Source organism: Mesorhizobium sp. M0478, from assembly GCF_040321305.1.
Classification (GTDB): Bacteria; Pseudomonadota; Alphaproteobacteria; order Rhizobiales; family Rhizobiaceae; genus Mesorhizobium.
In genome coordinates this window covers 1-57,671 of the sequence record NZ_JAMYRH010000007.1, presented here as the reverse complement: position 1 = coordinate 57,671, position 57,671 = coordinate 1, and the positions used below count along the sequence as shown (strand labels likewise).

Annotated in this window: 41 protein-coding genes and 5 pseudogenes (1 of these 46 running past the window's edge); 24 read left to right on the top strand and 22 right to left on the bottom strand. The window is 58.6% G+C overall.

The features are described 5' to 3' along the window. Positions 1-365, bottom strand: partial view of an SDR family NAD(P)-dependent oxidoreductase gene (locus NKI64_RS17775; RefSeq protein ID WP_352669063.1) — the 5' portion only. The gene continues 346 nt to the left of window position 1, outside the view; 365 of the gene's 711 nt are visible here — the first part of the coding sequence; it begins with the start codon at positions 363-365; its stop codon lies beyond the left edge, outside the window. A gap of 392 nt (positions 366-757) precedes the next feature. Here NKI64_RS17775 and NKI64_RS17770 point away from each other — a divergent pair, with 392 nt between their 5' ends. Continuing rightward, positions 758-1,390 carry a sensor histidine kinase gene (locus tag NKI64_RS17770; RefSeq protein WP_352669061.1) on the top strand — a complete coding sequence of 211 codons (633 nt, stop codon included), beginning with the start codon at positions 758-760 and terminating at the stop codon, positions 1,388-1,390. Between the two features lie 254 nt (positions 1,391-1,644). Here NKI64_RS17770 and NKI64_RS17765 read toward each other — a convergent pair whose 3' ends face one another. Continuing rightward, the gene (locus NKI64_RS17765; RefSeq protein ID WP_352669059.1) at positions 1,645-2,160 is read right to left on the bottom strand and encodes a Dps family protein; all 516 of its coding nucleotides are present in this window, start codon (positions 2,158-2,160) and stop codon (positions 1,645-1,647) included. 515 nt (positions 2,161-2,675) lie between these two features. On the opposite strand from NKI64_RS17765, the pseudogene NKI64_RS17760 reads away from it, so the two are divergent. From NKI64_RS17760 to NKI64_RS17720, 9 genes and pseudogenes are all read left to right on the top strand, one after another. Beyond that, a pseudogene (locus NKI64_RS17760) lies at positions 2,676-4,492 on the top strand (ABC transporter ATP-binding protein/permease). A 323-nt stretch (positions 4,493-4,815) separates the two neighbouring features. Further along, positions 4,816-5,655 carry an enoyl-CoA hydratase/isomerase family protein gene (locus NKI64_RS17755; protein ID WP_352669056.1) on the top strand — a complete coding sequence of 280 codons (840 nt, stop codon included), beginning with the start codon at positions 4,816-4,818 and terminating at the stop codon, positions 5,653-5,655. A 47-nt stretch (positions 5,656-5,702) separates the two neighbouring features. Next, a complete protein-coding gene (locus tag NKI64_RS17750; protein ID WP_352669054.1) occupies positions 5,703-6,095 on the top strand; it encodes a GlcG/HbpS family heme-binding protein in 393 nt (130 codons plus the stop codon). A 160-nt stretch (positions 6,096-6,255) separates the two neighbouring features. After that, a complete protein-coding gene (locus NKI64_RS17745) occupies positions 6,256-7,272 on the top strand; it encodes a LacI family DNA-binding transcriptional regulator (RefSeq protein WP_352669052.1) in 1,017 nt (338 codons plus the stop codon). 36 nt (positions 7,273-7,308) lie between these two features. Next, a complete protein-coding gene (locus NKI64_RS17740; protein ID WP_352669049.1) occupies positions 7,309-8,628 on the top strand; it encodes an ABC transporter substrate-binding protein in 1,320 nt (439 codons plus the stop codon). Positions 8,629-8,675: 47 nt separating this feature from the next. Further along, positions 8,676-9,521, top strand: coding sequence for a carbohydrate ABC transporter permease (locus NKI64_RS17735; protein WP_023669191.1), 846 nt, complete (start codon positions 8,676-8,678; stop codon positions 9,519-9,521). After that, a complete protein-coding gene (locus tag NKI64_RS17730; RefSeq protein ID WP_352669046.1) occupies positions 9,518-10,351 on the top strand; it encodes a carbohydrate ABC transporter permease in 834 nt (277 codons plus the stop codon). Before NKI64_RS17735 ends, NKI64_RS17730 begins: the two co-directional genes overlap by 4 nt. Before the next feature lie 26 nt (positions 10,352-10,377). Further along, positions 10,378-12,486 carry an ADP-ribosylglycohydrolase family protein gene (locus tag NKI64_RS17725; RefSeq protein ID WP_352669044.1) on the top strand — a complete coding sequence of 703 codons (2,109 nt, stop codon included), beginning with the start codon at positions 10,378-10,380 and terminating at the stop codon, positions 12,484-12,486. Beyond that, positions 12,486-13,583, top strand: a complete 1,098-nt coding sequence (locus NKI64_RS17720; protein WP_352669041.1) for an ABC transporter ATP-binding protein — start codon at positions 12,486-12,488, stop codon at positions 13,581-13,583. The genes NKI64_RS17725 and NKI64_RS17720 overlap by 1 nt, the downstream gene beginning before the upstream one ends. On the opposite strand, the gene NKI64_RS17715 is transcribed toward NKI64_RS17720, so the two are convergent. Together NKI64_RS17715 and NKI64_RS17710 are read right to left on the bottom strand one after the other, a co-directional pair. Then, positions 13,558-14,634 (bottom strand): SLAC1 family transporter, encoded by a 1,077-nt coding sequence (locus NKI64_RS17715; RefSeq protein ID WP_352669039.1) that lies wholly within the window; start codon positions 14,632-14,634, stop codon positions 13,558-13,560. The two genes, NKI64_RS17720 and NKI64_RS17715, sit on opposite strands and share 26 nt — an antisense overlap. A 77-nt stretch (positions 14,635-14,711) precedes the next feature. Then, positions 14,712-15,437 carry a sensor histidine kinase gene (locus NKI64_RS17710; protein ID WP_352669037.1) on the bottom strand — a complete coding sequence of 242 codons (726 nt, stop codon included), beginning with the start codon at positions 15,435-15,437 and terminating at the stop codon, positions 14,712-14,714. A gap of 572 nt (positions 15,438-16,009) precedes the next feature. Between NKI64_RS17710 and NKI64_RS17705 the strand changes: the two genes are divergently transcribed. Next, positions 16,010-17,773: an MOSC domain-containing protein gene (locus NKI64_RS17705; protein WP_352669035.1), complete on the top strand. Its 1,764-nt coding sequence runs from the start codon at positions 16,010-16,012 to the stop codon at positions 17,771-17,773. Positions 17,774-17,829: 56 nt separating this feature from the next. On the opposite strand, the gene NKI64_RS17700 is transcribed toward NKI64_RS17705, so the two are convergent. The 3 genes from NKI64_RS17700 to NKI64_RS17690 all read right to left on the bottom strand — a co-directional run bounded on the left by NKI64_RS17700 (position 17,830) and on the right by NKI64_RS17690 (position 21,179). Beyond that, positions 17,830-18,891, bottom strand: coding sequence for an alpha/beta fold hydrolase (locus tag NKI64_RS17700; protein ID WP_352669032.1), 1,062 nt, complete (start codon positions 18,889-18,891; stop codon positions 17,830-17,832). A 128-nt stretch (positions 18,892-19,019) separates the two neighbouring features. Next, positions 19,020-20,312: an epoxide hydrolase family protein gene (locus tag NKI64_RS17695; protein ID WP_352669030.1), complete on the bottom strand. Its 1,293-nt coding sequence runs from the start codon at positions 20,310-20,312 to the stop codon at positions 19,020-19,022. Positions 20,313-20,531: 219 nt separating this feature from the next. Next, positions 20,532-21,179 carry a VOC family protein gene (locus NKI64_RS17690; protein WP_352669028.1) on the bottom strand — a complete coding sequence of 216 codons (648 nt, stop codon included), beginning with the start codon at positions 21,177-21,179 and terminating at the stop codon, positions 20,532-20,534. A 635-nt stretch (positions 21,180-21,814) separates the two neighbouring features. Here NKI64_RS17690 and NKI64_RS17685 point away from each other — a divergent pair. The 4 genes from NKI64_RS17685 to NKI64_RS17670 all read left to right on the top strand — a co-directional run bounded on the left by NKI64_RS17685 (position 21,815) and on the right by NKI64_RS17670 (position 27,502). Then, positions 21,815-22,108, top strand: a complete 294-nt coding sequence (locus tag NKI64_RS17685; RefSeq protein ID WP_352669026.1) for a hypothetical protein — start codon at positions 21,815-21,817, stop codon at positions 22,106-22,108. A 1,309-nt stretch (positions 22,109-23,417) separates the two neighbouring features. After that, positions 23,418-24,491, top strand: coding sequence for an MBL fold metallo-hydrolase (locus NKI64_RS17680; protein ID WP_352669023.1), 1,074 nt, complete (start codon positions 23,418-23,420; stop codon positions 24,489-24,491). 357 nt (positions 24,492-24,848) lie between these two features. Further along, a complete protein-coding gene (locus tag NKI64_RS17675) occupies positions 24,849-25,907 on the top strand; it encodes an HlyD family secretion protein (protein ID WP_352669021.1) in 1,059 nt (352 codons plus the stop codon). Continuing rightward, positions 25,904-27,502 carry an MFS transporter gene (locus NKI64_RS17670; RefSeq protein ID WP_352669019.1) on the top strand — a complete coding sequence of 533 codons (1,599 nt, stop codon included), beginning with the start codon at positions 25,904-25,906 and terminating at the stop codon, positions 27,500-27,502. Before NKI64_RS17675 ends, NKI64_RS17670 begins: the two co-directional genes overlap by 4 nt. 515 nt (positions 27,503-28,017) lie before the next feature. Here NKI64_RS17670 and NKI64_RS17665 read toward each other — a convergent pair. The 7 genes from NKI64_RS17665 to NKI64_RS17635 form a co-directional block, all read right to left on the bottom strand. Next, positions 28,018-28,824, bottom strand: a complete 807-nt coding sequence (locus tag NKI64_RS17665) for an MIP/aquaporin family protein (RefSeq protein WP_352669017.1) — start codon at positions 28,822-28,824, stop codon at positions 28,018-28,020. Positions 28,825-28,917: 93 nt separating this feature from the next. Further along, positions 28,918-30,324, bottom strand: a complete 1,407-nt coding sequence (fumC, locus tag NKI64_RS17660) for a class II fumarate hydratase (RefSeq protein WP_352669014.1) — start codon at positions 30,322-30,324, stop codon at positions 28,918-28,920. 54 nt (positions 30,325-30,378) lie between these two features. Then, a complete protein-coding gene (locus NKI64_RS17655; protein WP_352669012.1) occupies positions 30,379-31,341 on the bottom strand; it encodes an enoyl-CoA hydratase/isomerase family protein in 963 nt (320 codons plus the stop codon). 292 nt (positions 31,342-31,633) lie between these two features. Next, the gene (locus tag NKI64_RS17650; protein ID WP_352669010.1) at positions 31,634-32,302 is read right to left on the bottom strand and encodes a response regulator transcription factor; all 669 of its coding nucleotides are present in this window, start codon (positions 32,300-32,302) and stop codon (positions 31,634-31,636) included. Between the two features lie 42 nt (positions 32,303-32,344). Further along, on the bottom strand, positions 32,345-32,719 hold the full coding sequence (locus tag NKI64_RS17645) for a response regulator (protein WP_352669008.1): 375 nt from the start codon (positions 32,717-32,719) through the stop codon (positions 32,345-32,347). Beyond that, on the bottom strand, positions 32,720-35,152 hold the full coding sequence (locus NKI64_RS17640) for a PAS domain-containing protein (protein WP_352669006.1): 2,433 nt from the start codon (positions 35,150-35,152) through the stop codon (positions 32,720-32,722). Further along, positions 35,149-35,301: a hypothetical protein gene (locus NKI64_RS17635; protein WP_023669213.1), complete on the bottom strand. Its 153-nt coding sequence runs from the start codon at positions 35,299-35,301 to the stop codon at positions 35,149-35,151. Before NKI64_RS17635 ends, NKI64_RS17640 begins: the two co-directional genes overlap by 4 nt. A 433-nt stretch (positions 35,302-35,734) precedes the next feature. Here NKI64_RS17635 and NKI64_RS17630 point away from each other — a divergent pair, with 433 nt between their 5' ends. The 3 genes and pseudogenes from NKI64_RS17630 to NKI64_RS17620 all read left to right on the top strand — a co-directional run bounded on the left by NKI64_RS17630 (position 35,735) and on the right by NKI64_RS17620 (position 37,318). Continuing rightward, entirely contained in the window at positions 35,735-36,331 is a 597-nt protein-coding gene (locus tag NKI64_RS17630) for a redoxin domain-containing protein (RefSeq protein ID WP_352669004.1), read from the top strand. A gap of 94 nt (positions 36,332-36,425) precedes the next feature. Then, positions 36,426-36,756 (top strand): annotated as a pseudogene (locus NKI64_RS17625) (nuclear transport factor 2 family protein). Between the two features lie 114 nt (positions 36,757-36,870). Further along, positions 36,871-37,318, top strand: a pseudogene (locus NKI64_RS17620) (DNA-3-methyladenine glycosylase). 346 nt (positions 37,319-37,664) lie between these two features. Here the strand turns inward: NKI64_RS17620 and NKI64_RS17615 are convergent. The 7 genes and pseudogenes from NKI64_RS17615 to NKI64_RS17585 all read right to left on the bottom strand — a co-directional run. After that, positions 37,665-38,030: a response regulator transcription factor gene (locus tag NKI64_RS17615; RefSeq protein ID WP_023669218.1), complete on the bottom strand. Its 366-nt coding sequence runs from the start codon at positions 38,028-38,030 to the stop codon at positions 37,665-37,667. A 42-nt stretch (positions 38,031-38,072) separates the two neighbouring features. Next, complete coding sequence (locus NKI64_RS17610) at positions 38,073-40,844, bottom strand: PAS domain-containing protein (protein ID WP_352669001.1); 2,772 nt, start codon at positions 40,842-40,844, stop codon at positions 38,073-38,075. 1,091 nt (positions 40,845-41,935) lie between these two features. Then, a complete protein-coding gene (locus NKI64_RS17605) occupies positions 41,936-43,234 on the bottom strand; it encodes an epoxide hydrolase family protein (RefSeq protein ID WP_352668999.1) in 1,299 nt (432 codons plus the stop codon). 691 nt (positions 43,235-43,925) lie between these two features. Beyond that, on the bottom strand, positions 43,926-49,394 hold the full coding sequence (locus NKI64_RS17600) for an AAA family ATPase (RefSeq protein ID WP_352668997.1): 5,469 nt from the start codon (positions 49,392-49,394) through the stop codon (positions 43,926-43,928). A gap of 424 nt (positions 49,395-49,818) precedes the next feature. Further along, positions 49,819-51,006, bottom strand: a complete 1,188-nt coding sequence (locus NKI64_RS17595) for a site-specific integrase (RefSeq protein ID WP_352668995.1) — start codon at positions 51,004-51,006, stop codon at positions 49,819-49,821. Continuing rightward, complete coding sequence (locus NKI64_RS17590) at positions 50,999-51,289, bottom strand: hypothetical protein (RefSeq protein ID WP_352668993.1); 291 nt, start codon at positions 51,287-51,289, stop codon at positions 50,999-51,001. The genes NKI64_RS17595 and NKI64_RS17590 overlap by 8 nt, the downstream gene beginning before the upstream one ends. A 260-nt stretch (positions 51,290-51,549) precedes the next feature. Then, positions 51,550-51,762 (bottom strand): annotated as a pseudogene (locus NKI64_RS17585) (nucleotidyl cyclase domain-containing protein); the annotation flags it as partial. A 611-nt stretch (positions 51,763-52,373) separates the two neighbouring features. Here NKI64_RS17585 and NKI64_RS17580 point away from each other — a divergent pair. From NKI64_RS17580 to NKI64_RS17560, 5 genes and pseudogenes are all read left to right on the top strand, one after another. Beyond that, positions 52,374-52,571: pseudogene (locus tag NKI64_RS17580) on the top strand (DoxX family protein); the annotation flags it as partial. 341 nt (positions 52,572-52,912) lie between these two features. Next, positions 52,913-53,038, top strand: coding sequence for a hypothetical protein (locus tag NKI64_RS17575; protein WP_023690236.1), 126 nt, complete (start codon positions 52,913-52,915; stop codon positions 53,036-53,038). Positions 53,039-53,494: 456 nt separating this feature from the next. Continuing rightward, positions 53,495-53,779 (top strand): hypothetical protein, encoded by a 285-nt coding sequence (locus NKI64_RS17570; RefSeq protein WP_352668987.1) that lies wholly within the window; start codon positions 53,495-53,497, stop codon positions 53,777-53,779. Positions 53,780-55,018: 1,239 nt separating this feature from the next. After that, the gene (locus NKI64_RS17565) at positions 55,019-55,318 is read left to right on the top strand and encodes a DUF1236 domain-containing protein (protein WP_023669226.1); all 300 of its coding nucleotides are present in this window, start codon (positions 55,019-55,021) and stop codon (positions 55,316-55,318) included. 323 nt (positions 55,319-55,641) lie between these two features. After that, a complete protein-coding gene (locus NKI64_RS17560; RefSeq protein ID WP_352668985.1) occupies positions 55,642-55,935 on the top strand; it encodes a helix-turn-helix domain-containing protein in 294 nt (97 codons plus the stop codon). 1,118 nt (positions 55,936-57,053) lie between these two features. On the opposite strand, the gene NKI64_RS17555 is transcribed toward NKI64_RS17560, so the two are convergent. Beyond that, the gene (locus tag NKI64_RS17555; RefSeq protein WP_023723634.1) at positions 57,054-57,299 is read right to left on the bottom strand and encodes a hypothetical protein; all 246 of its coding nucleotides are present in this window, start codon (positions 57,297-57,299) and stop codon (positions 57,054-57,056) included. Positions 57,300-57,319: 20 nt separating this feature from the next. Between NKI64_RS17555 and NKI64_RS17550 the strand changes: the two genes are divergently transcribed. Then, complete coding sequence (locus tag NKI64_RS17550) at positions 57,320-57,607, top strand: hypothetical protein (RefSeq protein WP_352668983.1); 288 nt, start codon at positions 57,320-57,322, stop codon at positions 57,605-57,607. Positions 57,608-57,671 lie beyond the last annotated feature (64 nt).

Here is a 57,671-nt window from a genome sequence, read left to right as displayed (position 1 = left end):
TGACGTTCCATTGCGGCGATCACGGCTTGCGTGGCGAAGAAGAAACCGATCAGGTTGGTCGCGACCGCGCGGCCGTAATCCTCTGCCGAGTAATGCGTGAAACTGCTAGCAAGGAAGATGCCGGCGTTGTTTATCAGCGTGTCGACCCGCCCGAAACGCTGGAGTGTTTCCTCGACCACTCTCGGCCCCGTAGAGGGGTTGCCGATATCGCCCGCGATCGCGAGTAAATCCGATCGATCGGAAGGTTTGATAGAGCGAGAGGTGGCAACGACGCGATAGTTCCGGCCGAGATAGGCCTCAACCAGCGCCGCGCCAATGCCTTGCGACCCGCCGGTGATGAGAACCACTTTTTGTTCAGTTTGCATGACAGACCTCGATGATGTTGGGGACCACGGACCCAGCTGCGCCGCGTCTCTTCCCGGAGTGAACATGTGGACAATCAAGGCCTGCAACCATTGTCCAATGGTGTCGCGGATACTTTGATTTTGGCGGTAATAACGTGACCTGTCGCCACATTATTGGTAATCGAGCGGCGCCCCACAGTGCCGACCAATATGGGGCGGAGATTTGTCTTAATTCGCCCGCACGGGCTTTGCCCGGAGATACTCAGAGCGCCAATCCGCGCGGCGTACCTCCGTCTTAAGTATTGCCGACACCTTGGCGCAATGGAACGTTTCGACGGGGTCTGCTGTGGTCTTTTACAGAACATCGCGAATGGCGCTCTTGTGGTGGGGCGGCGTTACCGGAGGATCTGGCCATGCTAACTGGATTTGCGAATCCATCACCCGCGTCGGACCAGCCGCTGGCATCGCATCTGTTCGAAGAGATCAGCCACCGGGTGATCAACGAATATAGCGAAGCGATCGCGATCCTGTCGCTGGCCGCGTCCCGGGGAGAAGCGACGGCCGCGCCAGCGTTGAGGCGCGCCGCGGACCGTCTGCATGCGATGGCTGAGGCGCATCGATCCCTTCTCGTACCGATAGCCGAGGAAAACATCGACCTCGGTCATCATGTCGTGAAGTTGTGCTCCAGCCTGTCGCGCGCATACCTCAGCGAGCGGGGCATTCAGTTGACCGTTGCAATGGACGAAATCCCGCTCGACGCCGCGCGGTGCTGGTGCGTCGGTCTGATCGTCTCCGAACTTGTCCGCAACGCGGCACGCCGTGGCCTGAAGGATCGCCAGGGTTCCATCCGTGTCACACTGAACAGGAGTGGCAGCAGCGCCTGGTGCGTTGTCTGCGACGACGGATGCGCCGCCTCTGATCCGCCTGAGGGACATGAGTGGCGGTTGATACGCGCGCTGACGGCGGAACTTGGCGGCTCTGTGCAGTGGAAATTCACCCCGTGTGGATCGGTTGCGGGTGTGCGCTTCCCTGTGATCACGCCTTAGCTTCTGCACCCGAAAGCTTCTACACCAAAACTGCCAGCAACGCGGTCTGCGCTCTTATCAGAACGCGCGCGTTTCCATGAGCTTGAGCCAACTTCGCGCAGGAAAGTCGATGCGGATCAATGCCACCCGACCAGCGGTCAGCAAAATGCCCCCTACCGCGTTGCACTCCAACTGCAGCACGTTGCATCAGCACCGAATGCGCGATCCTTGCCGGGCGTGCAGAATCGCATCCGCCGCCTTGCCCGCTTCTTCGCTCAGGCGCGGCAAATCTCGTAGAGAAACCAGCCGCGCCGTTCGCTTTCGTCGATCCATCCTTCGATCAGGCTCGCGGTGGCAATGTCCGAATAGCTATCGCACAGCTCATGGACGCGACGCAGCTCGGCCACCAACTGCTTATTGTCGCCGTGAAGCTCGGCGAGCATGTCCTGCGGGCCAACATAGTCGGCATTGTTGTCGAGGATGCGCTGGCGTCCCGCGATATCGGAGATCGAACGGATCGTGGTGCCGCCGATTTTGCGCGCGCGCTCGGCGATCGCGTCGGTCATCGCGAAGATCTGGTCGCCATGCTCGTCGAGCAGGAGGTGATAGTCCCGGAAATTCGGACCACTCATGTGCCAGTGAAAATTCTTTGTTTTAAGATACAAAGTGAAGACGTCAGCGAGCAGACCGGCGAGGCCGGCAGCGATGTCGCGGGTCGCGTCGGAACCAAGATCTGTCGGAGTGCGCAGGAAGCGATCCGAGTCGGCTGTCTTGCTCAACTGCTGCGTCATGATCCCAGGTCCCTCTACAGGCCGCACACCGGCGTCTTTTCGATACGTCAGAATACGAAATGCGGTGTTCTGATCCAATCAGACGAAGGTATAGGCGCGCTCGCACGGACGGCGACTGCATCTTAGTCAGGCCTTCACGAGCGAATTGACGCAAGCCGGATTCGACCAATTACCGCGTCGGGATGGCGGCCCTCAACCTGCCACCGACACCAAGGTGCTATGGACCGGGTCGGGCAGTACGGGCATCGTGTCGGCATCGCTGAACCGACATCCAAGTGACCGAAGCTCATGTCGCCGACAGCGCTCGGCCGCCGGGGCCGAGGGGCGTAGGCGCGGCAGTAGCCTCTCGCCACGTGAAACCTCCGTGATCAAGGTGGAAAATTGCGTCGCCCGGAATTTACCCGACGTGTCTGTAGTTCTGGGGTGGCGGACCGGTTGGGGAGCGGCGGCCGTCGGCTCCCTTCATCTGGTTCAGCATCGCAAATGAACGCAAGGATCTCGGTAAGACTGACCAAATGGACAATCAGGCCACCTTTCAGCCGATCACCGTAGTCGTCGAAGCCAGCAGCCTGCGCGATCAGGTGGCGACGATCAAACGGGCGCTGATCGGCTCGCCGGTGCGCAAATGGCTGTTATGGACGTCGGTCGGCATCATGGCGGTCATCGTCGCGACGTCGATCGGCCAGGTTCTGCTCAACCGCTGGAACCAGCCTTTCTACGATGCGCTGGCGCGTCGCGACATGGCGGCCTTCCTGCATCAGCTGATGATCTTTGCCATGATTGCCGGCACGCTGCTACTGCTCAACATCGCTCAGACCTGGCTCAACCAGATGATCCGGCTGAAGCTGCGCGAGGCGCTGACGCTCGACCTGATCGACCAATGGATGCGGCCGGCGCGGGCCTTCCGGCTCGCCAATGCCGGCGCCATCGGCGTCAATCCCGACCAGCGCATGCAGCAGGATGCCGCGCATCTGTCTGATCTGTCGACGGATCTCGGCGTCGGCCTGCTGCAATCCTCCATCCTGCTCGTGTCCTTCGTCGGCGTGCTGTGGCAGCTATCGTCGGGCTTCGTCTTCCACATCAACGGCTGGTCGCTGGCGATACCGGCTACATGGTCTGGGCCGCGTTCCTTTATGCCGGCATCGCCTCTTGGCTGAGCTGGCTGGTCGGGCGGCCGCTGATCCGCCTCAACAGCGACCGCTACACCCGCGAAGCCGAGCTGCGTTCCGGGATGGTGCGCGTCAATGAGAATGTCGATGCCATTGCACTCTATCATGGCGAAGCCGATGCCAAGAGACGGCTGGAAACGGACCTCGGCACGGTGCTGGGCGCCATGCGGCGCATTTATACCGCGCAGATCAACCTGTCCTGGGTGACCGATACCTATGGCTGGATCACTGTGGTGGCGCCGATCCTGGTGGCATCGCCGGTTTATTTCTCCGGCGACATAAGCTTTGGCGGGCTGATGATGGCGGTCGGCGCCTTCAACCAGGTGCACTCGTCCCTGCGCTGGTTCATCAACAACATTGGCGGTATCGCCGACTGGCGCGCCACGCTGATGCGTGTTGCCGACTTCCGCATCGCGCTCGATGAAACCGACGTGCTGCACGACAAGGAAAAGCGCATCGAATTCGGTGACAACGCCAATGGCAGCCTGACCTTCGAGAGGCTCGAAGTGGCCTCACCGGAGGGCTGCACCAAACTTTCAGACAGCCATGTGGAGATCCATCCCGGCGAGCGCGTGATGATCACCGGCGAGCCAGGCGCTGGCAAGACGCTGTTCTTCCGCGCCATAGCGGGCCTGTGGCCATGGGGTAGAGGGAAAATCGGCCTGCCGGCTGGAGAAACCCTCATCTTCGTGCCGCGTGTCCCGTATTTGCCGGCCGGCACGTTGCGAGAGGTGCTCAATCACGCGAATGGGCATGCGCCCGCCAACGATGCCGACATTTCGGCCGTTCTGGCCGAGGTTGGTCTTGAACGGCTGTCATCTTCGCTCGACCGCGTGGGGCGCTGGGACCATGAGTTGGCCGATGACGAACAGCGCCTGCTGGGCGTGGCCAGGCTCGCGTTGCGGCAGCCGAAGTGGGTGATCATCGACGAAGCGATGGATGCGTTCGACGGACCCTCGCTGAGGCGCGTGCTGGCGATGCTGGAAAAGCATCTGAAGGGAGCCGCGATCATCAATATCGGGCGCGGCCAGCACAACACTCAGTTCTTTCCGCGCGGCCTGACGATCGTGAATGATTCCGGTGCGCCGGCGCTTAAGCCCGCTCGCGTCAGGGCCGGCGCCATCGACCCTCCGCCAAAGGTGGTCACGCGGCGAAAGAAGTAGACCGGTATTCAGATTCGCGCCGGGCTGCGCCATCGCCTGTTCGGTTGGTCACCGTCCCTTACGTGCCTATGTTGCACGATGACCACACAGTTCGCCCGAGGCAGCGCTTATCCCGGTGGAGGTCTGTTAGAAGAAGTTTGCAGCGCGATGGCGCGGCACGGCCACTGTTCAGACGGGTCGGCAGTCCGTTTGATCACCGAGCGGTCGGCCCTGCCCTGCCAGACCGACACCATGGTCTTGGCGATACGTTCGTCCACTCGCGGGCCTGGAGCCAATGCCTCATGTTCGAGGCATCGAGCATGTAAACATCGAAGGAGTTTCCAGTGGACGCCAAGACAACTACCTCGCAGATTCGCCTGACACGCCGGACGCCCACCTATTGGCGAGTCACGTTCGACAATGCCCCGCTCAATGTCATGGGTCCACAGATGGTGCAAGAATTCACACATCTGATTGATGCCATTGAGGCTGACGAAGACGTTCGGGTCGTGGTGTTCGACAGTAGCGTCGACGGATACTTCCTCAACCATTCAGACTTCAAGGCGCGGATCGAGGATATGCTCGCGCTGCCGCCCGGGCCGACGGGCCTGCCGCCCTGGCCGGATTTCCTTGTGCGGCTGACGCGCGCGCCGGTCGCCTCGATCGCCCTCATCCGGGGTCGCGCTACGGGCAACGGGAGCGAGATCACCCTTTCCTGCGACATGGCTTTCGCTAGCAAGGAAAAGGCCATTATTTCCCAGTGGGAGGTTGGCGTGGGTATGGTCGCCGGCGGTGGACCGATGGCCCGCCTGCCGCATCTCATCGGTCGCAATCGCGCCATGGAGGTTCTGTTGTCCTCTGAGGACATCCGTGGCGAACAGGCAGAGGCGTATGGCTACGTTAACAAGGCGCTGCCCGACGCAGAGCTCGACGCCTATGTCGATGCTCTCGCCATGCGGATCTCCAGGTTCGACAAGTGGGCGATCGCGCAGACCAAGCGCTTGGTCAACACCAGCCTGAGTCCGGATGTCGAGCTAGGCGCCGGCTGGGAAGCCTGCATAGCTTCACTGAGCCGGCCCGCCGCCCAGGAGGGGATCAAAGCGCTGACCGCCAAGGGCTTCCAGGCGCCGGGAGATGTCGAGAATCGGCTGGCTTTCCATTTGGGCGAATTGCCACCGCGGTAGACCGCTGCCGATGGCGACGGCACCCCCTCAAAGAAAGGAACAATCCCATGGATCTGCTCACGAAAGCGAAGTCACTGGCCGAACGTGTGGAGGCAGAGGCGACAAAGGCCAATGTGCCCGTTGCAGTGTGCATCATCGATGTTCATGGCAATCTGGTGCTTCAGCACCGGATGAGCGGGGCGCCCGTCTTCGCGCTCGAGATTTCCGAGCGGAAAGCGTATACCTCGGCCCTCGTGCGCCTGCGCACGGCTGACATCCTGCCGCTCGTGCAGCCGGGACAATCGCTGTATGCGCTGACCACAGTGGCCGGCGGCCGTTTTTGCCCCATGGGTGGAGGCATTCCCCTGGTTGACGAAGATGGCAAGGTGTATGCTGGTGTCGGCGTCAGCGGCGGCACTGCCGAAGAGGATGTCGCCATCGCCGAGGCCGCTGTCCGCTAAGCGCAACGCAAGCAAATTCGCCAGAGGTCCGGTGGCCGAGGTCGGTAGTCGACGTAAAGCGATGCCCCGGCTGCGCCGTATGTAATCGACCGAGCTTGACACCCAAAGGAAACCCGGTAGTAGTGATACGTATCAGTAATACGTATCATCAAGGGTGTGAATGGCAAACGGCAGGGCGACGCAGAAGGATGTGGCAAGGGCAGCCGGGGTTTCGCAGGCCACGGTTTCCATGGTGCTGGGCGGTGGTGGCGCTTCTTCGATCCCAGCGGATACGTGGGCTCGCATCACGAAGGCCGCCAAGGACCTTGGCTACGTCCCAAACCGCTTTGCGCAAGCGCTGAAGACGAGCCGTTCGATGACCGTTGCCTGCATCGTGCCCGACATCACGAATCCTTTCTATCCATCGCTGATCCGCGGCATCCAATCGGTGACGGACGCCCTGAGCTACGACGTCATCGCAGTTAACACCGATGGCACACCTGAACGCGAGCGGCACTTTCTCGACTGGGCGCGGCAGGGTCGCGTCGATGGCGTGATCGGCGTTTTCTTTACCTTGCGTGCCAACGATTTCAGCCCTCTGGTCGAAGCAGGGGTTCCGGTGGTGCGGATCGAGTCTTCCAAGAAACGCGGCGGCGAAATCGTCGTCGATGACATCTATGTCGACAGCCGGGCAGCCGCGCTTGCGGTCACGGACCACTTGATCGGCCAGGGCCACAAGCGCATTGCCATGGTAGCCGGGCGCGGTGGCCCCCAGGCCACTCGCATTGATGGCTATCGCTCGGCCCTCGCCAAGGCAGGATATCCGGAGCGTGTGATCATAGACGAGGAATTCTCGGAGATCGGCGGTACGCGCGCCGCCGAAGCAATACTCGCAAGCACGTTTCAGCCAACAGCGATATTCGCGGCGAATGACCTTATGGCCGTCGGTGTCATGCAGGCGCTGCGCGAGCACGCCATCGAGATACCCAAAGAGATCGCTGTCGTCGGCTTCGATGACATTCCCGCAGCGAAACTGGTCACGCCGCCGCTGACCACCGTCGCACAGTTTCAATGGCAAATGGGCGCGCGCGCGGCACAGACACTGATGGAGCGGCTTCGCGGCGCCAAGACCGGTGCGGGAACCGCGCTGGAAATGCCCTTTGAACTTATCCAACGAGGCTCGACACGAGCCATCTAGATGCTGGCCGTCTTACAAAACTGGGAGGAAGAAACCATGCAACGCCGTACAATTCTGAAAGCCGGACTTGGTCTGGCAAGCCTGCCGCTCCTGCCGCGCCTCGCCTATTCGGCCGACCAGAAGCCCGTGGCCTTCTGGTATGAATCGGCATCGCCAGAAAATCAGGACAATCTCAAGACTCTGCTTGTGGACCCGTTCAACGCGGCCCATCCGGAAGAACTCCTGAGCATTGACTTCCGCGGCTCCGATCTCGACAAGCAGCTTCGTGTCGCCATGCTCTCGGGCACCGGACCCGACGTCGTCTTCACCGCAGGCCCGAGTTATGTCGCCGCCATGGCGCAGGCCGGACAACTCCTGTCACTCGACGATTATGCCAAGAAATACGGTTGGAACGAACGGCTGCTGCCTCTGTTCCTCGATCTCGGCCGCTACCAAGGCAAGCTCTACGCGCTTGCCAAGACCTATGAGACGCTGGGGCTTTTCTACAACAAGACGCTGTTCGCCAAGAACAACTGGAAAGCACCTACGACGATTGCGGAACTTGAAGCACTCGCCGATGAAATGAAGGGCAAGGGCCTTGTACCGTTCGGCGCCGGCAATGCCGATTGGCGTCCGGCAAACGAGTGGCATGTCTCGATTGCCATGAATTCGATCGCTGGCCCGGAAACCGTGCATAAGGCATTGGCGGGATCGATTCAATGGACAGATCCGGCCTTCGTCGCGTCAATCGACAAGCTGGCCGAGTGGTGGGACAAGGGTTATTATGGCGACAATTACTTCTCCCTGACCTCCGAGCAGGCCTTCGCTCAGATTGCGACCGGTCAAGCGGGCATGGCGCCCACGGGCACCTGGAGCTTCACCAACGTCAAGCCATATTTCCCCGACAACGATGCCGAGCCGGGCTTTGTCGGCTTCCCCAGCGCGTCGGGCGACCCGATCTTTCCGCTCGGCATCGGCTCGACGCTTTCGGTCAATGCCAAGTCGGAAAACCCGGACGGTGCTGCCGCCGTGCTTGACTACATGTTCCAGGACGATTTCTACAGCAAGATGAACTCGGTCTGGCAAGGCGAATGGAACCTGCCGCTTGCCGATCTCTCCAAGGTGAAGCTGTCGGACAATGTACTGCCGCTCTACACCGAAGCGATGAGGGAGCTGTCCACCGCCGTGGGCGCTGGCAAGTATGGCTATACGACGTGGACTTTCCTGCCACCCGCGACTGATACCTATCTGGTCAGCGGCATGGAAGAGGTTTGGCTCAAGAAAACCTCGTCCGCCGATTTCCTTAAGAAGCTCGACGAGACCTTCAAGCAGGAAAAGGACGCGGGCAAGGTGCCTGCAATCCCGCCCCGCGCCTGACCGCTCAGGGCGGCGCGATATGCGTCGCCCTTCCCCGGAGGAACTCCATGCATCGACTCTACATCGTTCCGACGATGATCATCAACGTCGTCATCGTGCTCGTTCCGGCACTACTGACGGCCGCTCTCGCCTTCTGCAATTGGGACGGCATCTCAGCGCCGACCTTTGCCGGCCTCGGCAATTTCCGGGCATTGGCGGCGGATCGCGTCTTCTGGTCGGCGCTCGGCAACAACATGGTCTGGACGCTCGTCTTCCTGACCGTGCCGATCCTCATGGGTCTCGCCGCCGCATCGATGCTGTTGATCGTGCGCCGCGGCAGTAACTTCTTCCAGACAGTCTATTTCCTCCCCGTCGTCATTGCCACCGCCATCACCGCACGCGTCTGGCAGGGCATGATCTACAGCCCGGTGACAGGGATCTTCGGCATCCTCAAGAAATACGGCATGCCAATCCCCAACCCGCTGACGCAGCCGCCGCTTGCGCTGTTCGGCGTCGCGACTGTCGATCTCTGGCACTGGTGGGGTTTTCTTTGCGTCATCTTCTTCGCGGCGCTCCGCCAGGTTCCGCAGGAACAGATCGAGGCCGCGAAAGTCGAGGGCGCCACGTATTTCCAGATGATGCGTTACGTCTTGTTGCCCGGTATCCGGCCGACGTTGACACTCATGATGATCATGACGGTGATCTGGTCGTTCCTCGCCTTCGACTTCGTCTACATCATGACCCAGGGCGGTCCAGCATTTTCGAGCGAGCTCCTGTCTACCCTCGCCTACCGAAAAGCGTTCTATGACCTGAATGTCGGGCAAGCGGCGGCGGCGGCGCTCGTCATCAGCCTGTTCGGGCTGGTCGGCACCTTCTTCTACGTCCGCATCCAGACGCGCGAGGGGGAGCAATGAGCCTTGTCGAAAGCCGCCTGACGCTAATCGTTTCCTATGCGCTTCTTAGCCTGTTCGCCTTCATCGCTCTGTTTCCGATCGCACTTCTGGTACTCAACTCCCTGAAGCCGGCTGCTGAGATTGTACAAAATCCGCTGGGCCTGCCAGGACCGATCCGCTGGCAAAATTTCGTCAACGCCTGGAACCATGCGAAGTTTTCGAAGACCTTCGTGAACTCCCTTGTCGTTAGCGGCACGACGATCGTGCTGGTCTGCTCGACCTCGTCGCTGACAGCGTATGTGCTGGCTCGCAAGAAGGTCAAATCCTGGAAGATTTTCACCTTCTACCTGCTCGCGACGACGACGGCGCCGATCCAGCTCTACATCTTCCCGCTCTATTTCGGCTTCGCCAAACTCGGCCTGATCAACAATATTTTCGCAGTTTCGCTGATCTACACGGCACTCTACAGCCCGTTCGCGGTGATGCTGCTTAGGACCTACTTCATCGCGGTTCCGAAGGAACTCGAGGAAGCGGCGATCGTCGATGGTGCCACCTCCTGGCAGGTTTTCTGGCGGGTAATGCTGCCGATCGTCTCGCCCGGCATCCTCACGGTGGCGCTCATCATCGGCCTCAATTCGTGGAACGAGTTTCTGATAGCGACGACCTTCCTGCAGAGGCAGGAGAATGTCACCGCCGTCATCGCCTTCTATTTGCTCTCCGGCCAGTACAGTTCCGACTGGGGTGAGATCATGGCCGCCGCCCTTATCATCGTCGTGCCCGTCGTCCTGCTCTTCGTCTTCATGCAGAAGCGTTTCATCGAGGGCATGGCCGGCGGCTCGGTGAAGGGCTAATCCCGTTTCGAATTGTGGAGTGAACGATGCAGTTGCCCAATGATTATCTCGAACGCGTCTATGCCGGCGTCCTCGGCAAGCTGGTGGGGGTCTATCTCGGCCGCCCTTTCGAGGGCTGGACGTACCAGAAGATCATGGATGAGCTCGGCCCGATCGAATACTACGTGCATGAGCGTTTAAACCAGCCGCTCGTCGTCACCGACGACGATGTCGCCGGTACCTTCACCTTCGTTCGTGCCCTGGAGGACTATGGCATCAAGGCAAGCCTTTCGGCCGAGGAAATCGGAAAGGCCTGGCTCAACTACATCGTTGAGGAGCGCGCTATCCTGTGGTGGGGCGGCAACGGCAATTCCACTGAACACACCGCATGGCTTAACCTCAAGAAGGGTATTTTGGCCCCGCATTCCGGTTCGATTGCAACCAACGGCCAGGCGGTTGCTGAACAGATCGGTGCACAGATCTTCATCGATGGCTGGGCCATGGTCGCGCCGCGCCAGCCGGAACTTGCCGCAAGGCTCGCCGAACAGGCTGGCAAGGTCAGCCATGATGGCGAGGCAGTCTACGCCGCGATGCTTTGGGCGGCGATGGAGGCCGAAGCTTTCGGCTCGTCGGACATCGACCATCTGATCGATACCGGCTTGAGCCAGATACCTCAGGACTGCCTGATCGCCAGTCTGATCGCCAATATCAGGGCCTGGCACAAGGCGCATCCCGACTGGCGCGACACCCGCGAGAAGATCGAACAACACTACGGCTACGACAAATATCCCGGCAACTGCCACGTCGTCCCGAACCATGCGCTGATGATCATGGCTGTGCTCTATGCACCGCAGGATTTCCAGCGGGCGCAGATGATCGTCAACACGTCGGGCTGGGACACGGATTGCAATGCCGGCAATGTCGGCTGCCTGCTCGGCATCATGAATGGGCTCGAAGGGCTGGACGAAGGCCCGGACTGGCGCGGGCCGATCGCTGACCGCTTGCTGATCTCGTCCGCAGATGGCGGCAACTCGATCAACGACGCGGTTCGCCAGGCCTATTTCCTCGCCAACCTCGGCCTGCAATTGGCCGGCAGGCAAAAATTTGATGCTCCCAAGGGCGGCGCGCAGTTCCATTTCTCGCTGCCCGGCAGCCAGCAGGGCTTCAGGCCGCAGACCGGCCTCGATGTCAGCTCTGCGCTGCGCATCGGCAATGCCGAGTTCGAAGCCGCCCGTGCTCTCGCAATCGACTATGAAGCCTTGCGGCCTACTCAGGTCGCAGTCGTAACCACTCCGACCTTCTCGCCGCGCGAAATGCTCAACATGCGCACCTACGACCTGATGGCAACGCCGCTTGTCTATCCCGGTCAGGTCGTGCGCGCTCGCGTCGTTGCCGATCAAAAGAACCGCGGCGCTGTCGAGGTAAGATTGCGGGCACGCGTTTACGACGAGCATGACGAATGGCGCAATCTCGACGGCTGTTCGGTGATCATCGAGCCGGGCAAGGAGGCCGTTTTGGAATGGGCTTTGCCGGACACGGGCGGCCAGCCGATTGCCGAACTCGGCCTGGCGATTTCTAGCACAGGCAAGCGCGCTGATGGCCGCTTGCTTGTCGACTACGTCAGATGGGATGGCACGCCCGAGCTGACGCTGAAGCGCCCGGCGGGCGACGGCGATTTCTGGCGCTTGTCCTGGGTCAACGGCGTAGACATCTTCTCCAAGCGCTATCCGGCGGCATTCCGGATCTCGCAGAATAGCGGCGAAGGAATCATCATCCATGGCACGCGCCAGTGGGCCGATTACCAGGTGTGCGGCGATGTGATGTTACATCTCGGCAACTATGGCGGTTTCGCCGTCCGGGCGCAGGGCCTGCGCCGCTATTATGGTGCCCGCGTCACCCGCGACGGCAGGATGCAGATCGTGCGCGTCCGAGACGAGAGCACCGACGTGCTCGCCGAGACCGCCTTCAATACCGAATTCGAAAAATCGATATCGATGAAAGTGGCGGCCAAGGGCGAGCGCATCACTTTCGAGGCGGACGGCATATCGCTTTTTGCGGAAGACTGCAGCCCCGAGGCTTTCCATGATGGCGGCATTGGCCTGCTGGTGCATGAAGGCGCCTTGTCATGCAACGAAATTCGGGTCGGAGCGGTCTGATGGCGAATGTCACGATCGATAAGGCCCGCAAGGCATATGGTCCGGTAGAGGTGCTTCATGGCGTCTCCGTCGACATTCGAGACGGCGAGTTCGTGGTGCTCGTCGGCCCGTCCGGTTGCGGAAAATCCACGCTGCTGCGGATGATCGCGGGGCTGGAAAACATCACTGGCGGTACGATCGGCATCGGCGGGCGGGTCGTCAACGATCTGGCTCCCAAACAGCGCGACATCTCGATGGTGTTCCAGAACTACGCGCTCTATCCGCATATGACGGTGGCCGAGAACATGGCGTTTTCACTGACGCTGTCCGGTGCGCCCAAGGCGGAGAAGCAGAAACGTGTTGCGGAAGCCGCTGAGATACTGGGGCTGACGCCGCTGCTCGATCGCTATCCGCGCCAGCTGTCAGGCGGCCAACGCCAGCGCGTGGCCATGGGTCGGTCGATCGTGCGCAAACCGCAGGTCTTCCTGTTCGACGAGCCGTTGTCTAATCTGGACGCCAAGCTACGCGTCGCCATGCGCGCCGAGATCAAGAGCCTGCATCGCCGTCTTGCCACCACCACGATCTATGTCACCCACGACCAGGTCGAGGCAATGACCATGGCCGACCGGATCGTGGTGATGAATGGCGGCCATGTCGAGCAGGTTGGCCGGCCGCTCGACCTCTACGATGATCCGCAGAGCATGTTCGTTGCCGAATTCATCGGCTCGCCGTCGATGAACCTCCTGAAAGGCCGTTTCGACAGCGCCGACGGCCAGCCCGTTTTCATAACCGATGCCGGCATCGTACTGCCGCTGCCCGACAACGTTTCAAGGCCGTCCGGCACGGAAGCGTTCTACGGTATCAGACCGGAATATTTCACTATCGCCCCGACAGGCTCGGGTATCCCGGCCGGGGTCCTGGTCGTCGAGCCCCTCGGCCCGGAAACGCAAGTGACCGCGAGCGTCGGAGGACAGACCGTGGTGACTATGTTTCACGAGCGGATCAACGTGCAACCCGACGATATGATCTGGCTTCGGGTGCAGCCCAATCGCGTCTGTTTGTTCGACACCGCTGGACGACGGTTTCAGCCTGCTATCGCTCCTTTTGCCCACCTATAGGCGCCGGAAGTAAAGAGCCGGTCATGGCCAGAATGATCGTTCTAACGGCTAGCCACATAATTAGCAGGTTTGCGGCCGCAAAAACTGGAAGAGCCAACCACCCAGCAAAGCCTGACTCCCCACGGATCGCCAGTTTTTCAATCGTGGTTGCCAATGCCGTGGCGCCGAAGCTGACGCTCCAAAGACCGGCAGAAAAACGGCGGACAATTCGCGGCAGTACGCCGCCGACGATAACAGCCTGGAGCATTGCGTAACCGATCAGACAGTGAACAAAAACGTCTTCGCTGGTACCTGACAAGTTAACATAGGCGAGCGAGCACACCGCCGGAGGCGCGAGTTGAACTCCCAAGGTAGACCGGATCTGGTCTCGCAGTGGCTCGCCAAAATAGAGCCGGTAGAACAAAACGGAATCGATTGTTAGCCACGAGAAGAGCCCCGCACCCAAAGCCAGTTGAGCCCATTCAGAATGTCCGAATGTCGATAGGCCGATGCTGAGAACGAATGACGCGGCCGCAACAGGCAAGTATAAGGCAGGCGTCGCGTCGGACAGAGCGATGGTCGTTTTCCAGATCAATTGCGAATGCCAAAGCCCGAATGCCACTGCAAACGCCCCGCCGATGCACAGTAGTATAGCGGCCACTGTCGCACTGAAGGGCAATACACTCACGGCGGTCAGCATCATCCCGACACCCGCAAGACCAGGAAAGCAGTTCTGAACGGGATCCGCGAGTTCCGCCTGCACCGCCAACGGTGCTAACCACAACTTCAAACCATATAAAGTCAAAAGAGCTGTCCATATGCCCATGGCCAGTATCACAACCCCAACAACAATTCCTACCGGCATCGCCCACAGTTGTTGCGCAACCTCCCACATAACGGCAAAAGAACTTGCCCCGAGGCCGATAGCAAAGAACGAGGCTGGAAACCGGGCTATTAGAGATCCCTCTGCCGACAGACCGAGAACAGCCTGACACTTCAATGCGATTATTTCCTCGGAGCAGAGTCCACTCCCTTGCGCTGCGCCGACGTCAGATTGGGACCACTCTTTCATAACTGCACCTCACGAATCTGCCCTGAAATCACACAGGCTTGCAACCAAACTCCTGATCGCACTCCCCGAACGAGTTCCTAATGCATTGCGGGCAATTTCAGCGTCACGACTGTGCCTGACCCGAGGATGCTTTTTAGATCGATGCTTCCTCCCGCTTCTTCAACGAAGCGTTTGACCATCGGCAATCCAACACCACCCAATCCCTCGCCCTTTGTCGTAAAGAAGAGATCAAATGCTCGCACCATGGTCTCGTTGGTCATCCCAATTCCGCGGTCTTCAACCCGAACATCCACCCCCTTGGAATTCTCCGATACGAACGCGTGAACTGAAATCAAACCGCCGTCGGGCATCGCATCGCGTGCATTGAGCAGAAGGTTGAGGACTGCATTTTGCAACCCGACGCGATCGCACCTTACCAAAGGAAGGTTGGAGCCGACGCAAACCTCGACACGGATGTTCTCATCCCAAGCACTTCGAACAAAAGCTCCGACGTCGGCCAGGCAAATGCCCACGTTAGCATTTGAAATTACGCCTTCGATTTCTCTGGCTGTCCTGATGGTCTGCCTGACAAGACAACCGGCTCTTTCCAGAGCGGTCTTGGCGCCAGCAATTACCACCCCTGCGCCCGGAGCCGTTGCGATATTCGGGTCTCGACCCAGGTGGTTCAACGCAGATGAGGCCACCTGAATGAGATTACCAAGGTCATGGACGATACCGGCAGTCGAGATATGCAGGGCGAGACCACCTTGCGGATTGTTCCCCTGGACGTCGAATATGCTTTCATCTACTTGGAGACTTGACATTCCATTCCTCCGTTTGCTGAACAAACATTTTCTTGCGTTCCGAAGTGGACGCACCATCGCTGGCCTGCCCTGACCGAGGACAAGCTAACCGGATGCCAGGAGCACTCTCCTCGCCGTTTGTTTCAGACAACTCCCGCGCACAATCCGACGCAGCGCGTGCAAAAGGAGCCCCAAACGGCGTCGCCCGGCTTCGTAAAGGCATAGACATCAGTGAGATCCAGACGCGCATCTCCCCGCGGGAACACAAAATTGGAACCTGAATAATGATGTGACATCGTCATATCCTCCTCAAGGGAAAATTGGTTGACAAGGTCGAAACCCAGAATTCCAGCGTTTACGTCTTCAAAACAGATACTCCGCACCGGCGTCAATCAACAGTGTTCACCCAACTGAGTACTGACAGCGGTCAAAGTTGGAATATATTGAACGATCGTATTACCAATACTTTGGTGTCGATCGCTTCCATGCTTACACGTGCTAGTTTGCGATAGTAAGCGCTGACGGTGAGCATCCCTCTTTGGTTGCTCGGTGAGCGGAACGGGCTGGCAGTGGCTGGCAGAAAGGACGCAGTGATGGCTCGCTTGCTGTCGGTCAATGTGGGCTTGCCGCGTGGCATTCCTTGGCAAGGAAAGACCGTCGACACCGCAGTCTGGAAAACATCGGTTGAAGGCCCACGTCAGGTACGACGGCTCAACGTCGATGGCGACAGGCAGGGAGACCTGGCGGGGCACGGCGGCGAGCAAAGGGCGGTTTTGGTCTACCAATCGGAATCCTATCATTATTGGCAACGCGAGCTGGGCCGCGAGAACTTTTCCTACGGCCAGTTTGGGGAGAATTTCACAGTCGATGGCCTGTCGGACGATGAGGTATGCATCGGCGACCGCTATCGGATTGGGAGCGCCTTGTTCGAAGTGACCCAACCGCGCGTCACTTGCTACCGGGTCGGTATTCGCATGAACGAGCCGCGCATGGCCGCGCTGCTGGTTGCGCGAGGCAGGCCCGGCTTCTATCTGCGCGTCCTGGAAGAAGGCCAGGTCGAGGCTGGAGATGAGATCGTCCAGGTCGGGATCGGCCCTGAACGGATGACTGTGTCAGAGGTCAATGCGCTGCTATATTTGCCAGGCCACCCTCACAGCCAGATCGAGCGGGCGTTGCGCATCCCGGCGCTAAGCGAAGGCTGGCAGGGATCCTTCCGGGCGATGCTAGCACAAAACGAAGACCGCGATGCCAGGACAGGCAATGCCGGACTTGATCCAATGTCTGGACCACCACCTGCGTGGACAGGATTTCGCCCGCTACGCGTGGTGCACAAGATCCCCGAAAGCGTTAGTGTGATGTCGCTGGTGCTAGAGTCCGTTGATGGATCCCGCCTCACAGCAGCACTCCCTGGACAGTTTGTCGTGCTGCGCCTGCAGGTGGCGTCCGATGGCCCGGCCCTAATGCGCAGTTATTCTTTGTCGGGCGGACCTGGTGAGCGCTGCTACCGAATAAGCGTAAAGCGGGAACTCCATGGAGTGGTGAGTGCCTACATAGACGACCGGGTCGAAATGGGCGACGTGCTCGACGTAAGCGCACCACGCGGCAGCTTCACTCTTCGGACGGACGATCGTCCAATCGTCCTTCTAAGTGCCGGGGTGGGCGCCACGCCCGTGATTGCGATGCTCCATGCACTGGCGGAAACAGGTTCGACAAGGGAAGTCTGGTGGCTCCACGGCAGTCGATGTAGCCGTGAGCATGCCTTTGCCCAAGAGGTTCGAGACTTGCTGAAAGTCTTGCCCAACAGTCACAGCCATATAAGCTACAGCGCGCCCGATCCAGATGACAGGCAAGGTGTCGATTTTGATGCCCTGGGACGCCTGGACATCGAGGTACTTCGAAAACTGGACATTCCGCGACATGCCAATTTCTATCTGTGCGGACCATCCGCCTTTACGGGCAACCTGAGCGCGGCGCTCGCAGCCTGGGGTGTCGGCGCCGACCGGGTCTACACGGAGCTGTTCGGCCCAGGTTCTTCTAGTACACCGGGCATTGCCGCCGCTCCAGGCCGGGCGCCGCATCTACCTGCCGAAACCGACGGTACGGGACCTCTTGTTTCGTTCGCACGGAGCGGCCTGAGCGTCCGCTGGGGCTCAGGATTCCAGAGTCTGCTTGAGATTGCTGAAGCGTGCGACGTCCCCACGCGATGGTCGTGCCGCACAGGGGTCTGTCACATTTGCCAGACCGGGCTTGTGGCTGGAACAGTCGCCTATCGGCCCGATCCAATCGATCCGCCAACAAGCGGCAACATCTTGATCTGCTGTTCCCAGCCAAATGGAGACGTCGTCCTTGATCTCTAAGGCAGTGGATAGGAATTGTTTGGGTGCATGTGGAAGAAAATTTCCGTGTCGGGCAATCACGTGACCGCACCGACCTCGATTACGGCCTCGGCGAAAGCCAGCGGAGCTTCCTGGGGTAGATTGTGCCCTATGCCGCCCGTGATCAGTCGATGAGAGTACCTCCCTGAGAACATCTTCGCGTAGGCGCTGGCTTCCGGGTGAGGAGCACCATTGGCGTCGCCCTCCAGCGTTATTGTAGGCACGGTGATGACGGGCGCCTGCGCAAGCCGCTTCTCCAGGTTCTCATATTGAGGTTCGCCCTCGGCCAGGCCGAGACGCCAGCGGTAGTTATGGATCACGATCGCCACATGATCGGGATTGTCAAACGCGGCAGCACTACGCTCGAAGGTCGCATCGTCGAAATTCCATTGCGGCGATGCAAGACGCCAGATCAGCTTTGCGAAATCGCGCGTAAATTTCCGATAGCCGGCTTGCCCACGATCGGTTGCAAAGTAATACTGATACCACCATTGCAGTTCCGCGCTCGGTGGCAGCGGCTGCCTACCTGCCTGCTGATTGCCGATCAAATAACCGCTCACTGAAACCATTCCTTTGCACCGTTCTGGCCACAGCGCAGCGACAATATTGGCGGTTCTGGCGCCCCAGTCACAGCCGGCAAGAATAGCCTGTTCTATTCTGAGGGCATCCATCAGCGCAATGACGTCCAAAGCAACTGCGGACTGCTGCCCGTTGCGCATGGTGCCATCGGAAACGAACCGTGTTGTGCCGTACCCTCGTAGATACGGTACGATCACGCGATAACCTTTAGAGGCCAACAAAGGCGCGACACCGACATAAGTTTGGATGTCGTATGGCCATCCATGAAGGAGGATCACCGGTGCGCCGGTCATAGATCCCATCTCCGCGTATCCGATGTTAAGCAAACCGGCGTCAATTTGCCTTAATGAACCCAACAGCTCTTGTACCGCTTTCTTGGGGAGGTCTTTGCTTGTACTTCTGACAGCGGATCTCGCCGCCGCTGGCTTCTCGATCCCCAGTTCAAAGGCAGTCATCGCGGCAAAGGCCGTGCCTAGTAAGCGGCGGCGATTGTGGTCAATTTGTTGTGGGATGCTGTTCATTTTCAAACCTCCTCAGGAAATGGTTTGTCCGTTGTTGCCCCACGTGCAACTCAAATGCGCGGCCGGGTGGGGGGCGACCCGGCCGCGCTCTGGGCGAAGACGATGCGGGGAGAATCGCCTCTTTCGCCTCAGATTGCTCGGCGTAGCGGTCTGAACGCCTCTCTGAGCTCGTTAGAGAAGACGTAAGGCTGCTCCCACGCCGCGAAATGGCCGCCTCTATCCACTTCATTCCAGTAAATGACGTTACCGAAGCTTCTATCGCCCCAACTCCTCGGTGCGCGGTAGATTTCGGCCGGATAGACGGTGACCGCCACAGGGACTTTCGGGATGTCAAACGCATCAAACGGACCACCGCCTGCTTGCGCGCCTTCCCAATACGATCGCGATGATGAAGCTCCTGAGTTGGTAAACCAGTAGAAGGAGATGGCATCCAGCATCTCGTTATACGTGAAGATCCGTTCCGGCTCTCCGTCGCTATCGGTCCACTCCGCGAACTTGTCGTAGAAGTAAGCTGCCATTGCGACCGGAGAATCGGAGAGGGCATAGCCGATGGTTTGCGGGCTCTGATTCATCATAGCCGCATAACCGAAACCGTCGCGGTAGAAATGCAGCAGCCGATTGTAGGCGCTCTTCTCCCGATCCGATAATTCCACCGGGGCCGGGTCGAAATTACGGAGATGCCGAAGAATGCTCGGGGGTACGGTCCCGGGCATGTTAACGTGAATGCCGAGAAGACCTTTCGGAGCCTGAACGGCCAGCACCTGCGAGACGATCGCGCCCCAGTCGCCTCCCTGGGAGACGTATTCGTTGTAATCCAGCCTGAGCATTAGCTCGTGAAACGCGCCAGCTATCCGCGCCGGACCCCAACCGGTCGCAGACGGCTTACCCGAGAAGCCGTAACCCGGCATGGTCGGAAGGACGAGGTGAAATGCATCTTCTATCCGCCCTCCATGCGCAGTGGGATTGGTCAGGGGGCCTATGACTTTCAAAAGCTCCACAATCGAGCCTGGCCAACCATGCATCATAAGCAAGGGCATTGCCCCCTCGTGTGGGGAGCGGACGTGCGCGAATTGAATATCTACTCCATCAACACTAGTAATGAATTGCGGCAATTTATTCAGTTTCGTCTCCACCTTGCGCCAGTCATAACGACTCCCCCAATACTCGACCAGCGTTTGCAGCTTTGCTAGTTGGACGCCCTGGGAGCGATCATTGACGGTCTCCCGTTCCGGCCATCTTGCAGCTTTGATACGCCGGCGAAGATCTGCAAGCGCCCAAGTCGGGACATGAATACTGAACGGACGGATAGATTCTTGCCCGACCGCTGCTTGCAGAGCCCTAGGCACCAGATTGGCCGCTCCAACTGCGGCGGCTGCCACAATGACATCACGTCGAGTCGGTGATAGCGATATCGCTGACATCATTTGTTCCTCGATAAACCCAATCTATTCAGATAAGTTAACTATATACTTCAAACAACTTAAATCCATTATACCTTTGTATCAATAATACTTCTGGATTGGTCACAGACAAGCAACCAATGATCACCGATCGGTGTCGGCGCCGTACTGCCGGGGTCTCGCACGGTATAGGGCAAACACAGCTGTCCTGCATCGCGCCAGGAGCAACTACGCCCCTGCTCACGTCGGCAGCGGCTGCCCGATCTGTTCCGCTACCATGTACTGGGCGTACCAGTCGGGCCAGTTCTCATCGCGTGTTCCGCCTGTCCGCTTCTCGTGCTCGCCATGCGCGGCCGCGGTGCGCCGGAGTGCACCTGCAAGCTCATTCAACGAGGTGAATGTCGTGTCGCCGGCCTCCACGCGTCCCGGCAGCCGCAGAGTGATTTCCTGCAACAACCACCCGTTGCCGTCCGGGTCCTTGAACGAGGCGAACGAGGAATAACTGCGCCCCTCTGGATCCTTGCCGCTAATTGCCGGCTGTCCAGGACCAGCACGGTGGAACACTTCGCTGGCGCCGGCCCCGCGCGCCACAAGGTCGGCGCGCGCTGCGTCGATATCGGACACAATGAGATAAAATCCCTGTGCCGAGCCCGGCGCGGCCGACGTGAGGCCGGTGCCGAAGTGGATCGAGGCCGGCGAACCCGGGGGCGTAAACTGTACAACCCGAAACGTGTCACCGACGGGGAAGTCGGCGTCGAGCCGCCAACCCAGGCCGCCATAGAAACGCTTGGCACGATCGACGTCCGAAACGGGGATAACCACGGCCTCGAACTTCAGGTCGATCATCGCTGTTTTCGCAGTTTCGCTGCGCACTACATCGTCACTCATGTCGAGCTCCTTAGTTTGGCGGCAGGGCATGCCCATGTACATCTGCGTGAGCAGTGCCAGCGACCGCGTCAATTACTCAATGCTATCGCCGGATGACTTTCCATTGATCACGACTTCGGCTTTCATCGACATGCGGGGCGCCACCTCAGAGGAACCCTCGCGACGCCATGCTTCAACCGTCCCCGGAAGCGCGCCGATGATCCCGACAATCGCCGTCGCGGCGAGCAACTCACGTTGTGTGGCCGTTAGTGATCTTGCTGGCATCGCGCCGCGCTCCGTTCGTGCTCCTCGCTCCGAACACAGCATCCAGTCTCGGTGGAGATTAGTCTATTGCACGTTGGTATCGGCAGGGTTGCAGTGTTCCCGACGCATCGCGGGCCAGCGATTGGAAAGCTGAGCCAGATCGGTCGACGAACCGAATTACTCCTCGGCATTCGGCAAGCGCAATACCACGGATCGGCATTTTTCCCACCGACCTATGCCAAAGTGTGGGCGATACCATCGCACAATATATTCATTCCTATCCGCAGGTAGATAACAGTCCGTCCGGAGAGTATCGGCCAGTGGAAGTTATCAATAGATCACCATCGCGATCGTCGAGTAGGCGGTTGTCTCAACGAGGAGAAGAATTCGTTATGAACACCAGAACTACATGCCTCGTCCTAGCGTTTACTCTTTCGGCTTTCGGCGGGGATGCGTTTGCTGGCGCGCTTGATGTTATCGACCCCATCAACAAGCAGTCGTTTTACACCAGTTCTATCAAGGAGCCCGTCCACACGAATCCCTTTATGAGAGCCAGATTCAAGGCAGCGCTCAAAACCCTGCCGCACGCGAAGCGTATGGCGATGATAAGAGAATGCCAGGACGCGGCAATGACAAAGCCTTATGCGGAATTCTGTGCCGATCTGAATGCCCTTGCCGGCTCATGATCCTCCAAGCCAGGGTGATGAACCCTGTTGAGCCGGACAATGGCGGGCCTAGTGCCCGCCATTTTGTTTCCATGCTTGCTGTGGCTGGAAAACCTGCCGTCTGTGCCCATGGCTTTGCCCCTTGGAAACCGGCCTGGTGACATCAGTCGATGTCTCGCTGTGAGGCCGCGCATGCGAAGCTGGTTCCAACGCATTGCCCCGCATCAAGCGAGGGCCGCAGCCGCCGATTTTGTCTCACCGGTCAATCCCAATGTATCGCCGATACCATCGTTAAGATGCCCTTGCCGTTTCGTGACCCACTGAGTCAAAGGGAGCGAATATGATGGCGACCAAAGTGCTCGCCATCATATCGGCACGCCTTCAGCTAAAAGGCTGTGATACATTGCTGCTTTGCTTCATTTGCAATCGCTCTGCAATGGCATGCTTTGAAGTCGCCATGATGGACCTGACCTACCGCTCAACCGCTCTTGAAGCGCTTGTCGTAAGAACAAAACATCCCGCCGTCCCACCTCCTGGTGGTTCTCCGCAGGTGTGGCACCGGAGAGGCATCGGGCCGCCTGGTATCCACAACCCAAATAGCGGCACCAGGATCCACCGCGCTTGCCTCACACTGTTTCTCTGTCGGTCTGGAATACCCATCGCGCACTCTGTTGGTTCCGATTTCGCTGTCGCGTTGCGCAAGATCGTCTGCCATTGGCTCAGACTTGGCAGAATTGTAGGAGAAGCGTCCCTCCCCCGCGGTATCTGTGTGTCCCGAATGTTGCCGTTATGCCGCGCAAACCCTCCAACGCTGCAACGTCGGTGACATGAGTTCCTCCCAATTGCCCACAGTGGGCGATTCGCGGCCCGGTCAGGCTCACGGCGCCGAGAATTTCGCGCCGGTCGGTCAAGAAATCGGCGCCCTATCAGGTAGAGCGCAGATCGACCTGCAGTAGCGGCAAAATCTATTGTACGATAGTCTCGGCAATATTTTGTGGCACTCGGCGGGGCAGGTCGGCAGGTCAGAACGATCATAGAGACGCTGGCCGCCCGCCGGCGAGGAGGCCATGTGATCTGACATCAAGTCCGACCGCATTTTGGGCCATACGAAAGACACCCATCAGGAAGCGACAGCGGTGAGATTTCTCGCGCCGCATCCGCCCCGACAAACTCAAGACCATACCAGGGCGATTGTTCGAAGGCGTGGGCTGGTGCCTAGGGCCGCAGGGTAATTCTAATACCATGGTACCCGCGACACCTAAGCATAATAACCAATCTTCGAATTTTCGACAAATGTCCCTGCAGACATCAATCAACCAGGAGATTTGTTATGTTTCTCTTCCGTTCGAATCTTTTGGCGGTAGCGGCGAAGGTCGGCTCCGTCGCGATCACTGTCGGACTCAGTTCGGCGCCATTCCAAAGCGCCCGCGCCGAGACCTTGCCAGGACAGTCTGGCGCCCCTTACCAGAGTATGCCATCGCTGGCGCCGATAGGTACGCGCGTTGACCATTATCTTCCGATTCCCAAGGAAGACGTAACCCCGGCCATCGACCCGAAGAAGGGATACCGGAGCCAAGAGTTGGGCCGTGGCCTCTACATGGTCACCGACAACGGCTACCAGTCGATGTTCCTGGTGTACGAAACCGGCGTCGTCGTGGTCGACGCACCTCCGGGATACTCGGCCCACATACGTCAGGCTATCACAGAGGTGACCGACAGACCAATCACACATATCGTCTACAGCCATGCGCACGTAGATCATATTGGCGGCGTAATCGACCTCGGCGGTCATCCAATCATCATCGCCCAAGAAGAGACCCTGCGGCTGCTCGAACGAGCCAAGGATCCGAGGCGGCCCTTGCCTACGGTCACGTTCAAGGATCACTATACCCTGAACGTCGGTAGCCAGGTTCTCGACCTGAGCTATCCCGGTAGCAGCCCCCATGAGCCAGGAAACATCTTCATCTATGCTCCCGAGCAGAAGGTCCTGATGGTGGTCGACGTGATCTTCCCTGGCTGGATGCCGTGGCGTCGCTTTGCGCTTGCCAAGGATATCCCCGGTTACTTCGACCAGGTGGCGTACATCGACACATTGCCGTTCGAAACGCTCGTCGGAGGTCATGTCAATCGCGTGGGTACTCATTCCGATGTACGTACGCAGCTCGAATTCATGAATGACCTGAAGTCAGCTGCCGTTGCTGCCCTCAAATCAACGCCCCCAGGCGAGGAAATGGAAGCCGAGGACAAGCCCAATCTCTGGGCCGTCTACGACAACTACATCGACCGCGTCGTTGTGAAATGCGTCAATGCCGTCACGCCCAAGTGGCAGTCCCGACTGGCCGGCTATGACGTATTCATCTGGGACCAGTGTTACGCGATCGAGCAGAGCCTTCGTATCGACTGAAGACGTGGCAACCCGGGAGCTCAGCCGGGGGTCGTAGCTATGTGACGATCCGCGGGGGGGGTAGCGCGAAGCGTGGTCTCAGAGGATTTGCCGGAGAGTCAGCCCGCTCTGCGCGTAGCCGGCAATCCTCGGAGCTTGGTCAGACAATTTGTAAGATCGACTGCCCCGCATGTTGGAGATTGGATCGTTGAGATGCTCCGAGCTGAAGGCTTTGAAGGACCCACGCAATCGGCTTTGAGGAGTGACGACGGACCGCAACCGGCGGCGTCTCCTGTGTTCGGCCTGGTGGCTTCGCAGAAATCAGTGGAAGCACCAATAGGCTGGGCTCGAAAGACCGCTATTCTAGTGGTGGCGACTGTGACGGTGTCGCTGCCGGCAGCCTGGGCGTGGCAATGGTATTTCCACGGCCGTTCGGAAGAGTCTACCGACAACGCTTATGTCCGCGGCGATATAACGAGTATCGCGCCCAAGCTCTCCGGCTATGTGGTGGAAGTTGCAGTTGGCGACAACGCCGACGTTAGCAAAGGGAGCTTTCTGTTTCGCATCGACGACAGTGATTACCGAGCGAAACTCGACGAAGCCATTGCCACTCTGGCGACCCGACAGGCCGAGATCGCAAACATTGAAGCAACGCAGAAACTGCAAGATGCCTTGATCGAACAAGCGGTGGCGCAGCAGCGCTCGGTCTCAGCGGATTTGCTGTTGTCGAGCGCCAATCTTGACCGCTACATGGCTCTGCGAAAGAGCGGGACGGCCAGCGAACAAAAACTCCAGGATGCGCAGACCGCGTTCGCAAAAGCCGAGGCGGGGGACAAAGCCCAGGCGGCCAATACTCTGGCCCAGAGGCTGAAGCTTGGAGTGCTCGACGCCCAACTCGCCGGCGCCCAAGCAGCGATGGCTCTGGCGAAAGCTTCCGTTAGTCTGGCCAGGATGGATCTCGCCAATACCGTCATCCTGTCGCCGATCGACGGTGTCATCGGCAACCGGCAAGTTCGCGTCGGACGCTACGTCACACCTGGCACCCCGGCGATGGACGTTGTTCCGGTCAAGGGTATATGGGTCGTCGCCAATTTCAAGGAGACCCAGCTTGGTCGAATGGAGGTTGGACAGCCTGTTCAGGTGGTGATCGACGAGTACCCTGACGTTCATATCGATGGTGTCGTCGACAGCTTCGCCCCGGGTAGCGGGGCTGCCTTCAGCGTGCTGCCACCGGACAATGCGACGGGTAACTTCATCCGCGTCGTCCAGCGCGTTCCAGTCAAGATAAGACTTACACACAATCCGTTGCCTGGTCGGCTGGTTCCCGGACTTTCAGCCCGCATTGCCGTCCGGGTGGGCAGGGGAACCGATCCCGCGCCCACCACTTCGAACCCGGTCGGCGACCTTGCGGATAATCGGCCCGGTACGGCACAATGAGCCGTCAGATCGAATCGCGACCGTTACTGACTAAGCCCGAGGTGCTCGGCGCCGCGATGGTCTTGACCGGAGTTGTACTGACCGCCGTCATGGATTCGATCGCCAGCACGGCGCTCTCTATTGGGCGCCTGGATATGCTGGGCGACATACATGCCACGACCGACGAATTCGCGACTTTCGACATCGCATTTCTCGCGGCCAAGCTGACCGGCTTTTTGGTCGCGCCGCTGTTTGTTGCAGCGCTAAAGCCTACGCCCTGTTTGCGCGCCGGCACGGTCGCGCTTCTCTTGGCATCTGCCGCAATGATCTCTTCCGTCGATATTGCCTGGATTGACGTCTGCCGCATCGTTCAGGGTTTTGCCGGCGCGACCGTGCTCGTGGCAGGCCAGACACTGCTGTTCCTTCGTTTCCCGAGCCGTCAGCAACCGATTGTGCAAGCTCTCTTAGCCCTCGGCTCCGTCATGGCCCCAACGACATTGACACCAGCGCTCCAAGGTTGGGTTGTCGACCACCTTTCGTGGGACTGGATATTCCTGAGCAACGTGCCGATGGGCATTCTCGCCCTCGTCATGCTCGCGGCGGACCGCGGACAAACGGTCCGCCACAGAATCCGCATCCCCTACATCCAGATCGCGCTGGCTGGAATCGCCGCAGCCTCTTTGACCTATGTGTCGCAACAAGGCAGCAGGTTCAATTGGTTCGACGACGGGCACATCATCCTTCTCACCCTGACCGGTCTGCTGGCGGTCATCCTGCTGCTGCTGTGGGAGTTCCAATTTGCATCGGATCGTCTGATACTTCCCGCGTCGCCTTTAGGCGATGCCGACTATTGCTTCGCCCTTGTCGCCAGTCTGGTAGCCGGATTTGCCCTATCCGGCAGCGCCTTTCTCATCCCCGCCTTTGCCTTGAACGTCCTCAACTTCACAGCTACGGATGCTGGAACTCTTCTCCTGCCGAGTGGAGCAATGTTGGGCTGCTCGCTGGTAATTGCAGGAATCGGCGTAAAAAAAAGCGGAATAAGTCCGTTTGCTCTGGCGCCTGTCGGGATCGTGTTTTTCGCCTCGTCAATGTGGCTCATGTCGGGTTCGACAAGCGACAGCGGAGCTGTGGATTTGGAGTTTCCACTGCTCCTGCGCGGCTTTGGACTGGGTTTCCTGTTCGTGAGCTTGACGCTGATTGCGTTCATGCAACTTCCTGCGACAGCGCTGCCCTTCGGCATCGGTCTTTTCGATCTTGGCAAGCAGGTTGGTGGTCTGGCTGGCACGGCTCTCCTGCAGACTTATCTCGATCGACAACTTGCCTATAATCGGACGGTACTGGCATCGCACCTGGATGTTGGCGATGTTGTCCTCGAAGAGCGCCTGAAGGCAGTGGCGGGCCAACTTGGAGCTAGGGGGCTCGACGGTGTTGCTGCTGGTAAAGGCGCACTGCTGGTTCTGCGGCAGGCCGTGGACAGGCAAGCCGGCACCATTTCCTTCAACGAGGCCTTCTTGGCGATTGTGCTGTTGTTCTTGGTCGCGGCGCCTTGCCTTATCCTCTCCAGGAGGTTGCTTGGCCGTCGATCCTCAGTCCCGGTAGGTGTATCGAGGGTCTGATGCATGTCGCGCAAAAGTGCGCAGGGGTTTTGTGATGACGACATGCATGAAAACAGATCCTAAAGCGCGTCGCCTGAATCCGTTCAAACGTGACGCGCTCTAGGCCGCTATCGCTGCCAACCGTCGCGTCAATAGCTCTTACGCCTCAAGGAGGTTTCGCACTTAGAAAGCGGCCTGTGAGATACTACCTTGGCGCCGTGGCGGCGCGCTCCAGGCTGCCGGCTGGATTGGCCAAATCGACGAAAGCGAATTCAATGTCCGGTTTCGTGGTCGGAGTAATCCCGATTGCGGTCCACCGGCGAGGACGAACGGCATGGCGCCTCGAGGCCAGAAAGGTCTTTCTTGCCGAGTTATGCGTCTTCGCTAAGATCAATAGCTCCTTTGCGGACTGGATGGTGTTGGTCCGCAGAACGCGTTCTCAAGCGTGAGCACGTCAAGGGACCCAGATCTGCTCAAAGACCCTACGGGTTATGACATCCTATCCTCGACGGATGGCGCGAAGGTCCGCCGAATGCTCAGGCCTCACCCCGCGGCGGCGTTCCCATTGCTGCCTGGGCTTCCTGAGCCGTGGCCGGGCCGCGGAGCACGTTGGCTACCAGAACGGCAACAATTGTGCCGGTCACCGGTCCCAAAACATAGACCCACCAGGTGGACAGATCGCCGCGGGCCAGGTCGGGACCGAAGGCGCGGGCGGGATTCATCGCGCCTCCTTCGTACGGGCCGCCCAACGTCCCGAGCGACATCACGTAAGCACCTACCGCAATGGGGATGAACTGGCCATTAAGCTTTGGGCCATTTGCCATCGAAAGCACCATCAAAACCATGCCAAACGTAAGGATGGCCTCGAAGAAAACCGCCTGCATGGCCTGCCCAGCTTGCGGAACGGTGGCTGCCAGGTTGCCTTCAATGCCAAAAAACGAGCGGGCAAGAAATGATCCTGCTGCGGCCGCGAGTAACTGCACAACGACATAGGCCGCGCACATTGGCCAACCCATGTCGCCGCGCAATGCAAAGGCAAATGTCATGACAGGATTGAAGTGCGAACTGATATCACCGAGGAAATAGATGGCCACGACCAGCCAAAGCGCGGAAATCGCCGATAGGATAAATGCAGCGACGATGGGCTCAACCTTTATTCCGCCGTACAGTACGAGGATGGCAGCGCCAGCCGACAATACGAAGGTCAATCCTGCCGTGCCGATGAACTCGGACAGCAGGCGCCGAAATCGATGCTCGGGACTTTTCCAGTTGGCGTTGAATCGAGGTTGACCAATCTGCAACGCGAGTGCCGCCTCGCCGAACACGACAGGGGGGATGCTCATGGGTCCTCCTAGAAATCCTGGGTTGAAGTGATGACTGCCTCTGCCGAGGCCGGCAGCGGATCCGAATCCCGTGTCTGACGAACTGACGCGATCCTAGGCGCAGGTTGCGACGAAAGGTTTGACCATTTTCTCCGGGTCAACCACGCGGTCGAACAACGCTTCGGAAACAAAGCCGAGCTTCAGCGCGGCCGCCTTGAGCGTCACATCGTTGTCCATCGCATAGTGCGCGATCTTCGAAGCCTTGTCATAGCCGACAACAGGCGAGAGCGCGGTCACGAGCATCAGGGACTCGCTCACATATTGGGCGATCTTGTCCTTGTTGGGCTGCGTGCCCTCTACCAGAAACTTGCGGAAATTCGTGCAACTGTCGGCCATGATCGTGATCGAATGGATGATGTTGTGGATGATCAGGGGCTTGTAGACGTTCATCTCGAGGTAGCCGCTCGCCCCGCCAAATCCGACCGCGACGTCATTGGCCATCACTTGCACAGCCACCATGGTTAGTGCTTCGGCCTGGGTGGGATTCACCTTGCCTGGCATGATGGACGAGCCGGGCTCGTTCGCCGGTATTATGAGTTCGGCGAAGCCGGCCCGCGGTCCGCACGACATGAGACGTACGTCGTTGCCGATCTTGTACAGGGAAACCGCCAGCGTGCGCATCGTGCCAGAAAACTGCACAAGCGCATCGTGAGCGCCCTGAACGGCGAACTTGTTCGGCGCCGTTACGAAGGGAAGCCCGGTCAGCCTCGCGATTTCGGCTGCGGCCGCTTCTGCGAAACCTGGCGCCGAATTGATCCCCGTGCCCACCGCGGTACCGCCAAGGGCGAGGCGATAGACGCCATCCAGCGAAGTCTCGAGCCGATCCAGATCGTCGGCGAGCATTTCGGCATATCCCGACCATTCCTGGCCCAAGGTCAGCGGCGTCGCATCCTGCATGTGGGTGCGGCCGATCTTGACGATGTCCTTCCATTCCTCCGATTTGCAACGGAGAGCTTCGTAGAGCTGCTTGACCGCCGGCATCAGTCGCTGTTTGGCATTGCTCGCCGTAGCGATGTACATCGCGGAAGGGAATGAATCGTTCGACGACTGCGCCATGTTGACATGGTCGTTCGGATGTACCGGTGTCTTACTGCCAAGGACCGTCCCGACCAGCTGGCAGCACCGGTTAGAAATCACTTCATTGACATTCATATTGAACTGGGTCCCGCTGCCCGTCATCCAGACATGCAGGGGAAACATGTCTTGATGTCGCCCGGCAAGGATCTCGTCACATGTCTGGACGATCAGTCGATGGACCTGATCATCGAGTCGCCCACCTGTGTGGTTTGCATTGGCAGCGCCTTTCTTCAGGACGGCATAAGCCGCGATCATCTCGCGAGGGATCAAATCCTTCCCTATGGAAAAGTACTCGAGAGACCTTTGCGTTTGGGCTCCCCAGAGCCTATCGGCTGGCACATCCACCTCGCCCAGACTATCGGTCTCCTTGCGCATTTGAATCATGATCAGTCCTTTTCACACGCCTCACGTCGCTCCATCGAATTCCACGTTCGCAAATTACTCCTGATACTTGGCGGTATATTGCTCCAGGTTCTTCTCGACGTCCCCAGGCTGCTGCAGCCCTTCATCGACAAGGACCTTCACACGCGCCTGAGCCGCAGGTCGTTGTACAGAAGTGATGAATGCGTCCCAGCCCGGCTGCATTTCGGAGTCCGGGGGCAAACTAGCCTGGTTGATCAGGTTCTTGGTGTCGGCAATCGCCTGCCCATCGAACGAAGCAATGCGCGTCGCCAAGGCGTCGACAAAACCGTTCAATTCTGAATCGGGCAGCGCCCGGTTCACATAGCCGTACCGTTCGGCAAGTTCGCCATCGAAGCCCTCGGCACCGATCAACATCTCCATAGCGCGGCCGCGGCCGACCAACCGAGGCAGCCGCGCCATAGGGCCGCCCCCAGGGACGAAGCCGGCGCCAACTTCAAACTGCGACACGACCGCCTTCTCCCGACTTGCAAAGCGCATGTCTGCCGCTAGCGCTAACTCGCTCCCGATGCCACTCGCCCGTCCACGAATTGAAACAATCGTCACCGCCCTCAGGCGGCTGAGGCGCACCATGATGTCGGGCACGGGATGCATGCCCGTTGGCCCCGGCCTCATACCGCTGGAGTCCTTAAGGGGACTCAAAAGGTCGTAATGAGCGATGAAATAGTCTGGCACCGCGCTGTCAAACACCACAACCTTGACCCTCGGATCCGCTTCGATCTGGCCAACAATTTTTGCAAGCTCGCGGACTTCGGACGGGCCAACTATATTGAGCGGCGGATTATTGAAAGTAACTTCCCAGTAGGCCTCACTCTTCCGCGTCAGGCGGATCTTCGCCGTCTTCGTACTCGGTGTCGTTGCAAGCAGCGTGCTAGTATCACCGGGTTGCTTTGAATCCTGCCCGAGCGCACTAGTTGAACAGCATAACAATCCAATAACGGAAAACAGTATCATCGATTTTTTAGGTCTAGAATTTTCCATAGTTATTTCCACTTCATTGATCGCCGAAATCGACACCGCTGCAAGAAATTAATCTTCAACACCGGTACATATTTAACAATGCTAAACGTAATCTCTCTCGAAAATACTGACGAACACACCCCCCCCGACAGCCGTTCCGCCAGGAATTCCATGTTGACTTCGAAACTATGGATATAGGTGCAGAAACATTGTAGCCAAAGCGATAGAACGATGGTGTCGCCAATACCTTGGCATTGATGAGACTTCTCACCGCGATGGCGATTGCACGACAGTTCGGGCGCGGAAAAACCGTCTACTCAGCGATACGCAGTCGGGCGGCCATGTTCACCAGTTCGGCCAGCGAGCGGGCCTGCATCTTCCGCATAGCCTGGCCACGGTGTGCCTTGACTGTGATTTCGCTGATGCCAAGCTCAAAGCCGACCTGCTTGTTCAAGAGACCACGCACGACCAGTGTCATAACCTCTTGCTCGCGTCGGCTGAGCGATACATAACGATCCCTAAGGACGTGCATCTCAGAGTCCAGAGCAAGTGCGGTCTTACTTCTTTCGAGTGCCAGCTTGATCGCACCCAAAAGTTCCTCGTCGTTGAATGGTTTGGTGAGAAACTCGACAGCCCCAGCCTTCATCGCTTTAACCGTCATCGGTACGTCGCCATAGCCGGTTATGAAGATGATGGGCATGTCGGTACGGTCGACAGACATGAGCTTCTGCAGGTCGAGCCCACTCAGATCAGGAAGATTCACGTCAAGGATCAGACAGTTCGCAACCAGCGAACGTGACCGCTCAAGGAATGCCTTTGCTGAGGCGAACGTCTCTGGTCGCCAGCCCACAGAGCAGATGAGTAGTTCCAACGATTCGCGTACCGAAATGTCGTCGTCGACAATGAATACGACAGGTGTTTCGTCCGACATGGTTGACGATCTCGCCGCACCGTCTCGTTGAACCGCCAGATATGAGTACATCGCAAATTATCCTCCTGAGATGGCATTAACAATCCACCAGGTTCAAGGATCACGGAGCGCCGAAATGAGCGCATCCTGAAGAACCTGATCGCTGAACGGCTTGAACAGACACTCCACTGCACCCTGTTCGATGAGACGCTGGCGGATCGTGCTATCCCTTTGCGCCGTGATATAGATGATCGGAATCATCTTTCTGCGACGTGCCAGCTCGACTTGCAGCTCGGGTCCCGTCATGCCAGGCATGGCAACATCGAGAATGAGGCACTTGGTCTTATCGACGGCATCAGATGCGAGGAACTCCGTCCCTGAAGAGAATGCCTTCACGCTAAAGCCGAACTCCTGCAGCAAATCTGGTAGGGACTCACGTACGGATTGATCGTCATCGACCACCGACACGAGTGCATGCGTAAGCTTCATCTAACCCCCACTGACCTTTGAGCGTCGCCGACCTCGGACACCCGCGCTTAGAGCCACGTCCCCTGCTGACAACTGGCACTTGGAATACTCAGGTACGGAAAACGTAAACGTAGCCCCCGGGCCGTCATTCGCTGCCGCCCACAGGCGCCCGCAGTGGTTATCGATAATGGAGCGACTGACGGACAAACCTATCCCCATGCCTTCATTCTTGGTTGTGTAGAAAGCCTCGAACACCCGCTCCGGACCATCGGCGCCGAACCCCGTACCTGCATCTTCTACCGAGAGACGCACAGAATCCTCTCCGTCGGGTTCAGTTTTAATCACCAACCGCTTGGGCCGATTTTCGACGCCGCTCATCGCATCCGCAGCATTTCGCAACAGGTTCATAATCACTTGCTGAAGTTGAACACGGTCGCCTGCGACGAGGGGAAGCCCCTCAGGGAATTGGGAGGTTAGAACCACGCGACTTCTCTGAAGGTCGCCCGCCGACAATGCTATTACCTCGCGTGCAGCCTCGTTCAAATCTACCGGCTCGATCGTAGGGGCTTGTTTGCTGAAGAGCGCACGCAGTCGCGCGATCACATCGGCGGCAAGGTTGCCGTCGCGTATCGTGCGACGTGCCGTCACACGTGCGCCGTCAACATTTGGCGGATCGGCGGCCAACATCCGAAGGCAGGTGCTCGCGTTGGTGATGATGCCCGACAGCGGCTGATTGACTTCATGTGCTATCGAGGCGGTCAACGCTCCGAGACTCGTAACCCTGGTGACATGTGCGAGTTCAGACCGAGCCTTGCCAAGGGCTTCTTCCGCCTGCCGGCGCTCTGTGACGTCCTGAACTGCAGTAAGGCATTCCATCCGGCCATCCTGATGACGGATGACCCGGCCGAAAGTGCGTAGATACTTTACCCTGTTGTCCGACATCCGTAGCCGAATCTCGTAGCCCAGATAGCTCTGACCGCTGCGAATCCGGGTCATTTGCGTAGTTAGTGACGGAATGTCGTCCGCGTGGATTCGCCCACTGATGTGGTCGAGCGTCACAGGGACATTCGGGTCAAATTCAAAGATACGATAAAGTTCCTCGGAAAATGCGATCTCGTCTGTGTCCACGCGCCACGAGAACGCACCAGTTGAACTCAGACGTTGAGCTTCCGAGAGCAAAGTTTCGGTCCGCTTAAGCGCTGCTTCGGTCAGGGAACGCTCTATAGCGATGCTGGCGATCTGCGTTGCGTGCGCAATGAGATCCTGGTGGTGCGGCGATGGGGCCGCTGGCTTTCGTTGGACGATGCAAAAGGTGGCTAACACCCGCCCTTCCCTGGAACAGACCGGCGTACTCCAGACCGATCTGTATCCGTGCTGCAGAACATGGGACCGAACAGGCGACGTATACCAGCGCGGATCGGATTCGATGTCCACCGCTACCACCTGTATCTTTTGAGAAGCCGCTATGCCACATGGCAAAAGCTCACCGCTGACGGGCATCCCCGCAATCGGGTCGCTGTAGGCGGAAGGCAGAGAAGGAGCCACGGCATATTCAAATGTCGAGTTGCTCCAATTGATCAGGTGAACATCACATACGCAATCAGGCGCGGCCCCTTCAATAAATTCGCACAATGCGCTTAGAACATCGCGAAGCAAACTGCCCGATGCGATCATCTCCAGCAGTTGCTTTTCGCCCGAGAGGAACGCTTCCGCCTGCTTTCGACCCTCAATATCATGGCTCATGCCGTACCAGCGGGTCACTTTACCGGCGTCGTCGTGGAGCGGCACGCGACGGGCCATGTGCCAGCGATACGTACCATCGACCGCTCGCACTCGGTATTCATGTTCGAACGGTTCTCCAGCCGTGACACATGCGCGCCATTTGCTCTCTTCAAGTCCGATGTCATCTGGGTGGATTGCGCCTCTCCACCTACCATTCGTCACATCCTCAGCAGAGAGCCCCGTGAACTCGCGTCCCCGCCTGTTGATAGAAATTCGCGAGCCATCCGCGTTATAGGTCGCAACCAGCGCCGGTATGCCGTCGATAGTCCGTTGTAGTTCGCCCTCAGCTTCGATGGCCTTGTCCTCAGCCCGCTTCCGCTCATCGATGTCAGTGTTCGCCCCATACCATTTGACGATGTTGCCAGTCTCATCCCGCAACGGGTTAACGCGGATAAGAAACCACCGATAACTTCCATCAAATCGGCGCAATCGCGCTTCGGTCTCCCCGGCCTTACCCGAGGCTATGATTGTCTGCCATATGGTGATCAGCCCATCCAGGTCGTCAGAATGGACCGCGGCCGTCCAGCCCCAGCCCCTCGCCTGCTCAATGGATTGGCCCGTGAACTCAAGATAGGGATGGCTTAGAAACTCAATGGGTCCGTCGGGCCGAGCTGACCACGCCATCGCAGGAATGGTATCGATGATGAGTTTAAAATTGTGCTGACTTGTCACGACCACTTCTTCGCTTTTGCACAGTGCTTCTTCTGTTCTGCGGCAATCACGCGAAACGCCTCGTCATCGCCGTTGAAGAAAGCACGGCCATGACGCGCTCCGCCGAGTTCATATCCGGCGAAGGAAGCGGATGCGTCGGTTTTCTCCATGGCCGTTGTCGCCTAACAGAACGGGTCTACGTCGTGGCGGACCATGCCCCCGGACAACACGAACGTCTATTATGCCTTGGTGTCGATTTTGGTGACGGAGATCGAAACGCGCGATGGGAAAAAGCCAACTCAAACGCTTCAAGGCAATGACGGGCAATGTCTGCGACCCGCGATGCATTCACCATCAAGTGGAGCAAACCCTGAACAAGCCGGCGGCCGGCGCCGAACCTTTGCCTTGGCAAGCGGTGCATTCTGCTAAGACTCAGCAACCTCAGCCTTAGCCTAGCGACCTATATTCGATGCTGGAGTAACCATTATTCCATGGTATCGGCGACACCATCGGATAATGGATTTTGATACCTCTTCCGGCTTTTCATTGGTCCGTCCGGCCAAAATGGTTCTCAACCTCCGGGACACTCAGTGAGGCTTTCAGATGCGTTCCGACATCATTCCAGGATCGATTTTTCCGGATTATGAGTTACCGGATCATGGCGCCGTGCGACGAAGGCTTTCCGAATTGCAGGGGGAAGACCCCATGGTCCTGGTTCTCGGCAGAGGTGGGTACTGTCCTAGGGACCGACGGCAGGCTGAAGGGCTTGTTCAGCTCTATCACGAAATGGCGGTGGGTTATTGCCGGCTCGTCACCATCACCACGGATAATCTCCTAGAGACAAACGAGTATCGATTGAGCGCTGGCGCTCATTGGCCTTTTCTTTCCGACTCGCGGCGCGTGATCCAGAAGGACCTCGACATCGCCGAGTACACGGATCCCGCGCACAACCCCATGATCCCTCACGTTATCGTCATGGAACCCGGCCTCATCGTCTCCAAGGTCTACAATGGGTATTGGTTTTTCGGGCGACCCACCATGGAGGAACTGCGGCAGGACATGCGAGCGGTGACCGTGAAATGCCGACCGGATTGGGACATCACCAGCCCGGAACTCAAGGCTGCGTGGCAGACGGGTCGTAAGGAGCTCTTCTATCCCTATGGAAAGACGCGCGCTCAAACACTTCGCGAAATGAAATGAATTCGAAGATTGTCGGTGCGCGAGAGCGGGCTGGCAAGGTGACGAGCTTTAGTCGCTGTGGGAGGTTAGGCCTTAAGGGGTAAGAAGATCTGATATGGAAGACCGGGAGATACGAGCGGCTCTGGATCGCCACTGGGCCGCCTCCGATGCGAACGATCTCGAGGCGGAACATCAGGTTTATCGGGAGGACGCGGTGCTCGACTATCCGCAATCGGGCGAGCGCATTCGCGGACTGCGAAGCATTCAGTCGTCCCGCGCCGCGCAGCCGAACAAGAAACGCTTCACGGTGCGGCGCATCATCGGCACGGGCGACCTCTGGGTCACGGAATTTGTCCTGACCTATGACGGGGCGGCCGTCCTACGCAGTGAGCATCATGGAGTTCCTCGATGGCAAGCGTGCGGAATGGGTCGAGCGGATTCCCTGAACCCTGGCCGCCATAAAGGATGGTCATCCGCCGCCCACTCGCCCGCCCCCGGAGCTGCCGAACGATACGGCCGCCCTCGCCCGCTATCTCATTGGCAAGTTAGTAGTTCGCGAGTTGCCGGAAGGCGTCGCCAGCGGTCGCATCGTCGAGACCGAAGCCTATGTCATCGGCGACGCCGCCGGCCACGGCTATCGCGGGATGACGCCGCGCAACCGCTCGCTGTTCCTCGAGCGCGGGCATGCCTATGTCTGTCTCGCCTACGGCACCTTCTATGCTCAACGTCTCGAACGAGACGCCGGGCACCGGCATCGGCGTCCTGATCACGGCGTTCGAGCCGCTCGAACGCATCGAGATCATGCGGGCAAATCGAAGCATTGAGCGCTTGCGCGACTTGGCGCGAGGACCGGGAAGGCTCTCCCAAGCGCTGCGGATTGATCGTTCGCTCGAAGGGCTCGATCTTTGCCGGAAAGGCCTCGATGACTTGGACGCGATCACCACGGCGTCGCATGCGGTAGCCATGAACCCGGTGAAATTGGGCAGAGCAACGCGATCGGCATTTTGAAGGATGCGAGCCGCCTGCCGCGATTTTTGTGTCAGGGAGAGTCCGTTCGTCAGCGACCCAGGAGTTACAGGGGAAAAGACGGCCGCCCGTGCTTCCCAAACGAAAAGCCCGGCTTGAAATTCCCATGGCCCGAAGGCGAACCCTCTCACTAAATGAAATCCGTGGCTGCACAATGCTTCAGTGCCATCCCGCCGAGTAGGATCGGTCATCGCGAGGCGCAGAACGACATGTCCGCGGCCATTCTCCGCGTCAACAATCATGACGGCGAAGACTTCGCGAAGGTTTCGGAGGTACTTGGGCAGCGGGTAGAGCACGGGTCTGCGACGTCCGCAACATCCTGAACCGGTCAGTGGAGAACAGCGTTGAGAGCATCAAGCAGCGCAGTGTCAGTAAACGGTTTTAGCAGACATTCGACTGTCCCGCTCTGACGCAGACGCTGACAGACCCGGTCATCACCATGTGCTGTGATAAAAACGATCGGAATCTGCCGACCTTGGAGCGCCAGCTCGCGTTGGAGCTCGATGCCGGACATACCAGGCATTGCGATGTCAAGAACCAAACACTTAGTTTGATCGACCCGCTTAGAAGCCAGGAATTCCTCCGCCGAGGAGAATGCCTCGGCCTCATGCCCAAAGACACCGATTAGATCCGGCAGAGACTCGCGAACGGACTCATCATCGTCAACAACAGCGATGTAGGCTCGTGGTATCATTGTGCATTTCCAGAATTATCGGCCAAACTCGGCGGAACGTGTTTAAGAATTGGTGACGGATATTCCCGCAATCAGAGAAGGAACGGAGAAGTAGAATGCGGAGCCAAGGTCGTCATTACGTTCGGCCCAAACACGCCCCTGATGATTCTCGATTATGGTTTTGCTAACCGACAAGCCGATGCCCATTCCGTTGCTTTTGGTCGTATAGAACGAGCCGAAGAGCTTCTCGGCTACAGCAGGATCGAAACCGCCGCCCGCGTCCTTGACCGAAACCCTAACATGGCCCGTTCGTTCCAGCTCCGTCGAGACCAACAATTCTCTCGGCCGATCCATTACTTCATCCATCGCTTCGGCGCCATTCAGTATGAAGTTTAGGATTACTTGCTGCAGCTGAACGCGGTCACCCATAACGTGTGGCAGATTTTGGGTAAAATTGACGCGAAGGCTTACATTGCGTTTATGTAATTCGTTCGATGATAGTGCAACTACCTCTTGTGCGGCGGTATTCAGATCTACGACCTCAGAAATCGTGGTTCTTTTGGTGAAGAGGGCCCGTAGCCGAGAGATTACCTCCGATGCGCGCTGAGCATCTCTGATTGTTCTCGTTGCGGTTTCACGAGCTCCGTCGACGTTCGGCGGATCGGCGGTCAGCATGCGCAGGGCCGTACCGGCGTTCGTCATGATGCCGGCCAAAGGCTGATTTAGCTCGTGGGCAATCGATGCTGTAAGCTGACTCATGGTCATCACGCCCGTTAAGTGAGCGAGCGCCGCCTGGGTCTCGCGGAGTTCGTCTTGCGCCTCTTTCCAATCATGCATGTCGACACATACGCCATGCCACTTGAGGATACGCCCTTCTTCATCACGCAGCGGCAGGCCTGTGGTTAGACACCAGCGAAACGAACAGTCGGCAGCGTGGACGAGGCGCGCTTCCACCTGATATGGCGTTCCAGTCTCGATACTCGTGGACCACGCGCGCGCAGTTTGGGCGAGATCATCGGCATGAACGACACTTTTCCAACCGTCGCCCGTGATTTTGCCGGCAGCCAATCCGGTATAGTCGAGCAAACGCGTGTTGCAGTAGTCAATCGCCCCGTCAGGTCTGGCGCTCCATAGCATCTGAGGAATGGTCTCCGTGAGATGACGCAGATTCCATTCGCTGGCGCGCAACCTTTCCTCTGCACGCTTCAATTCCTCGATATCTATCGTAACTCCGAACCACTTGACGGCTCCCGCTCCATCCCGAAGCGGATTTGCCCGAAACAAAAACCAACGGTACTCCCCATCGAAACGACGGAACCGGGCTTGTACTTCACCAGCACGCCCCGAAACCAACAAGTCCTTCCAAACACCGGCGCTTGCCTCACGATCGTCCGGATGGACCACAGCCGACCAGGGCCAGTCCTGCATCTGATCCCGCCCAATTCCGAGATATTCGAGATAGCCGCTATTGAGAAAATCGGTGCTACCATCGGCACTAGCCGACCAAACGTAGACCGGAATCGTATCGATGATTTGTGCGAGGGTCCGCTCGCTCGCTGCAATAGCTGATTCAGCCTCCTTTCGATCATGGATGTCGATACAACTACCGTACCATCGCAGGATTCGACCGAAGTCGTCATGGAGTGGCAACGCATTGGTCAAGACCCAGCGATAACTGCCGTCGGCAGCATGAAACGTCCGCACTTCGACCTGATAGGGCGCACCATTCTCAATGCAAGCAAGCCACACTTTGCGGGCCCGTTCGACATCGTCGGCGTGTAGCATTTTGGTCCAACCACCGCCGATGATTTCATCGACCGAGAACCCGGTGTAATCCAACAAACGCGCATTGCAGTAGTCAATGGATCCATCCGGCGTAGCGCTCCACAGCATCTGAGGGATGGTTTCGGTTAGCTGACGAAGGTTCCACTCCCCGGCGCGCAACGCTTCCTCGGTCTTTTTGCGATCTTCGATGTCGACGTTGACACCAAACCATTTGACAACGCCGCCGGCCTCGTCGTGCAGAGGATTTGTGCGAAACAGAAACCAGCGGTACTCCCCGTCGAAGCGCTTGAGCCGAGCCTCGGCTTCGCCCGCCTGACGTGAAGCCAACATTGCATGCCAACTCGCAATCAACCCCTCTAGATCCTCCGGATGAACTGCCTTCACCCAGCCCGCCCCAAGCGCCTCGTCGACCGTAAGCCCAACGTAGTCGAGGTAGTGCTGGTTGAAGAACTCGGCCGAGCCGTCGATCCGGGCCGACCACGCTAGACCGGGAATCGTGTTTAGGAATTGTGCAAGATTACGCTCGTTTGCAGCGAGCGCTTGCTCTGCATGGGCAAAGCGTTTCTGTTCGCTAATTTGTAAAGCCGCCTGCAAGCCGATCGTCGCCTGGGCGGCCGCGACTCTCAGGAGAACTATCTCGGTGTCGCGCGGGAAATCCTCCCGCCGCGATCCCGTCACCAGCAGCCCGAACTCTCCAAGCACGCCGAGGCGCATAGGCAGGATCGTAAGAACACTGCCGCCAGCCGTAAGTCGTTGCGGCGCCTCGGCGGTCGTCAAGGGCGCGAGCATCGCCCCGAAATTCTCCGATGTGGCCACGCTGCGCGCCCATTGTGACAGCCGCGTTACCTTTAGTGGCGAGTCGTTGCTGGCGCTCTTCAAGTGTAAGTGTGCGAAGTCGAGGTCCAACATGCCGAGGACTAACTCGAGGAATTGACCGGCGATCAGGGATGACTCGCCGCCAACCCAGTCGCTGGACAGCGCCATAACACTGCCCAAGTCCCTGAGACAGCGCTGAAGCCGCTTATTCTCGGCGAGAACATCGGTATACATGATCAGCTTGCGGTTCGGTGCGAGAGCGCTTTGTCGGTACCGCGTTGAAGAAGTCCTTGAAGAAACTCCTGCGTGGTGGCTAAGAACGGATTTTGCTCAACGATATCGAACTGACCGACGCATCGGTCGGCGCCAGCAGCTGTGCGAGGAGTCAACTCGTCAATGCGCTCCACTGACATGGCGTCGATCCCGTCGGGATCCCATTGGCAACTAAGGTCACCAGGGCCACAAAGACCCGCCATCTGAACCACTCGATGGTCGCGGTCAAAGCGATTCTTTATCCATGGCATGAAAACGCGATACCCTTGGTCCCCGCATTGAAGAATACACAAACACTAGCCACTCGATACAGTTGAGCGCCCTAAAGCACCATAGGCTACGCTGACGTACCCACGCAACTCCCCAAGCACTGGACTTTAATGCGCCAATGTTAACGCTGCCCCCTGCTATTCCGAAAATCCATAGCACCTTGGTATTGGTCTGGGGTTTTTTGTCGGTCGACGGGCAAAGGCTCGATCCAAAAGGATGCAAAAACGTTCGCGTCCTCTCTCCCACTCTTTAGGAGATGATTTCCTTGAGACGCAGCATTTCCGCTGTTCCCGTTTCAAACGCATCAATCGGAGCCAACGAAAATCCGGCCGAGGAGGCCAAGCACCTTCAGGGATCGATGAGAGATCTTCTCAACCTCACAGCCTTAGCCTCGCACATTCGCTGGAAGGACCCTTCGGCCAGGCGAGATTTGGCACTGGCGTCGTCCGGGGCGCCCGAAGGCTTGTTATACAGTGACCGGCTGTCGGACGTATCGACGTTGGCGACGCAGAGTTCTCGATCGCGACAGTGCCCAATGGGGGGAGCGAGCATCTCATTTGCCATTCCTTACATCGGGAACAAATCCGCATGAAACCGCTGCATATGCAAAACCCGGCTACCCAGTCACACCTTTAGAGGACAGCGCCGTTGACCAACCATCCGCCGATGACGATTCATCGACGATGACGTCATGAAGCAGAGGCCGCCGCCCCGCCTACGGGACGGCGGGCCGCCGCGCACATCTCCCTTACCTGGCCCGAGGCAGGTCTGCAGCGCACTGGTCAGGCGCTACGCAACGACCCGAACGCGGCCCGAAGCTCGCTGGCGAAAACCTGCGGCTGTTCCCAGGCCGCGAAATGACCTCCCTTCGGGAGACGGTTGTAGTAGATCAGCTTGGGATACGCCTTCTCGGTCCAGCTCCGCGGCGCCGTGTAGATCTCGTCTGGAAACGCACTCACGGCGGTGGGCAGGGGTACGCCTTTCGGCGCGAAGAAGGCGAGCTTGCTTTCCCAGTAAAGGCGCGCCGATGAGACCGCGGTGTTGGTCAGCCAGTAGAGTGCGATGTTGTCGACGACGTCTTCCTTGGACAGACCCTCGGACTTTCCGTCGAAGACGCGGGCAATCAGGTCATAGCTGCGTGCATCGTGGTCGAGCATCCAGGCTGCCAGTCCGATAGGTGAATCGGCCAGCGCGTATAGCGTCTGTGGCCGGTTCGCCATCTCTTGGGCGTAGGCCAGCCCATGCTTCCAAAAGAAGTCAAGCTGATCCCAGGCATAGCGTTCGTCGGCCGATAACCCCGACGGCGCGAGGCCACCCGCAGCAAGCGCACTCGATACTTCATCCGGCAAGGTGGCCGGCATATTCGTGTGGATGCCGACAAGACCCGGCGGCGTCTGCAAGGCCATCTGCTCGGTGACGGCATTTCCCCAATCGCCGCCCTGCGCCACATATCGCGTGTACCCTAGGCGCGTCATTAGTTGGCCCCAGGCTCGCGCGACCCGGATCGGGTCCCAGCCCGCCGCCGTCGGCTTCCCCGAGAAGCCGTGACCCGGCAGCGAAGGGATGACCACGTCGAAGGCGTCGGCGGCGCTGCCCCCGTGGGCCGTCGGATCGGTCAGGGGGCCGATGATCTTCAGCTGCTCGATGATCGAGCCGGGCCACCCATGGGTAACGATGATCGGCAATGCGTTGGTATGCTTGGAGCGGACGTGGATGAAGTGGATGTCCAGCCCGTCGATTTCGGTAACGAATTGCGGCAGCCCGTTCAGATAGGCCTCGCATTTGCGCCAGTCGTATTCGGTCTCCCAATAATGCGTAAGCGCCTGCATCGTCGCGAGCCGAACGCCTTGGGTGGTGTCGTTCACCGTCTCGCGCTCGGGCCAACGCGTGGCTTTGAGACGCCGCTTGAGGTCGACGAGATCGGCGTCCGCAACATGGATACGGAACGGGCGGATGGCGGCAGATCCGCCACTCGTCGAAATCGCCCCGGCGACACCCGCCGAGGCAATCATTGCAATAGCCCCTGCGGCGGATGCTACGAGAACTTCCCGGCGCGTGGACATTGAAGATAATGGTGACATCTGTACCTCCTCATAATTTGGCGAAAGCTGCTCGCGTCGAGCCAGCATCAACCCATGAGGCCAGTAAGTGCCGGTCGGCTCTATTGGACGTTGGTATCGCCGATACCTTGGTATGCTCCCGCGTCAAGCGCATCTCACCGCACCCCGAGGCTCCGCCACGTGACCTCTGGACTGATGCCTGAGGCGCTTGCGGCAGGACAGCGCCAAGGGCGGGCGCATCCACGCCGTCCTCGTCGGTACAAATGTATCGGCGATACCTGGGGTCCAATGGATGCGTGTCAGGCGGCGCGCGAGGCCAAACGTTGTGCGCTCGCATGGCCGAGTGGTCACCTGAATGCTGGTTCTGCTCTGTCACGGATTGTAGAGCCGAGCCATTGCGCCATCGAGCTGGCGCGCTGGCATAGGCACGGAATATATGCGGCGGCACGGTTGCCGTACGGGGTAGCCCCCGGCCTCCAATGAAAACGTATGGCCTCTATCTGCAACTGGAGCTGTGCTTACGCACTGTCGTCATCGCCCCGGCAACCTGTCATCGGTTTGAGGAAAGGGCTTTTCTGGAATCGTGAGGTCGCTGGCCGTAGTCAGAGCGTTACAGCTGGCGCGAATTCCAACTAGCACGTCGCTGATTTCGGTAGTTTCGGCGGCCCAACCAGTTGCGTTCGCCTTTAGCGGCCCTAGCCGCAGATGGGTTCTAAGCCGATTCTTTTCCGATTGGCAGCATCACGCAAAACACGGCGCCACGAGGTTTGTTAGGCGTTGCCCAGAGACGGCCGCCATGCGCTTCCACGATCGAGCGGCAGATCGGCAATCCCATCCCTAAACCGCTGGACTTGGTCGTGTAGAACGCCTCGAAGATGCTATCGGGATTGGCCTGAGACAGACCCGGACCCGTATCGCTTACCGCGACCAGCACTCCGTCTGGCTCAGCCTTGCTGGTCCTGATCGACAATTCGCGCAGTCCCTGCCCAACCTCGCTCATCGCTTCGATGGCGTTCATGATCAAGTTCAGGATCACTTGCTGCAATTGGACTCTGTCCCCCAAAATGTGCGGCAGGCCCTCTGCCAGTTGCATCTTCTGCAAGACCCCTCTCTCTGACATTGGGATGCGGGCTAGGGCCGCAATTTCCAAAATTGCTTCGTTGACATCCAAGTCTTCCTTTCGTGCCGGCGCATTCTTGGAGAAGTCACGAATCCGGCTCACAATATCAGCGGTTCGCTTTCCGTCCCTGATAATCCGGTCGATCGCGTACTTGGCCCCTTCCAAATTTGGCGGCTGACGGTCGAGCAAGCGCATCGCGGTTCCAGCATTCATAAGCGTAGCAGCAATAGGTTGATTGACTTCGTGGACGATGGACGCGGCGAGTTGGCCCATCGTTGCCACGCGGTTGGCGTGCACCACCTCTGCCTCGGCGCGTTTTCGCTCCGTCAGGTCCAAAACGAAGGCCACGCCCTGATGTCGGAGTTCGTCGAAGGTCGCCCCACCCACAAGCACGGGCACGAGGCTGTTGTCTTTCCGAACAAGGTCCTTTTCGTAAGGTCTGCAGGTGCCAGTAGAAGCCATATCCGCCAAGGCTCGTTCGTCGGCTCCCCTCCATTCGGCCGGAGTCAAGGAGCTCCAGCTCAGGCTGCCCGAAATAACAACTTCGCGGTTATATCCCACGATCTGAAGAAAGGCCTCGTTGGCCTCCAGGATGGGGCCGTCAAGATCAAAGATGCATATTCCAATTATATTGGAGTCGACAAGGCGTCGAACCTTCGCCTCCCGTTCTTGGAGATCGCTATAGAGGCGTGTGTTCTCGAGCGAGATCGCCGCTTGCGCCGCCAGCATTTCCAACACAGTAATTCGTGCCGGTGTGAACGCGTGTGAAGTCAGCGCATTTTCAAGGAGAAGAATTCCGGTCAACTCTCCTTGTTTGATGAGCGGCACGCAGAGGATAGACTTCGATTGTCGTTTACGCAGATAGTCATCAACGGAGAACAGGTTGGGTTTGGAGGCATCATCGAGAATCACGCTTTCGCGTGTACGGATGACGTATCGGACGAGCGATTCTGGACAGGTGATCGGGGTGATCGGTTCTTGACGCATCATGACGTCGATCTGATCTGCGCTCGCTCGCGCCTCCGCTTGGATCAGATATTCATCCCCTGATGGCAGAATCAAAAGGCCGCGATCCGCGCCTGCATTCTCGATTAAGGTCTTCATCAGCCGCTCGATCAAACGGGGCAACTCGATCTCACTGGACAAAGCCTGAGAGGCTATTACGACACTCGCAGCATCCAGATGTTGAACCGGCGAGCCAACGATTGCAGCATCATGTTGTCCTTCTGGGGCGGCCAGGTGTGGATAAAGCCGATCGAGCTGCGCCGTCTTGCCGTGGGCGCCCCAGCGGAGATAACAACGCCGGGCCTTGTGCAGATGGGCATTGGCGGATGTCTCGGAGCCGCGCGCGTTGTAAAACCCGGCCGCCAACTCATAGGCCAGCCCCTCGTTCTGTACGAAACCTTGGTCGCGCGCCGAGGAAATAGCCCGCTCGTAAAGCTGCATGGCCGCGGCGTCACGTCCTTCAATACGGGCGATCTCTGCAGCCAGCAGTGCATGCCTGTCACCGAACGTTGGTGGGTAAATTTCGGCCCACTCTCTCAGTTGCTCCAGATGCACCGCCAGGAGATCATCCCATGTTCGCTTCTCGGCGGCGGAAGCGTTCTCATACAATGAGGCCATCGCCAGCGCGCTGTAATAGAAGTAGTCGAGCCGCTGGAAATGAACGGGTGCGGCCCAAAGCAGTTCTTTCGCCCGCTCGGCTGACGCTAGCGCCTCGACGCAGTCGCCCGACAGAAACCGGGCTTGTAACTTGAGGACCCAGTATAGGCACGCCGCGGTCGCCGTTGCGTCAGCCGCGATCTGCGTTTCGAAGTCCGCTTCGTCAAACTGCGCATCACTGAAGGTGGAGAAGGTGAAGGCACGGCCCTGCATGGTCGCAATGAAGCGTTGCTGGGCCACGATAACGGTAGCGACGTCATGGAACCGAGCTTTCCGGACAAAGTCCAGGGCCATTTCCGACTCACGCCACACCGCGTCGAGCGGATCGTTTCGCATCAGAGAATTGGTGACGGACTTGTCCATGCAGTAGCAGGCGACGGTCAGGTCACCGGTGTCGGTCGCTATGCGAAAGGCCGTTCGCAGAAAATCCATCGAGGTTGAGATCGGTTGCGTCCAGACGGCGACTACACCTTTCGCGTGGTAGGCCTTTCCACGGTACGCCGCGAAGTTGTGTTTATCAACGATGCGGCAGGCGAGCTCCGCGAATCGGTAACCCTCGCTGTAACGGCAAAATGCTGGTCCAAGGATTTGACCGAGATCCGCAAAGCCATGGGCAGATGCGCCGCTTGTGCCGTGCTCCATGGTCACCGTCGCTATCCGGCACGCGAGTAAGCACCACAAATGGAAGTCAGTATGGTTAGCTGGGGAGAGGAGCACTGAGAGCACGTCCATCGCGGCCAGCATTTCTGGATCCGTCATCAGTGGCAGATCAAGCAAGCTTTCGATCGGGCGTCCGCCGAGGGTCTGCCAGACCATCTCGTATTCGGCCTGGACCTGCGCCAGGGTTGGGTGCGCCGCGACGTCAATGCCGAACAGCCGCAAACACGAGAGTGCGCTCTCGACTGCTTGGGCGTTTTCCGATTTCAGAGTATGGAGAAGGACTTTCAGACGGTAGGTGGTCGCAAGATCGACTTTCGACGCCGCGCGTTGCGAAAATTCCACTAACAATTGCTCGGCTTCTTCGAAATCGCCGATCAAAAAATTGCACTCCGCACGTTCGAGCCAGAGGCTGAACGTCAGCTCGTACTGGCTGTCCCAGCTTTTTTCGTCAAGCATGGCCAGTCCGGCTGCAAGATACACGCCCGCAGACGCATAGGCAGCCGACGCTTTGGCCTTTCTCCCGGCGCGCAGGTTGAGTGTCGCCAGCAGGGCTTTCTCCCGCGAGTCGGTCAGCACTGCAGCGCCCCGATTGAGCTGAGCAACGACATTGAACAGATGATCGGCGAGTTGATCACCCGACATGTTCGCCAGCAGCTTGCGGCCGATGAGTAGGTGGGTGTCAACGCGGTGCTCGTCGGGAATGAGCGAATAAACCGCCTGTTGAATTCGATCATGCAGGAACCTGTATGCGCCATCCAGCCGATCGATAAGACCAGTATAGACTGCCTCCCGGAGTGTCGCGTGCATTGCTTCCTCTGGTCCATTCTGTACCAGAGTCAGGGTGGCGGTGTCGGCGACGTGGCCTAAACAAGCGAGTTGTTTCAGCACTTCCAGGGTAGGCGGAGAAAGCCGCTTCAGCTTTTCCACCATGAGATCCACCACGTTGTCAGTATAACCCTTTGCGTGGATGCGATCGAGTTCCCAACGCCAAGCTTGCGCGACGGGGTCAAACATCAGCAGACCCTCATCAGCTAACTCGGTCATGAACTGGATTGCAAAGAATGGATTTCCGCCAGTCTTTTCCTGAACGAGCTGCGACAACGGCCGCGCGCGCTCGATGTCACACTGCATCGCACTCGCGACAAGCTGATCGACGTCTTTTAGACCGAGGGGAGCCAAGATTATCTCACCCACCCTCGCCTCTGCTTTTTTGATTGCATCCAGCGTTCGCAAAAGAAGGTGTGCGGGACCGACCTCGTCATACCGATAGGCGCCAACCAGGAGAAGGTGGCGCACTTCCGAATGCGTGATCAAATGCTCGATGAGGTCGAGCGTGGCCGTATCCAGCCATTGCAGATCATCGAGGAACAAGACGAGCGGATGATCCGGCTTGGCGAACACGCAAAGGAAGCGGCGGAACACCAACTTAAATCGATTCTGCGCTTCTTGCGGTGGCAGGTCGGAAACGGCCGGTTGTTTCCCGATGAGGAACTCGACTTCGGGAACGAGGTTGACGATCAGCTGTCCGTACGATCCAACCGCCTCAGCCAAGGCACGCCGCCATTGGTCCACTTCCGCTTCGCTTTTGACGAGAATCTGCCGGACCAGATTCTGGAAGGCCTGTGCGAGGGTCGAGTATGGGATATCGCGCTTGTACTGGTCGAACTTGCCTGCTGCGAAAAGTCCGCGCGACGGGACGAGGACCTTATGCAATTCGCTCACCACGGAGGATTTGCCGACGCCGGAATAGCCCGATATCAGGACGAGTTCCGAGACGCCTTCGGCCACGACCCGATCAAAGGACGCGATCAAGGAGTCGATTTCACGTTCCCGCCCATAGAGCTGCTCCGGGATCATCAACTGGTCCGACATGTCGTGCGCGGCGAGCGAGAATGGTTCGATGCGACCATGCAGCTGCCATTCCATCAAACAGCGACGCAGGTCAGCCTCGACACCCCCGGCAGTCTGATAGCGTTCCTCCGCGGTCTTCAGGAGAAGCTTCATCACGATTGACGAAAGCGCATGTGGAATTTGGCTTATCCTCTCACTGGGCGATTCGGCGCGCCTCGCAATGTGGCAATGAACCCACTCCATCGGATCTGAGGCGGTGAACGGCAGTCGGCTGGTCAAGACTTCGTACAGCGTGACACCCAGAGAATAGAGATCACTCCGAGAATCGATAGAACGGTTCATCCGCCCGGTCTGTTCGGGAGCCATATACGGGAGTGATCCGGCGATAAATTGGGGCGTCTCGGGCGCCTGACGCTGGCGGGGGAGCCGCGACGTGACCCCAAAACCTGTAAGCCACACGCGACCGAAGTCGTCCACAAGTGCGTTCGCCGGCCTAATGTCCCTATGGATGAGGCCTTGCCGGTGGACTTGACCAAGCGCGGTTGCCAGACCGATGGCTACATGCAGGAAGCGGACCAGGTCGATCGGGTGTCCCTTGTGCTGCTCAACTGTCTGATCCAGGGGTTTACCACCTGGGTCCTCAAGAATGAGGAGCATTCGGCCTTGAAGACGAATCATTCCGAGGGGCAGAGCCGCCCACGCTGAATCGAGTTCGCTCGCCAACGAGTATTCGTGTTCGAGCCGCCGGAGATTCTGAATCGACGGCTGCTCACCAGCTACCGCTACCGCCAAGATCGGTATGTGGTTGCCATGCTCTCTTCCGCGGTAAAGCGTGAACTCCGCGCCTTCTCGAAGCAACTCCAACGCGTACTTCGAACCCTCAGGCATCAAGATTCTTCTTGCCATGGGAATGAGCCGTTGTTCACACAGTGAACTCGGCCGCGCAGAGAGTGCGATGGTCGCTCCCTAAGCGTCAAGGCCCATTACTGTCAGCTGACGACCCCACCTTCGTACGCTTTCGGACGGAAGGTAGCGAGTCAAATTCTTAGTCTGGCTCGCCATCTTCGCGGAAGTCCTGCACCCGCGTGGCTTCCCGATCAGGAAACCAAATTGCCTGTTGACCGCCTCAGAGATAGTCGAAACGGTCACCCCGTCCACCAGCTTGATTGAAATCGGCAAAAAGTGACCCATTGGCACGACCTCCATCTTTTGAGCGCCAAACGCGAAAATGTCGACAACGTCTGCCTTCTAGCCTCCTCAAGCAGCTCTCGTTTCAAGGGGTTAGCTACCGCCCCTTGAAAAGTTTCAACTCTCATTCTCCGGAGAGTTTCAACTTTCTGTATTCGTTCCGTTCCAGGCCAAGCAGCGTTCTGCCCTTGCGGCGGCTGGCGTCAGCTGAGCGGACGGCGGCCAGATTGACCGGCATATAGGTCTTCTGCAGCGCCTTGTTCCCGTCGATCGAATTGCCCATCTTGGCCGAGATTGCCTCGACCGACGCGCCTCCGGCATTTGCCTCGACCGCGCCGGAACGCCGCATGTCCATCAGCCGCCGCTTCTCCGATGTCCCGAACACCAGCGTGCGCAGATCGGCAAAGTCGTCGACCAGAGAATCCTTGGTGTAAGGTACGCCGGCGCGCGGCCGGCCGCCCTTCGGGCCCGGCGCGAAACCGCGCGAGCGAAAGATCGGCGCATCGTCAAGCAGGGTGACGCCTAGTGATTCGACATAGGCCAGCACCAGGCGCTGCGTGCGTGACGACAGCGTGCCGAAAGCCGCCTCGCCACTCTTGCTGCGTGCAATCAGAAAACCCCATTCCTGTGCTGTCTGCATTGCCTGCGCCGGTGTGAGCGTGCGCACGTCGACGGGTGAGAAGCTCGTGTCCCACGCAACGGCGATGACGCAGGCCAGTCCGCGGTAGCCGGCGCGCCAGGCGCCCTTGACCATGCGCACCGCCTCGCCTGCCGTCCAGGTCTGGTGGCGCGGTGGTGGCGTCTGGCGGCGGATCGCCTGCGATGGGTCGGAGCCGGGTGGGCATAGCTTCATGCCTGCCATGACATTGTAGAGCGAACGCCACGTCTTTACGGCACGGTAGGCGGTGTCGACCCCCTTGACCCGCAGCAGACGGCCATACCAGTCGTCGAGCAGCTCGAGCGTGATGTCGGCTGGCGGCAGGTCGGCGAAGTACGGCTCGATGAAGGTCCAGCCGCGCTCCCAATCCTCGCGGGTGCGCGGTGGCTTGCGCCTCCATGCATCCATGCGGCGGTAGCGTGCGAAGGCGTCGCCGATCGAATCCTTTGGCCATACATGCAGGCGCGACGGCTCCCCGCCCTTGCGAAATTCCTGCCAGCGGTCTTCCCACTCCCTGGCGATCGTCCAGGCCTCAGGCCCGTCGATTCCACAGGAAATGCATTCGAAGCCAGCTTCGATCATCTTAGGCGTCGGCAGCCAGTAGCCGTATTTGCCCTTACGGATGACGTAGTGCTTCAACTTGATCTTACCCAAGGGTCGCCAGCCTCGCTCTTGCAATGTCGATGCTAGACTGCGCGCCGGATCCTGATCCTGCAAGACCCGCGCGTCGATCCAACCAGGCGTCGATCGCAACCATGTCGTAGTTGCCGGTAATTGGGCAGGCCTTGGGAAAGCCTTGATCCTGCAACGCGGGCAGCAATTCCATGAATTCCCGCAGCGTCAGGTGGAGATAACGCGCCGCCTTGATCGCCGGCACGAGCCGCGGCTGTACCGGGAAGCGGATAGATGACGGTTGTAATGTGTGGGTTTGGCTCATGGCACCAAAACTCTATCCACCGTCCATCGGGACGGCGGATGGGCGCTTGTCGTTGAGCGGGTGTGAATTTCGCCCGTGTCAGCACCTCCGCCGCACAGCATGCGATTTTCCTACTCCGTGATCTCGTTATTCCTGCATCAGGGTGAATGAGGCTTAGAATAACGGCCTTTTTCCCCCATGCCTATTCGTCCAATCCTTAATTCGCAGAATCGGCGGCCACAGGGCGAGAATACTTATAATCGGCGGCTTCAAAGCCGCTACGCCCGGGCAACCCGGATACCCTCGGCGATGTTGACGCCACTACCCATCAGGTCGCCATCGTGCTCCTGCACGACGTCACCCAGGTGAATGCCAATCCGGAACTCAATGCGACGATCATCGGGCACCCCGGCATTGTGCTTAGCAATAGCGTTTTGACGCGCGCAGCGGACTGCTTCCACAACGCTGCTGAACTCGACGAGGCTCCCATCGCCGCGATAGACAGACGCGAGTGTTGCCTGCCGGTCGCCTGGACTGCCCCCCGCGCTCCCGCCCCACACAGGATGCCGGCAAGCAGACGCTGAGCCAGGCGCCTCCTCTCGGCTCGGGTGGAAATTGGCTACAGTGACAGGACACAAGCCTGCTCCGCCACTTACTCGACGCTGCTGAGGAAGGCAGCTTTGCCGCTGTCGCACGAGACTGCGAAGTTGTTTCCCCCTTCGTCGCCCGACGCGTCGCTGCTCTCATAATATCCTCTTGAAAGGCCCCGATATTCCCGAACTGGACGGCCGATGTTGCGGGCCAAAGAGCGTTAAAAAAACGAGGCGCCCGGACCAATCACATTGCCGAGACAGAAATTGCGCTGTCCGGGAATAAAACGCCGCTTGCCGTGGTCCTCCATGCATAAGCTGCTGATTGACCTTGAAGGAACACCACACTGCAAACCTACACATTGACGAGCACGACGGGGTCGGTCGGCGCATTCCAGGACCTCTGGAAGGCGAGAGGTCGGCCGCCTGCGGCCGGCTGACTCACCTGTCTACCGCAAGGTGCTGCCGCGGTCGGGATCGAGAAACTCATGCGCTGCGGATGCGATATGGTCGTGAAATTGCTGCATTTCGAAAAGGATCTCGCCAAAGCGGGCGACATGTTCGTCCTGGCCCTAGCCGGCGCCGGCGCGATATCTCTCGACAGGGTGCTGAACGGCCTCGTGAAGCGCCGGCAACAGGACAGAGAGACGGTTGCGGCGCTCATAGCGGCCGGTAGGCCTCTCTCGGTCGGCGAAATCAAGCTTCCATTCTAAACCGGCCAATACGCCGGGCATCATACAACCCGCCCGCCCAATCGGCACCCAGCACACTGCCTTGTGACCTCACCTCAGGGCATACCTTGATGTTATCAGCGATTACCCGTCGGCCAAGGCACCGGTTTTGAAATTCGCTTGATGGCGTCCCTGCCCTTGCCGTTCGACTCCGTCGAGTCCTTGTGTGTCAATTTGTTGCGACGAGAGCTAGTCCCTGTCGTGCTGGTCCGTCTCGTCTCATCCCGTGGCTCTGCAAAAACCGTAGCAGCATGTTCGCAACCTGTTCACCCATGTTGATTTCACGAGTTTCCGACTGTCGGCATATAAGAGGGAGAGGTCCGATGGATTTCATGTTGATGGTGAACATTGCCGGCGGCATCCTTCTGGCCATCGCAATCCTCTCGGTGTGTCTCGTCGGATGGCTGTTTTACCGTTCGGGATCGACAATTGAGAGGCGAAAGCTGTGACAATGAAAAGTCCGCCACCGTGAGCCAGACCAGAAAACTCATATTTTAGCACCTGCGAAACAAAGCTCGCTATTCCGCGTTGAGGCTCGTCGAACAACGGAGCTTCACGAATGGATCCGGCAACTGCAGCTGTGATGATTTTGCTTTCTTGCAGTCCCGCCCAGGGAGTCTGCAAGCCACTCGATACATCACCGTCCATGTTCGGATCCCTTGAGACATGCCAGTTAGCGTTAGCCGTGAGGCTCGAGGGCGCTCCCAACGGGGAGATCGTGGGGCGATGCAGTTCGATTGATCCCTCCGCTACAGGTTCCCTTCCAGCCGGGTATAGCACGATTGTCGTCACGCGGGGCACAGGGGCGGGTGCGGTGAGCAGTCGCTACATCGTGCCAGACAAAAACTGAAGCCAGCCACCGTGAGGCAGCGGGCTATTCATTCTCGACCGGACAATTATAGGCCTTGCCCTCCCTCTATGAAGCCATACTCGGCATCGTTGGCTTCGCGCTCGTCGTCAGCTTCGCCATCGTCGTCGCCTTCCCTGTCATCGGTCCCGGTGACTTCGATGCCACCGGCCAGACAGGGTTCGAGATCCGGGTCGGGCTCTACGAAGTCGAGCAGCTACATCAGGCGTTCTTCATCTTCGATCGAGCGACGGACCGCCATGTCCGAAAGGCAGAGGTTCGTGGCTGGGTAGCGAAGAATCGCACACGGTTTTCCGTCATTTGCATGGTTCGCAGAGATTAGCATTATCGCCTACTCTCATCTCGTCTGGCGTCGTCTCCCTCAAAGCAGCGCCGGTAAGGCTCGGCGCCCTTCTTAGTTTCTCCCCATGTGTCAAAAGGAGGTCGCCGGGCCTTGCCAGGCCCCGCTGCTCATCGCTTGCGGGGTGTCCTGATGACTGAGCTTGGCCCCGTGGCCTAACGGCCAAAACCAAACGTTCCGAAAAGCTTTCCCAGGCTGGCGGCAGCCGAAGGGCTGCAGAAGAGGGATCGTCAGACCGCTCCTGGCGCACCACAGCGACACCACCAAGCTGTAAGTCAGGTCCATCGGCCCTGCTGATGAGTGCCCTTGGACAGATGGATTGCGTTTGCCACGAAAAAGGAATCGTACCGGCCCGTTCTCAGCACGTCAGCCGGAACGGGCCATGAGCAGAAGCAGCCGACTAGCTAAAATCGCAAGACGACCGAAGGACCACGTCGGCGATAGCACCGCACCCGACGGCGCCCGTGTCGCCAGTAACTACGGCAGACTCTTCTCCAGCCGCGCCGGCGGCGGCGCCGGTGGTAGTAATCTGGGTCGTAGTCTGGGTCGTAATCTTGGTCGTAGTAGCGCCGATGGTTGACCGGCTCCACTTCCGCGTGAGTACCTTCGTTGTCGAAGGCGTCTGGCACGTCGAGTTCTTCGAGAATGCCGCTTTTTGCCGCTGGAACACCGGCCAATGCGTTGATAGGCCGGACCGCGCTTGCAAAGGCTGCTGCCCCTGCAACGCCAAATATCGCTGTCAAAAAGGATCGCCGATCCATAGTAAACCTCCCAAGTTACATGAGCTGAACGAAGCGCCCGCCTGCTGAAGGAGCAGGCCCAGCGCACGGTAAAATAGAGGATTCGCCAGCCGCTCAAGCAACTCGCGAATCCTATCAGCGCAGGAAGGGACCTGGCTGCGCCGATCCAAGACATGTCAGCTAAGGACGACCGCCATTACCAGAAAGGTAACGGCTGTTGCAAAAATCGGTGCGAGCAACCATCGCGCCTGGCCAACACTTTGATCCATTTGTTCTCCCCCGTTGTGGAGAACCAACAAGCTGAAGCCCTAATCCGTTCCGCCTAGTCCAAAGGTAAGACCATTGCGTTGTACGGTCGGACTTTAGACCAATCGGATTAGACAAAGGTGCGTAGGCGGGAACGTTTACCCCGGTTCAAAGTTGGTTGCCGGGCAGTGCTGGACGATGGTCGTCGTGTGCCGGTCCTTGCAGGAGAGAAGATATGAAGATGCACTTTGTGAACACCGCCGCAGCCATGTTGCTCTTGGCGGGGATCGGCTCCGCCGCCGCTGACGACATTATCATCCAGCCGGAACAGGACACGGTCATCCGTGAGTATGTTAAGAAGCAGCCCTTGGCTTCGGTGAACCTTCCCGGCGTGGAATTGAACGTCGGGACAGCTCTGCCGGAAACTGTGGAGATCCACGAGGTCCCGAACGTCAAATACCGTTACGTGGTGGTCGACAACCGCACGGTCCTAGTCGATCCGGGCACCCGCAAGATCGTGAAAGTTTACGACTGAGATTTCGAACGAACCCACGCTCGCCACCCTTGGGTGGCGAGTGTGTGCATTCAAACGCTACTCAGCCGGACAATTCAAATTGCCACTCAGCTGGACAATGAACATGACGAACCCCGAACTCGAGAGGACGCAAGCCCTGGTTGCCCGCTTGGCTGATCTCCAAGCAAGAATGCAGGCAGCACGTCTTGTTGGTGCCGAGGTAACAACCGTCCGAAAGGTTGCAGCCACAATCGATGACGGCTTGCGACAGGCCGGCCTCACACCGTTAGAAATCGCAGAAGGTCAAGGGGAACAGTTTAGCGATACTAAATGTTCGACTGGCTATGGACAGCCGAACCGTACTCTCAGCAGATCAAGTCAGAGCAGCACGAGCCCTACTGAACTGGCCGGGTGTGCGACTTGCCGCCAAGGCCAATCTTAGCGAGATGGTGATCAGCGCTTTTGAGAACGGATACAGGAAACCGCGTCCCCACAACATCGCCGCCATCCGCAAAGCGTTTGAGGATGCCGGAATCGTTTTCACCGTCCAAGGCACTCCATCGCTAGCCCGCTCAGAAGGTGATAGCGGCCTAGCCGCCGATAATGGACGGTGGCGGGGCCGGGAGAAAAAAGGATAGCGGGGAAAAGCCCGTGTACCCACTGCACCCGATCTCTAAAGCGGCCGCTAACAAGGGCGGTTGTTCACTGACTTTGTGCTGGCGCTCACCTTTCTAAGGTGCCGCTCGAATATGGCCAGCTTCTCTTCGTAGCCGAGCCGCACTCTGGACCTGCAGCTATCGCATTTGAAACCGGCAATCGTTTTCAGCCAGGATCCCCTTCTCACCATAGGGCGTGAACAGGAGGGGCATTGGAATTCTAAAGGTACGTCGCGCAGTTCATTTGATAGAGGCACTGTGCATGTTCTCCCCAGCGGCACGGCCACTGCAACAAAGTAGAAGGAGAAATGTTTCCGGCTTCGGCCATTTACGCGGAGCAATCAGACCTAAGTCCAAATGCTGAAGGGGGCAGGCAAGCTGTTCCTTGCCCTTCGATCCGGATCGTCTCCGTGGCCTCACCATACTCGGCCGTAGCTCAAAGGCTCGTATCACCGGCCAGAACGCGCAGTTCATCCAGTGGAATGGGACAGGACCGGCAAAGCCTCGCGACCGAACTTCTCGAGATTAGACGGATCCGTTGGCCTTCCGCAGAGGCCATGGCATAACATTCGAGCTCGATCAGCTGTGTTCCTTGCCCTTCTCTATAACGCGGACCAGCCATTCTCAGCAGGCTTCGGCGGATGTTGCATCGCGGCGCGGAGGGGTTTTATTAGCTCCCCCTCATCTTGACGCTGGCGCCGGCTGCTCCAAAGTCTTGGGCATCGCTCGGGGAAGTATCAAAGTTGGCGACGAGGTCGCAGTCACGGCGATTGTGCGCGATCGCGTGTCACGCGACCGCATAAGCGTGACGATCCCCTCCTACGACTTCCCGCATTCTGTTGTCGATTCGACTTCGAAGGCTGTAATTGGCCAGCATATGGAATTGATCGGCCCTGTCACACGCATCGACGGGGACAAGGTAACCGTCAGCCTCCGGCCATTGGTGACTGTCGACGCCGAGCACGTGCGCCTGGTCGAAAGCCACGTGGCGCTTCCGCGAGCGCGAAAAAGGCCGCTCGTTGACAAAGTTTAACTTGCCTGCCCACCCAAGGAACGGCCAGTGAAACTTTACCCATCACATCGGCTCTGGTCGCCTCCCGCTAGCTGCCGGCGCGTTGCGATATCGGCGCAGTAGACGGGTTGGCATTTTCCGAACTTTCCGCCATGTCGTCGCGATGACGTTGGCGAAGGCGCTTCAGCAGATCGCGTGAGGCTTGAATCGCCCTGCGCGATTGATCCATGTTCTGGCGAAACGTGGCGCGTTCCTCCATGGACTTCTGCCACTTCAGCAAGGTGGCCGTAGTCGCAGTAGCGGCTTGAGCGATTTCTATGGGCGTTGCAACCATCGCATCCTCCCAAAAAGGCAATGGTAAACGCAATCTCTATAGGCCCAACGAAGCCCTTTCTTCAATCAAAAACGACCATACGGCATACGGCAAAATGGCTATTCGGCGGGCCGCTCGACGGCGGCTTCGTCGACCTCGGCTTCCATCTCGTCTTTGACGGTCTTGGTCTTACCAAAACCAGCCATCGCCACACCGTCAAAGCCCTGCAGCCACGCATCGGCATGTTCCTGCCAGTAAGCTGGCGCCTCACGCTCCTTGCCATCCTTGCGTGTCCGTCGTCAGGGTTTTTGAGACAGACTGCGGCCTGATTTAGGGGAGGCTCTGGCTCATCTGGGTTGGCATTTTAGGCTGCGGCTTTGCGATGCTGCAAGC

Coding starts and splice junctions, on each gene's coding strand:
- fumC (WP_352669014.1), bottom strand. CDS start 30,324: ATGATTCAAATGCGCAAGGAGACCGATAGTCTGGGCGAGGTGGATGTG.
- NKI64_RS17670 (WP_352669019.1), top strand. CDS start 25,904: ATGAGCCGTCAGATCGAATCGCGACCGTTACTGACTAAGCCCGAGGTG.
- NKI64_RS17630 (WP_352669004.1), top strand. CDS start 35,735: ATGCGTTCCGACATCATTCCAGGATCGATTTTTCCGGATTATGAGTTA.
- NKI64_RS17770 (WP_352669061.1), top strand. CDS start 758: ATGCTAACTGGATTTGCGAATCCATCACCCGCGTCGGACCAGCCGCTG.
- NKI64_RS17635 (WP_023669213.1), bottom strand. CDS start 35,301: ATGGAGAAAACCGACGCATCCGCTTCCTTCGCCGGATATGAACTCGGC.
- NKI64_RS17715 (WP_352669039.1), bottom strand. CDS start 14,634: ATGAAAGAGTGGTCCCAATCTGACGTCGGCGCAGCGCAAGGGAGTGGA.
- NKI64_RS17555 (WP_023723634.1), bottom strand. CDS start 57,299: ATGGTTGCAACGCCCATAGAAATCGCTCAAGCCGCTACTGCGACTACG.
- NKI64_RS17745 (WP_352669052.1), top strand. CDS start 6,256: ATGGCAAACGGCAGGGCGACGCAGAAGGATGTGGCAAGGGCAGCCGGG.
- NKI64_RS17720 (WP_352669041.1), top strand. CDS start 12,486: ATGGCGAATGTCACGATCGATAAGGCCCGCAAGGCATATGGTCCGGTA.
- NKI64_RS17680 (WP_352669023.1), top strand. CDS start 23,418: ATGTTTCTCTTCCGTTCGAATCTTTTGGCGGTAGCGGCGAAGGTCGGC.
- NKI64_RS17550 (WP_352668983.1), top strand. CDS start 57,320: ATGGTAAACGCAATCTCTATAGGCCCAACGAAGCCCTTTCTTCAATCA.
- NKI64_RS17650 (WP_352669010.1), bottom strand. CDS start 32,302: ATGTACTCATATCTGGCGGTTCAACGAGACGGTGCGGCGAGATCGTCA.
- NKI64_RS17565 (WP_023669226.1), top strand. CDS start 55,019: ATGAAGATGCACTTTGTGAACACCGCCGCAGCCATGTTGCTCTTGGCG.
- NKI64_RS17610 (WP_352669001.1), bottom strand. CDS start 40,844: ATGTATACCGATGTTCTCGCCGAGAATAAGCGGCTTCAGCGCTGTCTC.
- NKI64_RS17735 (WP_023669191.1), top strand. CDS start 8,676: ATGCATCGACTCTACATCGTTCCGACGATGATCATCAACGTCGTCATC.
- NKI64_RS17655 (WP_352669012.1), bottom strand. CDS start 31,341: ATGGAAAATTCTAGACCTAAAAAATCGATGATACTGTTTTCCGTTATT.
- NKI64_RS17685 (WP_352669026.1), top strand. CDS start 21,815: ATGAACACCAGAACTACATGCCTCGTCCTAGCGTTTACTCTTTCGGCT.
- NKI64_RS17665 (WP_352669017.1), bottom strand. CDS start 28,824: ATGAGCATCCCCCCTGTCGTGTTCGGCGAGGCGGCACTCGCGTTGCAG.
- NKI64_RS17590 (WP_352668993.1), bottom strand. CDS start 51,289: ATGAGCCAAACCCACACATTACAACCGTCATCTATCCGCTTCCCGGTA.
- NKI64_RS17750 (WP_352669054.1), top strand. CDS start 5,703: ATGGATCTGCTCACGAAAGCGAAGTCACTGGCCGAACGTGTGGAGGCA.
- NKI64_RS17765 (WP_352669059.1), bottom strand. CDS start 2,160: ATGACGCAGCAGTTGAGCAAGACAGCCGACTCGGATCGCTTCCTGCGC.
- NKI64_RS17730 (WP_352669046.1), top strand. CDS start 9,518: ATGAGCCTTGTCGAAAGCCGCCTGACGCTAATCGTTTCCTATGCGCTT.
- NKI64_RS17725 (WP_352669044.1), top strand. CDS start 10,378: ATGCAGTTGCCCAATGATTATCTCGAACGCGTCTATGCCGGCGTCCTC.
- NKI64_RS17615 (WP_023669218.1), bottom strand. CDS start 38,030: ATGATACCACGAGCCTACATCGCTGTTGTTGACGATGATGAGTCCGTT.
- NKI64_RS17690 (WP_352669028.1), bottom strand. CDS start 21,179: ATGAGTGACGATGTAGTGCGCAGCGAAACTGCGAAAACAGCGATGATC.
- NKI64_RS17700 (WP_352669032.1), bottom strand. CDS start 18,891: ATGAACAGCATCCCACAACAAATTGACCACAATCGCCGCCGCTTACTA.
- NKI64_RS17600 (WP_352668997.1), bottom strand. CDS start 49,394: ATGCCTGAGGGTTCGAAGTACGCGTTGGAGTTGCTTCGAGAAGGCGCG.
- NKI64_RS17645 (WP_352669008.1), bottom strand. CDS start 32,719: ATGAAGCTTACGCATGCACTCGTGTCGGTGGTCGATGACGATCAATCC.
- NKI64_RS17705 (WP_352669035.1), top strand. CDS start 16,010: ATGGCTCGCTTGCTGTCGGTCAATGTGGGCTTGCCGCGTGGCATTCCT.
- NKI64_RS17605 (WP_352668999.1), bottom strand. CDS start 43,234: ATGTCACCATTATCTTCAATGTCCACGCGCCGGGAAGTTCTCGTAGCA.
- NKI64_RS17575 (WP_023690236.1), top strand. CDS start 52,913: ATGGATTTCATGTTGATGGTGAACATTGCCGGCGGCATCCTTCTGGCC.
- NKI64_RS17710 (WP_352669037.1), bottom strand. CDS start 15,437: ATGTCAAGTCTCCAAGTAGATGAAAGCATATTCGACGTCCAGGGGAAC.
- NKI64_RS17560 (WP_352668985.1), top strand. CDS start 55,642: ATGGACAGCCGAACCGTACTCTCAGCAGATCAAGTCAGAGCAGCACGA.
- NKI64_RS17695 (WP_352669030.1), bottom strand. CDS start 20,312: ATGTCAGCGATATCGCTATCACCGACTCGACGTGATGTCATTGTGGCA.
- NKI64_RS17740 (WP_352669049.1), top strand. CDS start 7,309: ATGCAACGCCGTACAATTCTGAAAGCCGGACTTGGTCTGGCAAGCCTG.